Here is a 57,671-nt window from a genome sequence, read left to right as displayed (position 1 = left end):
TGTGTCGATAAACACCTGCAAAGCGCCAAGTGTACCGATCTGCTCCGGAGTCTTATTTTCCGTGCGGAACGTCGCGAATGTACCGCTGCCAAGGCCCGCTTCGTTTGTGAACACCCCGCGCGAAATACCCTCACGCATGGCTAAAATCATGCCGCATACGCCGCCCGCACCGGCTTTCAGCGAAAACGCACCTTTCAGCATATTCCGCACCGCGCCGGGGATATGGCTTCCGCGCAGAAGGAGCACCGCGGCGCACAACGCCAAAAACAGCCCCGCCATGAACGGCACAAGCTTTTCCGTGACGCGCACGGCTTTCGGCAGGCCGCCGCGCACGCAAAGAAGCAAAAGCCCCGCAAATACAACGCCCGCAAGCACGCGCGGCACACCCATGGGCACCAGCACCGACGATGCCGCGCCGGTCTGCGCCATGGTGCCCATGCCGAGCGCCGAAAGCACACAGCCTGCGGCATAAATTTTTGCGCCGTGCCGCCCGAACGCCTTCTGCACATAGCCGATCGCGCCGGGGGCGTTTTTCGTGCCGAATTTTGCCGCCAAAACGCCCTCGGCATATACGGTCATCATGCCGAAAAACGCCGCGATCCACATCCAGACAATCGCGCTCGCGCCGCCGACCAGGATTGCCGCCGCAACACCCAGAATATTCCCCGTGCCGAGCGAGCCGGCAAGCGACGCCGTCAATGACTGAAATGCGGAAAATCCCCCACAGCGCTGCGTGCCGCACAATGCCCCGCGCGTCATGCGCGGCAGCTTTGTCACCTGCATGAACCGCCCGCGCAGCGTGAACCACACGCCCGCAAGCAAAATCAAAAGCAGCACGTGCGGCCCCCACAAAACCGCTGTCAAAACACGGACAAACGCCGAGAAACTCTCGTTCACAGCGCGCAGTTCATCTCGAGGTACACACACACTGCGCGGGTGAGTGCTTCGGCAATCACGGTGATATTGTTTTTGATCCACGCTTCGTCCTCGGCGTTGTCATGGTACGCGATCTCTACGAGGACCGCCGGTGCGCTCGTTTTCGTGATCTCCGCAAGGCGTGTCGTCGCCACTGTGCTCACAAGGTCGGGGTCGGGGTAAATTTTCCGCAGTTCATCGGCAATAAGCTCCGCCGCGCGCTTGCCGGAAGCGCTGTACGGATAATAGTACACATCCGGCCCGCGCAGCTTCCCCGCCAAATTTGACGGCCCGGCGTTCGAGTGCAGCGCCAAATGCAAATCGTAATTCCCGGCGTTCGATTCGCGTATCGCCTGCCCAAGCGACGTGTTCGGCGTGTTGCGCACAACGTTGATGCCGTTTCGCTCCAGCATGGGCACCATGTCGTCCGCGATGCGGTTCATCCAGTACTGCTCATCGCCCTCTGTCAAATACTTATTGTGCGGCTGAATGGACGGGCTTAAATAGATTGTCGGCATAAGAAACCTCCTACATCACGCTTTCAAAATGTGTTCAAAAAACGCCTCGCTGTTCACGCCCGATGGACGCAGGTAGCGGCCGAGGTAATATAAGCTTTCCGGGGCACGCGTGACGGTGTTGATGCGCTCCTCGCACGAAAGCGTGATTTTAAACCCGAGGTTTTTGATAATCTCCGGCTCTCCCTCACTCACTGCGCCGAACGGATACGCAAACAGAACAGGCTTACTTTGCAGGTTTTCTTCTGCTTTCTGCTGAAAAAGCGTCACGTCTTCGGTGAGAAGCTTCGTGTAGTCTTCCGGAGATTCCCCGGAAAGCTGCTTTGTTCCGAGCCGCGCGCCGTCCGAGCTGTGCAAGTCATACGTGTGGTTCGCAATTTCCACCACGCCGGAAGACTGCATTTCGCGCAGCATATCCCATGTGCAGTGCGCATAGTACGGGCTTTTGTCCGGCGTTTCGGTGTAGAGGTCGGCGTATTTTCCGATGGGAGAAAGCACAAATTTCATGCCGTACCGCTTTGCGGTGGGATAAGCGTATAAGTAGTTATTGTAATACCCGTCGTCAAACGTCAGCAAAATCGGTTTTTCAGGCAGCGCGGCGCCGTTTTCTGTGTAGTTTATGAGGTCTTCGGATAAAATTGCCGTGTAGCCGTTTTCCGAAAGCCACTTGAAATCACTTTCGAGCTCCTCCGGCGAAATGACATATTTGCCAAGGCGCGAAGCATCGTCCATGACGGCGTGATACATGATGACCGGCACGCGCACGCCGGGGTCCTCCGCCATGACCGTTAAAACCGCGCCGAGCGCCCCGATGGCGCCGAGCGTCAGCACTGCGGCCGCCGTTCTGCGCAGCCATGCGGGCAAAAAGCGATAAAACGCACCGACTCTCGGCACACGATGCGAATGCAAGCTCAAAACGCCGTACATACACCTTCCCTCCTTTGTGCCATATATACGCGCCAAAAGGGGGTTATATGCAAAAGCCGCGCTCTGCACAGAGGATAACATCCATGCAGAGCGCGGTTTTTCAAAGTTTATAAAGCTTTATAAAGCCCTGTATTTTATTTTTCGGCTTTGACCAGAAGCATCATCGGGCGGCGCAGCTCGTCTTCCATACCGGGGACATCCATCATGCCTTCGGGCGGCACGGCTTCCTCTACGGCTTTAAGCGTAAAGCCGCTGTTCAGCACGCCCATTAAAATCTGCTGCAGCGTGTGATGCTGCTTTTTTACGATGCAGCCGAGGAAATTTGTGACCCGCTCGCCCGGCATGAAATACTGATCGATCGGCCAGTAAAGTATTTTTCCGTCTTCGCTGTAAATCCAATCCTGATCGACACCTGCCGTAAATGACGGATGCTCGATATTAAAAAGCAGCGTGCCGCCCGGCTTTAAGGTTTTATAAATCTTCCTGAAAACGGTGTCCAGATCTGCAATATAATGCAGGGCAAGGTTTGAAATCACGCAGTCCCATGTGTTTTCGGGGTATTCATAGTCTTCGATGCCGCAAAGACGATATGTGACGGCTGCGCTTCTCGTGCGCCATGCGGCTGACTCCAGCATTTTCTCGCTCAGGTCAATGCCCAGCACCGCTTTGGCACCCTGCTCAGCGGCATAACGGCAGTGCCAGCCGTAACCGCAGCCGAGATCCAGAACGGTTTTGCCCTCGAGCGCCGGGAACAGCGGCCGCAGCTGATGCCACTCTCCGGCGGCCTCCAGGCCGTCTACGCTGCGCGCCATTTTTGCGTATTCCTCAAAGAATGTTTCGTTGTCAAATTCGCTTTCCCTTTTGTGTTTCTCCATTTTGCACACTCCGTTTCCCCACCGATCTTTTGGATAATTATAACACGGTTTTTCATGCGGCGCAAGATTGGCGCTCTGCAAAAGCCGAGCAGCCGCCCTGTCCGGAAAACCGGGCAAAGAACGGCTGCTCGCTTGGCTTTTCTATTTTCAAATCACGGGGAACTCTGCGTTTTCTTCCGGCATGTCGTCGTATTTTTCGGCGGCTGCCGCTTCGGTCTCTTTTTCTTCTTCCGCAGCAGGATTTTCAACGGATTTTTCCGTTTCTGTAGAAACTTTAGGCTCTGCTTCCGTCTCTTTTTCGGAAACCGGCTCTTCCGCCTTCGGCAGGTGCGACGAGAAGAAAGCATACAGGTCTTCGTAGACCTGCGCACTGTTCATCTCGGTGATGAGCGCGTGGCGGATGCGCGGGTAAAGCGTCAGCTTCACGTCGTGCCCGGTTTTATTCAATTTATCAAACACACGGCGCACACCCTTGCCCATATCGCCCACGGGATCGTTTTCGCCGGAGATGAGCAAAATCGGCAGGTCTTTCGGCACACGGCGGTACCACTGGTCGGTGTTGATGGCGTACAAAAGCGTGCCGAGGTCGATATACCCCTGCACCGTGAGCGGGAAGCCGCACAGCGGGTCGTTTACAAAGCGATCCACTTCCTCTTCCTTACTCGTCACCCAGTCGTAATTTGTGCGGTTGGGCCTGAATTTCTTGTTGTACGGGCCCGTGGCGATCTTCTCAAGCGATGGGATTTTCGCCCGTGCGCCCTTTGTCTTTTTCAGCATGTTGAGGTACGCGCGCTCGGCTTTCCACATGGCAGTCGAAATGCCCGCGCTGGTACCCATAAATACCACCGCCGTGAGGGAGTTGCCGTAGGCGGCCGCAAATTCGCGTGCGATGAACGAACCCATGCTGTGTCCCATGAGAAAATACGGCAGCTCGGGATATTTTTCGCGCATGATGCTCTGCAAATTGCGCTGATCCTCGACGACATTATAGAGGCCGCCCTTTTCGCCGAAATGCCCATAGAGCGCGCCGGAGGTCACGCTGCGGCCATGGCCGAGGTGATCGTTGATGACAACGACAAAACCGCGCTGCGCCATGTATTCGCAAAACGGTTTATACAACGCACTATGCTCCGCCATGCCGTGCGAAATCTGCAAAACAGCCTTCGGTTCGCCGTCCGGCTCATACAGGCGGGTGAAAATTTTGTTATGTGCCGTGCTGGAATCAAATGTAAATTCGGATACCTTCATGCAGCTTAATCCTTTCGGTTTGTGATTTTTATAGAAAAGTCAATTATCAAATAATTACCGTAAACACGCTCAGCGTATGCAGCACGCTGCCGGCTAAGACAAACAGGTGCCACACGGCATGCATGTACGGCACTTTTTTGCCGAGGCCGTACAGCACCGCGCCTACGGTGTACGCCACGCCGCCCGCGATGAGACAGTTTAATCCCACACCCGGCATTTTTGCCGCGACCGTATTAAATGCCAGTACGACGACCCAGCCCATCATCAGGTAGCAGATCATCGAAACGACCTTGAATTTTTCCATATTGACGGCGTTTAAAATAATGCCCAGCACCGCCGCAGCCCACACGGCCGCGAACATGACGATGCCCTGCCTGCCCTCGATGCAGCATAACGTGATGGGCGTATAGGTGCCTGCGATGAGCAGATAAATCGTGCAATGGTCGAGCACGCGAAACACCTTTTTCGCGCGGTTCACATTCAATGCGTGATAGAGGGTGGAGACCGTGTAGAGCAAAACCATTGTGCCGCCGAAAATGCTGACGCTGACGACGTTCACAAGACTCTTTTCGCAGAACCACAATAACATAACGAGCGCCGCCGCACCGAACAGCGCGCCCACACCGTGTGATACAGCGGAGAAGATCTCTTCCCCAAGCGAATACAGCGGCAAAGACAGCCGCATCCTGTCTTCCTTATGCCAAACCTTTCTTGCACCGTAACCGGCGTATGCCGTCTGCATATCCATACGTTTCACCCTTTCTCCGGGGACCTGCCCCGATTCTTTATTTTAAAACTGTTTTTTATTTTTCTTTTATATGGTTTTCGATACCAGATATATTCATATTATAATCCGCATGTTTCAAAATAGCAAGGGATAATTTGTGAATTTTCTTCGCAGATGCCCCCAAAGCTGTAATTTTCAGTCTATTTAGCGCTAAAAAGTCTATTCGGCTCCCTTGTTGCACGCCTGCCGCACACAAAACTTATATTTTCTAACAAAATTTTTGCTCAACACGATTGACTTTTTGTATCTGTGATGTTAAAGTTAAATCACCGTCATACTATGGGTTTGGAAAGCCGTGTCTGTTTCCGGGCTCATACCGTAAAAACCTGTGTGTTCATGGCGTTCGGCAGCGGGACACAAAACAAGCGGTTTTTGCGGCATACACGCTGTGAAGGGCTCGAAGCTTTGGCTTCGACCCGTTTTTCTGTGCCGATACTAAACACCCGGCACAGTGTGAGGTGCGCAAAAGGATGTCCATACCGCCGGGAAACCGCGCGGGCAAGAAGCAGCTTGAGGTGTGGCCGACTTCTCCTTTTTTGTTTAGACAAAATGCGCACCGGAAAGGCAACCGGTATATTGTGAAAAAGGAAAAACGCACGACCATTCTGCGGTTTTACTCCTTTACAAAGGGACTGCGCCACAATTTTGTGCTGGCGCTGCTCACCATGGCGATCTCGGTCTTCGCCGGGTACATGACACCGCAGATCATCCGCGTGACGGTAGACTCCGTCATCAACGATTCCCCGTTCAACCTCCCCGCGTTTTTGGCGACACAGATTGAAAACATGGGCGGGCGGGATTTCTTACGTCAAAATCTCATTTTATGCGCCTTAGCGTCGCTTTTGTTCGCGGTGCTCGCGGGCATTTCCACGTACCTTTCGCGCATGAATATGGCAAAGGGCTGCGAAGGCACCGTGACGAAGATCCGCAACACGCTGTTTTCGCACATTCAGCGCCTGCCCTACGCATGGCACAACAAAAACCAGACCGGCGACATCATCCAGAGATGCACGCAGGATGTCGACCTCATTCACAACTTTATCAACGACCAGATGATGGAGCTTGTGCGCGTGGTGTTTCTCATCGTCGTCTCACTTGCTTTGATGTTTGCCATGAACGCAAAGCTCGCGCTTATCGCCTTTATTTTTATCCCGATCGTCGTGGGGTATTCCATGATCTTCTTCGTCATCGTGGGAGACCGCTTCCGCATTGCGGATGAAGCCGAAGGCAAGCTGACCGCCATGGTGCAGGAAAACCTGACCGGCGTGCGCGTGGTGCGCGCGTTCGGCCGCGAGCGCTTTGAAAAAGACAAATTCAATAAGCAGAACGACCTCTTCTCCGACCTCTGGGTGCGCCTCGGCCACGTGATGGGCGTCAACTGGGGCATCGGCGATTTGCTTTCCGGCATTCAGGTGTTGACGATCATCGCCGCCGGCATCGTGTTCGTCGTGGACGGCGCCATCACGGAGGGCGAATACCTCGCGTTCGTCGCGTACAATTCCATGCTTGTGTGGCCTACACGCAGCCTCGGTCGTCTTTTGAGCGAGCTTTCAAAAACCGGCATCAGCTCCAAGCGTATTTTTGAAATTCTCGACGCGGAGCCGGAAAAGGATGCGGAAACCCCCGTTACCCCGCCCATGGACCGCGACATTGTGTTTAAGCACGTCAACTTCTCCTACGGCACTTCCGGCGAAGTGCTGCATGACATTGACCTCAAAATTCCCGCAGGCACCACGCTCGGCATTTTGGGCTCCACGGGCAGCGGCAAAAGCACGCTGACCTACCTTTTAGACCGCCTATACGAGCTGCCGGAAGGCTCCGGCGAGATCACCATCGGCGGCGTGGATATCCGCAACATCGCGCTTTCGCACCTGCGTGGCAATATCGGCATTGTTTTGCAGGAACCGTTCCTGTTCTCAAAGAGCTTTAAGGACACCATTTCGGACGGTTCCAATCGCCACGATATTGAAAGCGTGCGCAAGTATGCCCGCCTTGCCGTCATCGACGACACCATCGACCGCTTTGCCGAAGGCTACGATACGCAGATCGGCGAGCGCGGCGTGACGATCTCCGGCGGTCAGAAACAGCGCGTCGCCATCGCCCGTATGCTCATGCAGAACACGCCGATCAAAATTTTCGATGACTCTCTTTCCGCCGTGGATATGGAAACCGACGCGAAGATTCGCGAATCCATCAACAAAAACGTGCGCGGCACAACGATTTTGATCGCCCACCGCATCACGACCATCATGAATGCCGACCAGATCATTGTCATGGATAAGGGTCGCATCGTGCAGCGCGGCACGCACGAAACGCTCTCGAAGGAAGACGGCATCTATAAACGCATTTACGACACACAGCGCTCGGCTACTTAAGCCGCGCACGGGGTATTTACCAATATGAAAATCAAAAACAAATCCTTACAAACGTGGGCAAAGCTGCTTCCGTTCCTTGCCCCGTATAAGTGGCAGATGATTTTAATCATCGCACTGATGATCCTCGGCGCCTGTTTTGACATGGTGCAGCCGCTTTTTTCCGGCTACGCCGTGGATAATTTCATCGAGCCGCGCACAACGGAAGGCCTCATTCCCTTCACGGCCGTTTACCTTTCCATGGTCGTCGTGCAGACCATTACAACCATTTTAATGGCAATCTACGCCTTAAAGGTTGAAATGTACTTAGGCCGCGACTTAAAGCGCAAGCTTTTCGACCATTTGCAGACGCTCGACTTTTCCTACTACAACACAACGCCCGTCGGCACCATTATGGCGCGTTTAATGAGCGATACCGGCAAGATCGGCACGGTTTTGGCGTGGAGCCTTGTGGATATTTTCTGGAGCTCCATGTACGTGCTTGGCTGCGTTGTCATCATGCTGTTCGTCAACTGGAAGCTCGCACTCATCCTCATCGCGATTATCCCGATCATCGCCGTCATCACGGTCGTGTTCCAGAAGAAAATTTTGGCAGTGAACCGCCGCGTGCGCGCCATCAATGCCGAGGTCACCCGTCATTATAACGAAGGCATCTCCGGCGCAAAAACATCCAAAACGCTCGTCATCGAAGAAAAGAACGACAAAGCGTTCGAAAAAGTCGCGGAGGACATGCGCTCCACAACGATCCGCGCCGTGCGGTTAAATGCCGTGTATATTCCGATCATCAGCTTTCTGACCGCCATCGGCGTTGCGATGGTCCTGAATCAGGGCGGCAACATGGTGCTGTTCGGCGACATCACCGTCGGCGAAATGACCGTGTTCATCAACTATGCTTTGATTATTGCCGACCCGGTACAGCAGCTTGCGCGCACCATCTCGAATTTTATTTCCACGCAGGTCAACATTGAGCGTGTCTCCGCCCTTTTGGAGCGCGAGCCGCTCATCAAAGATACGCCTGAAGTCATTGAAAAATACGGCACCGCATTCGACCCGAAAAGAGAAAACTGGGAGCCGATTCAGGGTCACATCACGTTTGACGACGTGACGTTCCGCTACCCGGACGGCGTAGAAAACGTCTTAGAACATTTTTCGCTCGATATTCCCGCCGGCACCACGGTCGCCATTGTCGGCGAAACGGGCGCGGGCAAAAGCACGCTCGTCAACCTTGCCTGCCGCTTCTTTGAGCCCACTGAGGGCCGCATCCTCATTGACGGCAAGGATTATCGCGAGCGCTCCATGCTGTGGCTGCACTCCAGCATCGGCTACGTGCTGCAAACGCCGCACCTCTTTTCCGGCAGCGTGCGCGATAATATCCGCTACGGCCGCTTAGACGCGACGGACGAGGAGATTGAGGCCGCTGCAAAGCTCGTCAGTGCACATGACGCCATCATGCACATGGAAAACGGCTACGACAGCGACGTCGGCGAGGGCGGAGACCAGCTGTCCACCGGCGAAAAGCAGCTCATCTCGTTTGCAAGAGCCGTGCTGGCCGACCCGCGCATCTTCGTCTTAGACGAAGCCACCGCGTCCATCGATACCAAAACCGAGGAGCTCATTCAGCACGCCATTTCGACGCTGCTTGAAAACCGAACCTCGTTCCTCATTGCGCACCGCCTCTCGACCATCCGCCACGCCGACCTTATTTTGGTTGTCCGCGCAGGCAAGATCATCGAGCAGGGCACGCACGAAGAACTGCTTCAAAACAAAGGCTACTACGCCGATCTCTACAACAAACAGTTCGAGCAGGAAAACGTGAAGCATGTGTTTGGGGAATAATACGGTGTGTTCCTAAAACAACCGATTTTTCGGAACATGAAAAGACCGGCGAAAACCACAGCGTTTTCGTCGGTCTTAATTTTTTTGCGTTTTAATACTTTCTAAACCGCTCATACCGCTCTTTTAAAAGCGTCTCGGTGTCTTTTTTGCACAGCTCGTCCGTCTGCACGGCAAGCATCTCTTTCACTCGGCTGAAAAGCTCCGCCTTCGTTTTGCCGGATTCACTGATGACGCGTTCCACAACGCCAAGCTTTTCCATGTCCTGCGCGGTAAGATGCAGGCACTCTGCGGCTTCCTTCGCTTTCTTTGCATCTTTCCAGAGAATGCTCGCGCAGCCCTCCGGGGAAACGACGGAATACACGGCGTTCTCCAAAATCCACACGCGGTCCGCAACCGCCAGCGCAAGTGCGCCGCCGCTGCCGCCTTCACCGACCAAAATCGAGATGACCGGCGTTTTCAGCCCGATCATTTCCACAAGGTTTTCGGCAATGGCCTGTCCCTGCCCGCGCTCCTCTGCGCCGATGCCGCAGAACGCGCCGGAGGTATCCACAAAGCAAATGACCGGGCGATGGAATTTCTCTGCCTGCTTCATCAGGCGCAGCGCCTTTCGGTAGCCCTCCGGGTTCGGCGAACCGAAGTTGCGGTAAACCTTATCCTTTGTGTCTGCGCCTTTTTCGATGGCGATGACCGTCACCGCACGGCCGCCGAGCGTCGCGATGCCGCCGATGACCGCGGGGTCATCCGCAAAACGGCGGTCGCCGTGCAGCTCAATGAAATCCGGGAAAATATTCTGAATGAAGCTGAGGCCGCTCGGGCGTCCCTTGCCGCGAGCAAGTTGAACCTTTTCGTATGCCGTTGCCATTATGCTTCAGCCTCCTTTGTCTCACCTGCATCCGCCTGCTGTACGCAGGCATCCTGTTTGCCCTCGTTGTGCAGACGCAAAAGCCGCGCGATCACTTCACGCTGCCGACTTCTCGGCGTGATGAGATCAATAAAGCCGTGCTCCAAAAGGAACTCCGCGCGCTGGAAGCCCTCCGGCAGCTTTTTGCGGATGGTCTGTTCAATGACACGCGCACCGGCAAAACCGACCATTGCACCCGGCTCCGCCATGATGATGTCGCCGTCCATGGCAAAGCTCGCCGTCACGCCGCCCGTTGTGGGGTCGGTCAGCACGGTGAGATAAAAGAGCCCTGCATCGCTGTGCAGGCGTACCGCGCCGCTCGTTTTCGCCATCTGCATCAAAGACAAAATGCCCTCCTGCATTCTGGCGCCGCCTGCCGCCGTAAAGCCGATAACAGGCAGACGGTGCTCTGTGGCATACTCAAACAAACGCGTGATCTTCTCGCCGACAACCGTGCCCATGCTGCCCATCATAAAATGCGGGTCCATGCAGAACACGGCGCAGCCTTCGCCCATTACCTTTGCGGTGCCGCAGACAACGGCTTCCTTTTCTCGGGTCGCAAGGCGCGCGCTTTTCAGTTTATTTTCATAGTTCGGAAACTCCAGAATGTCATGACTCGTCATGTCGGCATCGAGCTCCGTAAACGTATCGTCGTCCGCCAAAAAGCTGATGCGCTGGCGTGCCGTCATGCGGAAATGGTGGCCGCAGCGGCAGACGTTCAGGTCGTCCCAAAGCTCGGAGACCGGGGTCTGCGTGCCGCACTTCGGGCATGTCATTGTGATCTCGTGCTGCTCCTCCTGCGGGTTTTTCAGTTGTTTTCCGCCCTTTTCCAGCTCATTCTGGGGCGAGCGGAACAGACCCATCAAATTCATAACGGTCTACTCCCTTCGGTAAATGAACTTCCTCAGCCCTCACGGTTTTTGATGAAGTCCGTATAATAATCTCCGCTGTGGAAAACGGGGTCGCGGATAATATCGATCTGATCTTCAATGTTGTTTGGCAAACCGCCGATGACAAGCTCGCACAAGGCAGACTGCATCTTGCGTATCGCTTCTTCTCTTGTCGAAGAAAACACAATCATCTTGCCGAGCATGGAATCGTAAAACGGCGGCACCTCGTAGCCCTGATATAAGAACGTATCAAAGCGCACCCACGGGCCGGACGGAATGTGCAGGAAATTCACTTTGCCCACGCCGCCCGCGTTGATGCGGCACTCGATCGCCGCGCCGCGCACTTTAATGTCTGCCTGCGTGCAGTCAAGTTCTACACCCGCTGCAATGCGGATCTGCCACTTTACAATGTCTTTGCCGGTGACGAGCTCCGAAACCGGATGCTCTACCTGAAGGCGCGTGTTCATTTCCATAAAATAGAAATTCTTGTCGCGGTCCATCAAAAATTCCACCGTACCGGCGTTTACATAGCCCACGGCTTTCGCCGCTTTCGTCGCCGCCTCAAACAGCTCGGCGCGCTTTTCCTTTGTCACACCGGGCGAGGGGGATTCTTCAATCAGCTTCTGGTTATTGCGCTGAATGGAGCACTCGCGTTCGCCAAGGCACACCACGTGCCCCTGCTCGTCACAGAGCAGCTGCACTTCTATGTGTTTTGCCGGGTAAATGTATTTTTCCATGTACATGCGACCGTCACCGAACGCCTGCTGCGCTTCGCTTGATGCCGTTTTAAACGCCTGTTCCAGCTCGTCCTCGGTCTTTACAAGTCGAATGCCCTTGCCGCCGCCGCCTGCCGATGCTTTTAACATGACAGGGTAGCCGATCTCCTTTGCCGCCTTTTTTGCTTCGTCAACATTTTCCAAAATGCTGCTGCCCGGAATAATCGGCACGCCGGACACTTTCATCAGTCTGCGTGCGGCGTCCTTATCGCCCATGCGGTCGATGAGTTCGCCGGACGGGCCCACAAACGCGATACCGTACTTTTTGCACAGCTTCGCAAACGAAGCATTTTCCGCCAAAAAGCCGTAGCCGGGGTGAATGGCCTGCGCTTTCGACGCAATGGCCGCGCTGATGATGCGCTCCTGATTCAAATAGCTGTCCTTCGCCGCCGCCTCGCCGATGCAGATGGCTTCATCGGCCAGCGCCACGTGGATAGACTCCGCGTCCGCCTTGGAATACACCGCCACGGTGCGGATGCCCATTTCCTTGCAGGCACGAATAATGCGCACCGCGATTTCGCCGCGGTTCGCGATAAGCAGTTTTGTAAACATAGCCTGTTCCTTTCCGCCGGGCTTACGCCTTGACGAGCGCAAACGAGAACTCTGCCGAAACGCAGACCTTGCCGTTTACGCGGCCCGTACCCTTTGCAAAATAGAACATGCCGCGCTGGCGCACAAGCTCGCACTCGGTCTCCAGTGTATCACCGGGCTTCACCATGCCGCGGAACTTCACCTTATCGAGGCTCGTAAACACCGGGGTCATGCCCTCCGATGCACCGTCTGCGAGCAGCACGCAGGCGCTCTGCGCCAGCATTTCGCACTGAATCACGCCCGGTACGATGGGGTTGCCCGGAAAATGGCCCTGCAAAAAGTATTCGTCACCGCGGATGTGGCACTTGCCGAACGCTTTGCCGTCAACGAGCTCCACTTCGTCTACGAGGAGCATCGGCTCGCGGTGCGGCAGGATCTTTTTGATCTCTTCCTTGTTCATCTAACGTATTCCTTTCCACGGAAAAATCCCGGGGACGCGCATTTTTTGGGCGGCGCTCCGGGAGCTTTTCATCTTAAATAATGCGGAACAACGGCTGGTCGTATTCGACGACCTGCCCGTTGCCGACGCAAATCTCGGCAATCTCGCCGTCCATTTCGCTGTTGATCTCGTTCATCAGCTTCATGGCCTCAATGATGCAGAGCGTGTCACCCTTGTGCACCGTGTCGCCCACGGCGACGAACGGCTTGCTGTCCGGAGACGGCGCGGCGTAAAACACGCCTACGGCAGGGCTTTTTACATAAACGCCCTCTTTCTCCTTTACTTCCGCAATGGGCTCCGTCGTGTGCATCTGCTCCGGCACGGCGGGCTGCACGGCGTTCAGGATCGGCGCCGCCTGCATGACCTGCGCGGCGCGCTCAATGACGATATTTTCGCCGTTTATTTCCAGCTTCGTCAGCTCGTTCTGCTTGACGATCTCCGCCAAAGCCGCAATATCTTTAATATTCACAAACGTCCCTCCGTTGAATCAAGCGGTATTTATCCGGGTATTCCCGCAGATGCCCTGCGGTGTCGTACCCTATATTTTACTACAAAACCTTGCGAATTGCAATACAAGCGTTGTGGCCGCCAAAGCCGAGGGAAACGGACAGGGCGAGGTCAAGGTCAACCTTTCTCGCTTCGTTCGGGCAGACATCAAGGTCGCAGTCCGGGTCCGGCTCTTTGTAGTTGATGGTCGGCGGAACGATGCCCTCTTTCACCGCCAGCGCGGAAGCAATGGCCTCCACCGCGCCGGCCGCGCCCAACATGTGGCCCGTCATGGACTTTGTAGAGCTGATGACAACGTCATATGCGTGCTCGCCGAACGCCTTTTTAATGGCCAGCGTCTCACTGCGCTCGTTGAGCGGCGTGCTGGTGCCGTGCGCGTTGATGTAAATTTTCTCGTTTGCAATGTCCGCGCCCGCTTCTTCGTATGCCATGCGGATGGCTCTTGCGCCGCCGTTGCCCTCCGGATCCGGGGCAGTCATGTGATGCGCGTCGTCCGTAGCGCCGTAACCCACGATCTCCGCGTACATTCTCGCGCCGCGCGCCTTTGCGTGCTCATATTCTTCGAGAATGAGCGCCGCGCCGCCCTCGCCCATGACAAAGCCGCTTCTGCGCTTATCAAACGGGCAGCAAGCGTCTTCCGGGTCGGGGCAGGTGGTCAGCGCCGTCATATTGCCGAAGCCCGCCACGCCCACAGGGACGATGGCTGCTTCCGCGCCGCCGGCGATGATGGCATCGAGATAGCCGTGCTTAATGGCGCGGTACGCTTCACCGATCTCGTTGTTGCTCGTCGCGCACGCCGTGGTGATCGGCAGGCAGGAGCCCTGCGCGTTGAACTTAATGGCGATGTTGCCGCCCGCGATATTCGCAATGAGCATCGGGATAAAGTACGCGGAAACGCGGCGCGGGCCCTTTTCGTTCAGCGCCGTCATCTGATTGGAGAACGTCTGGATGCCGCCGATACCGGAACCGAAATACACGCCGAAGCGCTCCGGGTCGATCTTGCCCATGATCTCGCTGTCGTTCACCGCCTGCGTTGCCGCCGCGATGGCAAACTGAGAGAACGGGTCGTTCTTGCGCACTTCGCCCTTATCCATGTACAGCAGCGGGTCAAAATCCTTGACCTCCGCCGCCACATGCGCTTTAAAGTCCGTGGAGTCAAACTTCGTGATTTTCGTGATGCCGCACTTGCCGGCTTTCAGGTTTTCCCAGAACGTATCCACATCGTTGCCGATCGGGGTAACTGCGCCGAGACCCGTGATAACTACTCTTCTTTCCATATTTTTCAGGCTTCCGAAACGGAAGCACTCCTTTCTCTTGAAAGTTTTGAACCGATTTATCTTTTTACGTTGAAAACTTAATCAATAAGAACTTTTCAAGCCCGTAAAATCTCAAAGTTCACAGGTTTTAAATAGCCAAACCGCCGTCTACCTTCAGCACTTCGCCCGTAATGTATGCCGCGCTGTCGGAAGCCAAAAACGCCACTGCCGCCGCAATATCCTCCGGCTTGCCCATTCTGCCTAGCGGGATGCTGTTTAAAAGCGGATTGTTGTCGCCGAGATTTTCTGTCATGTCCGTCTGGATAAAGCCCGGCGCCACTGCGTTGCAGGTGATGCCGCGGGAAGCAAGTTCGCGCGCCACGGATTTCGTCAAACCGATGACACCCGCCTTTGAAGCGGAATAATTCGCCTGCCCTGCGTTGCCCATAATGCCGGAAACAGAGGAAATGTTGATGATTCTGCCGCTTTTCTTGCGGATAAAGCCGGAATAGCACGCGCGAATCATGTTGAACGCGCCCTTCAAATTCGTGTCGAGCACCGCATCAAAATCCTCGTCCTTCATGCGCAGCATCAGGCCGTCGCGTGTGATGCCCGCGTTGTTGACGAGAATATCGATCTTGCCGAGGTCGTTCGTCACCGCTTTCACGGTTTCGTTCACCGCGGCGGAATCTGCCACGTTGCACCGGTATGCTTTTGCGTTTACGCCAAGCGCCGTGATTTCGTTCACAACAGCTTCGGCCTTATCGGCGCTGCCTGCGTAGATGACCGCCACATTCGCGCCGTCTTCGGCAAGGCGCAGCGCAATGGCGCGGCCGATGCCTCTGGATGCGCCCGTAACGAGCGCCGTTTTGCCGTTTAAGCTCATGCGTTTTCTCCTTCTGCACGGATCGCCTGCACCGCTGCCGAAAGCGTCTCCGCGTCTTCCACGTTATATACCTTCACCGCGCGGCTCGTCTTTTTGATGAGGCCGCACAGCGTTTTGCCTGCGCCTACTTCAACAAACGTATCCACGCCCGCCTCAATCATTTTTTCAACGGTCTGCTGCCAGCGCACCGGGTGTGCCACCTGCTGTGTCAGCAGTTCTTTTGCCGTTTCTTTCGTGTACGGCTCCGCCGTGTAGTTCGCGTAGACCGGCACGGTCGGCTCCTCCACGTCCATCGTCTCCAAAACATCGTGCAGACGCGCAGAAGCGCTCTCCATAAACGGAGAATGGAAGCCGCCGCTCACATTCAGCGGTACGGCTCTGCCGCCGTTTGCGGCAACGTCGGAAAGGAAATCCGGCAAAGTCGTTTTCAGACCCGCCACGACGAGCTGACCCGGGCAGTTGTAGTTTACCGGGAACACGCTCTGATGCATGCGGCACAGCTCCTCAACCTTTTCGTTCGGCAGCTTCAAAACCGCCGCCATGGCGCTGTCTGCCTGCTCGGCTGCCGCCTGCATCGCTTCGCCGCGCTTTGTGACGAGCGAGAAGCCCTCTTCCGTTGTAAAGATGCCCGCAAACGTCACCGCCGCCACTTCGCCGAGCGAGAAACCCGCCGTCATGTCGGGCGTGATGCCCGCTTCACGCAACGCTTCTGCCGCCGCAAGGTCAACGCAGAACAGGCACGGCTGCGTGTTTTTCGTGATGCTGATCTTCTCCAAGGTGCCGGAGAAGCACTGGTTCTTCGTGCCGGGGCGGATGCTCTCCGCCGTGTCAAACACGTTCTTCGCCGCCGCGCTGTGCTCATAAAGGGACTTGCCCATGCCGCTGTACTGTGCGCCCTGACCGGAGAAAACAAAGGCTACTTTACCCATTTGGTCGCCCCCTTCAGCACGTCTTCCGCCTGCGTGAAGATCTCTTCGATGATCTCCTTTGCGGTCTGCTCTTTGTTCACCATGCCGGCGATCTGGCCCGCAAGGAAGCAGCCGGTCTTTTCGTCGCCCTCCACGGCCGCACGGTACAGAGAGCCTCTGCCGTACGCTTCAAGCTCCTCGTCGGAAATATTGCTGTACTCAAGCTTAAAATATTCCTTTGTGTACGGGTTCTTGATGCTGCGCACCGGGTGACCGAGACGCTTGCCGGTAGACATCGTCGCAATATCATTGGCCTTTAAGACCTTGTTTTTGTAGTTCTGGTGCACACCGCACTCCTTTGCAACCAAGAAACGCGTGCCGAGCTGCACGCCCACAGCACCCAGCATGAATGCTGCCGCCACGCCGCGGCCGTCGCCGATGCCGCCCGCCGCGATGACCGGAATCGTCACTGCGCTCGTCACCTGCGGCACAAGCGCCATGGTGGTCGTTTCGCCGATATGGCCGCCGCTTTCGCCGCCCTCCGCAATGACCGCACAGGCGCCCACGCGCTGCATCAGGCGTGCCATGCTGACGGATGCCACGACCGGGATAACCTTAATGCCGGCCGCAAGCCAGTCTTTCATATATTTGGAGGGGTTACCCGCGCCGGTCGTTACGACCGCCACTTTTTCCTCCGCGACCACCTTTGCCACCTCGTCCGCGAACGGGCTCATCAGCATGATGTTCACACCAAAGGGCTTATCGGTCAGTTCTCTTGCAATTTTAATCTGCTCGCGCAGGTACTCTGCGTTTGCGTTCATAGCGGAAATAATGCCAAGGCCGCCCGCTTCGGAAACGGCGCCTGCTAATTTGCCGTCCGAGATCCAAGCCATGCCGCCCTGAAAGATCGGGTAGCGAATGCCAAGCATGTCACAAATCGGTGTTGAGATCATAATGTTTTCCCCTTTCCGGCTTTTGCCTGTTGAAAACGTTTCGGTTTTTTTATTTTTGACTGTATGTCGTGTTTTTACCAGCGGATGATCATGGCGCCTGCGGAAAGGCCGCCGCCGAATGCCGCCAGAATGATGAGGTCGCCCTCGTGAATCTTGCCCGCGCGGTTCATCTCATCTAAGAGGATCGGCACACTCGCGGAAGACGTGTTGCCGTAGCGGTCGATGTTGATGCAGAACTTCTCCGGCGCAATGTCGGGGATTCTGCGTCGCGCTTCGTTGATAATGCGGTAATTTGCCTGATGCGGAATGACAAGCGCCACGTCTTCGCCCGCAACGCCCGCCGAAGCCATCAGATCCTTGATGTTGTCGGACATCGCCATAACGGCGAATTTGTACGTCTCGCGGCCGTTCATGTGTACGGACGTAATCTCGCTGATCTCGTTTTTGTACCACGGGGAACGGTCATAGCGCGTCGGAATTGTAATCACGTCGTCGCCGCCCTTTGTCATCAGGTGAGAGGCCACAAGGCCGTCGCCCTTGCCGAGCACCGCCGCGCCCGCGCCGTCGCCGAAGATGCAGCACGTGCCGCGGTCTGTCCAGTCGATGATACCGCTCATGCGCTCTGCGCTGACGACAAGCACGCGGTTATACGCGCCGCGGGAAAGGAAGCCCGCCGCCGTTTCCAACGCAAAGAGGAAGCCGCTGCAGGCCGCCGCAAGGTCAAACGCCGGGCAGTGCGCGCCGATGCGGTTCTGCACCATGCATCCCGTGCCCGGAGAAAGCGTGTCGCCTGTGATGGTCGTCGCAATGATGAGGTCGAGCTCATCGGCAGCGATACCCGCATTTTCCAGCGCGCGCTCGGCCGCTTTCACCGCCATATCCACATTCGTTTCCGTCTCGCTGATGTGGCGGGAGCGCACGCCGATGCGCTGTGTGATCCATTCATCGTTGGTGTCTACAAGCGCAGAGAGGTCGTCGTTCGTCACAACATGCTCCGGCGCGTAGCTGCCTGTACCTAAAATTTTAAAGCTCATAGTTTTCTTTCCTTTCCGGCCGAAAAAATTTCGGCAGCGCCGTAAAGGCAATATAATAACCTTGTTAAAGTGAATATTTGTTAAAAGTCTTTGATTAAACTTTCTTCGAGAAAGTCAGGAGGGGAGAGTTTATCGTCCGGTGGACGATGAACTCCGGGGAACCCTATCAAGGGGTTCCCCAATGATTTGCCGCGCAAATCATTGAAAGAAACTTAAAGAAATCACAATTTCGTCTGAAAATAAGAATTGATGCGCGTCATGGTGCGCAGAAGCTCCTCGCGTTCCTCTTCCGAAAGATCCTCGCAGATTTCCGCAATGATGCGCCGGTGGCAGCGGCGGTGGAACGCCTCCACTTTTTTGCCCTCGGGCGTTAACATCACCTGCACCGCGCGGCCGTCGCCGGGCAGGCGCTGCTTTTCGCAGTAGCCCTTCTGCACCAGCTTGTTCACCGCCACCGTAACGGAGGGCTTTGTCACCTTGAGCTGCTGGGCGATCTCGCTGACCGTCATGCCGGTTTTGCCTTTGGCAATGAGCTCGATCATGTGCATCTCGTTGATGGAGATGTTCAGCCGTTGTTTTTTCAGTTCGTTCTGCTCCAAGATCTGCACATTGCGATAGATCTCCACCAGAAGCTCGTTTGCTTTCGCAGAAAAGCCGGACATGCTGCACACTCCTTTCGCCCATTTGCGCCGTTTTTCGATAAATTTAGTTAAACAAACTAACGAACAACCGCTGATATTGTACTCGTTTCGCGGCAAAATGTCAAGTAAAACGCTTTCGCGCATTCTCTTTTTCCTTTGAAGTGCCCTTCTTTTCCCCGTAAAGTTATCCCGAAGCTGATACTGACTTGGGCTCTCTTGTAAGAATTCTGAAATAAATCTGTTCTTTTTCCGTAGTAATTTGCGCTTTAATTCTTTTATAGAATTAAAAATCGGAAGTTATCATGTAAAATAGTCCCGTATATAAAAAGGGGGTTCGTATGCCCTTTTATGAAATCGAAATTTATTGCTGAAAGGAAGTTTTTCCGTTGAAGCTGTTTTCTAAAAACATGAAGCGCATCACTGCAGCCGTGCTTTCCGCCCTGCTGCTCTGTGCCGCACCGCTCAGCTACGCCGACGATACCGTAGCCGATATGGAAGCCAAGCAAACCGAGCTCGCCAACAAAAAGGCCGACCTCGAAAACAAAATCTCCTCTCTGGAGTCTCAGGAAGCCGATAAAACCGAATACCTTACCCTGCTCTCCGAAAAAATTGATACCATCAAGGAGCAGATCGATACCGCAAACAGTGACATCACCGTGCTGAACACCAGCATTAAAAAGCTCGAAAAAGAGCTCAGCGATTCCGCAGATCAGATCTCCGATACCATGGAGCTTCTGAAAAAGCGTCTCGCCGTACTGTACTCCGCCGGCTGCACCGTCGGCACACTGGAGATTCTCTTCAATTCCGAAAGCCTGCATGATTTCTCCATGCGCGCAGAGGCCGTCTCCACCATCACCCGCCACGATAAGCAGCTCATCGATACGGTTGCAGCGTACATGAACGAGACAAAAGCACAGCGCGAAGAGCTTGAAAAGGAAAAGACCGCGCTCGCCGATGCCAAAAAGCTGTATGAATCAAGCGAAGAGGAATTAAAGCAGCTTGAAAGCGACAACACCGCCCTGCTCGAGCAGATCCGCTCCGATAAGAGCAGTGCCGAGACCGAGCTTTCCCGTACCGAGGAAGAAGAATACGTGCTCGCAAACATGATGGCGGCAAAGATTGCCGAAATGCAGCAGCAGATGGCACAGGCAAAAGCTACGCCCACCCCGACCCCGGTACCGACCGTAGAGCCCACACCTACGCCGACCCCGGTGCCTGAAGAAGAAGTGGACGATAACGGCAACGTTATGCCTACCCCGACACCGACCCCGGTGCCGACCGTAAAGCCGACCCCCACCCCGACCCCGGTGCCGCAGCCGTCTTATGACGATGACTATTCCGGTGAAAGCTTTGCATGGCCTGTTCCGGGCTGGACCGGCGTCAGCTGTGCATTCGGCAACGGTCACTACGGCATGGATATCCCCGCAAGCCGCGGCACGCCGATCGTGGCATCCCGCTCCGGTACGGTCATGACCGCAAACGGCTCCGATGATTGGGGCTATTCCTGGGGCTACTACGTCTCCATTTACCACGACAGCACCTATTCCACCCTGTACGCACACATGAGCGCCGTCGCCGTCAGCGAGGGCCAGTGGGTCAACAAGGGCGATGTCATCGGCTATGTCGGCGATACCGGCTATTCCTTCGGTGACCACTGCCACTTTGAGGTCTACCAAAACGGCACCCGTGTAGACCCGTCCCAGTTCGTATAATTTTCATCAATAAATCAAGCGCCGAGCTTTCATGGAAGCCCGGCGCTTTTGTTTTCTCTATAATTTCTGCCATCACGCAGGGCAAAGAGCTCGGCGTATACCTGTATATCTACACCGGCGGCGAGCCGCTCGTGCGTGTTCATCCACTATTCCGATTCCAACATTCGCGAAAAAACATTGCTCGAAGTCCTGCAGTCGCCGCTCTTCATGGCGTACCACGATGGCCAGCCGTTCAACGAGAACCACCTGCGCCCGTGCCCCATGCTGGAAAACCCGGAGCTGCTGCGCGAGATGATTGCGAAGGTCGGCGGTTTTCCTTTTTATAAACGTCCTAAGACACTTCACTGCCCAAAGTGCAGTTTCACAAATTCCAAAGGGATTTATCTTGTTGAAAAAAGGACTTTGCAAAACGCAAAGTCCTTTTTTCTGGCTGGGCTGGCGGGATTCGAACCCACGAGGTGACGGAGTCAAAGTCCGTTGCCTTACCGCTTGGCGACAGCCCAATATTCGATACCCCAAGAGTATAGCATATTTCAGGCCGTTAGTCAAACGTTTTAAGCAAAGAAAAGCCGCGCGCAACAGGTTTTCCTTCTGCGCACGGCTCCATATCCTTCTTTGAAATTATTCCGCTTTCAGCGTGTAGCGCTTGTACGGGCGGTCTGCAATGCCGCCGGAGATTGCCATCGTAGATTCCGTCTCCAGCGTGAGCGCGTCACCCTCAAATGTGAAGATCATTCGTCTGCCGCCTGCGGATTCCGCACAGCGAACTTCGAGCTCAAAGCGCTTGTCACTGCGCCAGCGACCCACAGCGCCGTAGGTACGGCCGCCGAGCGTAAAGCTCGTGAAGTGGCTCTGAAGGCCGATCTCCGCCGTAAATTCGCCGTTATCCTGCTCGAAAACGAGATTTGCTTTTTCGGGCGCAAATTCAAAGCGCAGCGTCTTTGTCACACCGCCCTGCGGGGCCACAATCCACACACCGCCGATGAAATCGACAAGCCCCGGAACTTCCTCCGTAAACGCGAATTTCTTACCCTCAATCTCTTTTTCGGACCACGGGTTGCGGGAAGACAGCATCGGCGTGATCTCCGCTTTTTCCAAACGCTTCTTCAAAACGTGCGCCATGGGGCTTTCCGGCAGCGTCTCCTCGTCCGTGATGGCCGGCAGCAGCGCCTCCCACGCGCAGGTCAGCTGCTCCTGCTGATTAGAGGAAGAACTCTGCAAAATGAGCACGGTGTCTTTGTCCTCAAACACCACGCCGTACTGGCCGAACGCGCCGTCCGCGCGGAACACATGCTCCGGCACGCAGCGCCAGAACTGGAAGCCGTAACCACAGCGCCAGTCGGGGTTATCCGCATTATTCGCCGGACTGATCGTCGAGACCTGATTTGCGCTCGCCATGTCGAACCATTCGGCGTTTAAAAGCTGCTTGCCCTCCCACTTGCCGTGCCGGGAAACAAACAAAATAAAGCGCGCCATGTCTTCGGTCTTCAGGCGGCTGCCCGCGCCGCCCATTTCAATGCCGTCCGGCAGGCGGAAGCACTCAATATTCTCCATGCCGAGCGGCTCAAAAAGACGCGGCGTAAGGTACTCGAACAGATTCTCACCCGTGCGGCGCTTCAGCGCGGCGCACAGCATGTTCGTGCCGGCGGTGTTGTACATAAAGCACGTGCCGGGCTTATATTTAAATTCGTGCGAAAGGAAATTCTTAATCCAATCCGGCTCGTTCACGTCGAACGTATTGATCTCCGTCTCGTGGCCGCAGGACATCGTGAGCAGATCGCGCACCGTGCAGGCAAGCAGATTTTCGCTCGGGTTTTCCGGCATCTTGTCCGGGAACAGCTCGCTCAAGCGATCGTCAAGAGACAGCGCTCCCTCCTGGCACGCAAAGCCGATGGCCGTGGAGGTCAGCGCCTTTGTAAAGGAGAACATCATGTGCGGCGACGCCGGGTTATACGGCTTCCACCAGCCCTCTGCGCACACCTTGCCGTGGCGCAGCAGCATCATGCTATGCAGCTCAAGCCCTCTGCTTTCCGCAAGGTCAATAAAGTTGAGGATGCCCTCAGAGCGGATACCCACGCTTTCCGGTGTGACTCTTTCCAATATCATAAATAAAACCACCTTCCGTTTAATTTTTTAATCATAGCACATCCGCCTGCCCGTTTCCAGTAAAAAGAAAATTCCCCCCGTAAAATTCACTGTCAGAAATTTAGTGAACTTGTCACGTTCTGAAAGCCGTGCTATAATTTACCCGAAAAAGGCGGCTGCTCGGGCCGCGAAAGGAGAAAACTATGCTTTTAGATAAAGCGTCTTCAAAAGGCAAATTTGCGCTGAAAATTCTTGCCGTGTTTTTGATTTGTGCCGCGGATATGCTTTTCGCCGCATGGGTCATATACGCCGAAAAACAAAAAGGCACGCTGCTCTCCGTGCGGGCGGCTTCCTCGCACCTGCCGCAGCTCTTTGCGCAAAATCTGCTCACGTCCGCCGTGCCCGCTTTTCTTGTTTTCCTCGCGCTCGTTTTCTGCAAAAAGCGCTTTGTGCAGGCGATGCAGCTGACCGTCCCCAAAGGCAAAACAAGAAAAATCGCTGTTTTGTTGCTGTTTCTCCTGCTTATCGTCACGGCCGCAGCACTGATCGTAAAGCCGGATAAAATCACCGTGCTGTACAGCCTATTCTACTACACCGTTTTCATCGCGTTTTGTGAGGAATTCGTCGTGCGCGGCGTATGCGTGGGGCTTTTGCGGGACGAGCCCGCCGCCGTTCGCTACCTCGTGCCAAACATTCTCTTTGCCGCCATGCACGTGTTCGCCTATGCGGATTTCGGAGCGATCACCGCGTCTTACCTTGTGCGTTTTGTATGCTCACAAATGGCGGGGCTTGTCGCCATGGGCTGCCTTTTCCAATACCTCAAAGAAAAATCCGGCTCCCTGTGGATCCCCGTCCTCGTGCACGCCGTTTTAGATTACACAGCCGTGTTCGGCTTCTAAAAATTCCCCGCAGCTTCACGTCGGAAAATTCGCGAAGCTGCGGGGTATTTTTTACGAAAACACCTTTTCCGTGTTCTGCACGCGCAGGAACAGCGTTAGAATCATGCCGAGCATCATCAGGCCCGCCATGGCAAAATATAAGATGCGGATACTCGTGTTTTCCACCAGAATGCCGCCGAGGTTCTGCATCAAAATGGCACTCATCGCGTCCGTAGCGCTGATAACGCCCAGCGCCGTGGAAACGGAACGCACCTGCACAACGCCGCGCACGATCTTCAATAAGATCATCCCGAACAGCGTAGAACCGATCGCACGCAAAACCAGCATGGTCGCAACCGCAACAAACGCGTTCGGCGCCGTGGCGTACAGCAAAAACTGCGCCACCATAATAGCAAACGCCAAAAGCATCAGCGTGCGTCCCGAAAAGCGATCCATAAATTTGTACGAAAACAAAATGACAGGCAGCTCAACAATCGTACTGAAAAACAGCACTGTGCCCACCGCACCCGTCGGCATGCCGAGCTCCTGCAATAAAATGGGGCTGTATGTCATGTTGAGATTTGAGCAGCCCGAAAAAATAAACCCGATGATGACGAACAAAATGTACATCGGCGCACAGAGAAATGAAAACTGCTTGCCCGCCGCAGCCTTTGCCGCTTCCGTATCCGTAAACGAAATGTCATCCGTGCCGAGGAAACCCACAATGGCCAGCACCGCCGAAACGGAGACCGAAACAAAAATCAGCTGCGGACTCGTAAATTCCATCATGGCGCAGGCCACCTGTACGGCCGCCGCATAACCGAACGTGCCCCAAATACGAATGGTGCCGTAACGGTACTTCGTCGAGGTTGCCATGCGCTCGCTCACCGGCGAAAGCGATGAGATAAATCCCATGATGCAGCCGTTTAAAAGGAACAGCAGCATCGTTTCGCGCACCAGCGCAAACAGAATGCCGAACACCGCCACGCACGCCATCATCACCGTACAGATAAGCCGCGGCTTTCGCAGCTTATCATTGATATACCCCACGATCGGGATCAGCACCACGCCGAACAAGCTCGAAGCCGACATGATGAAGGACATCTCCGCTTTCGATTTGCCGATGCCCGTCAGATACATAGACAGCACCGAGGTAAACACGCCCAAGCTCCAGTAAAAGAAGAAATAGGTCAGGGCATACGCCGGGTAACTGCCACGAAACGTTCGCTTGCTTTTTTCCATCTCAATCCAACCGCCTTCCCAAAATTAAGGGCGCACGCCGCACACAATGTGCAGCCCTTCCCCTCAAGGCTTATTTACGTCCATCATACCAAATCCCCCGTTGCGTTTCAAGCTTTTTGCGCACGGAAAAGCTTTTATTTTTGCAAAGCGGTAAAGAAGTACACCGGGCGAAAAAACGAAGCAGGATACGGTGCAGCCCTTTGAAAATGAGTGTAAAATAAGCAATCATGTTCCACTTTAACTACGAGGCGATGTTTGGGAGCACTCCCGTTTTTTCCTTTTCCGACGTGACAGAATAAGCGTTTCATAAAAGTGTCAGAAAAATCTTTTTCACCCCATGTGACTCAACTGTCGGTCGGTTGCTTGTGCAGGTGGACTATGGTATGCTAAAGAAAAGTCCTAAGGGGAGGAAAATTTATGAATTTATCAAAAATAGGACAGTTTATCAGCCGGCGCAGGATGGCCATGGGTCTTACACAGGCTCAACTGGCCGAACGATTGAATGTAACCGATAAAGCGGTCTCTAAGTGGGAACGCGGCAAAAGCCTGCCCGACGTGACGCTTTTCAGCCGTGTGGCTGCGGAGCTGCGCGTCAGCGTTGTGGAGCTTCTCAGCGGCGAACTCATGAACGTGGTTCGCAGCAGCAATCTGGACGAGGCCGTCGATTGGGATGGAAAAGCAGCTCAGGCCACACCTCTCACCTTACGCCGGGACGATCCTGCGGATTTACTGGTTTCGCCCTACTTGTTCGGCTGCAATCTGGAGCACACTCGCTCCTGTATCTATACCGGCCTATCCGCCCAGATGGTTCGCAATCGGAAGTTCGCCGGGAAGCCCACGGCTTGCGAGGGCTGCGCCATAGAATGGTTTCCCTTGGGGGAACGTGGCGTGTTTGCCTTGGATGAACCCTACACCCGCCACGGAGAAGGCTACCACATGAAGCGGACCCTCGAATGTAATTCCGTCGGTATCTTCAACCCCTACTGCGAGGAAGCTGTCGGCATGGGTCAGCATGGCATCACAATATCCCAAGGGCAGCCGTATCTGTTCGGAATGGTGGTTAAAACCCAAGAATCGGTGAAATTTACGGTTTCATTGACAGATCGAACCGGAAAGAACGTCTACTGCCACACCACATCTGTAGGTGGCGGCGACGATTGGACCCGTTTAGAGGTGGAGCTCACCCCGCAGGCCGCTGACTCTGATGCCGACCTGCGAATCTGCTGGGAGAATGCGGGTTATGTCTGCGTAGGAGCCATTTCTTTGCTGCCCAAGGATCACTTCCACGGAATGCGCCGCGATGTGGTGGAAGCCATGAAGGATTTGGGCATCAAGGTGCTGCGCTGGCCGGGCGGCAATTTTGCTGGGGAATTCAACTGGATGGACGGTCTTTTGCCGGCGGATATGCGTGCGCCGTTCCAGTCTTATTTGGGTCTGGAGACTCAACCTCACACCATGGGCTACGATTTCAGCGAGATGAATACCGACGACTTTATCGCCCTGTGTCGAGAAATCGGTGCCGAGCCGTTTATCACCATCAACCCCTGTTGGAACACCCCCGATGAGAACGCCGCTTGGGTGGAATACTGCAACGGCGATGTCTCAACCCCCTACGGAAAACTCCGAGCCAATCGGGGTCATCAAGAGCCTTACAATGTGCAGTTTTGGTCATTGGGTAACGAATTCGGCTATGGTCACATGGAGGGCGACAACACTCCTGCCGGGTACTGTCAGATCGCGCTGGAGAATGGCAAAAAAATGCTGGAGGCCTCACCCGGTCTCAGCCTGTGCTCCTCGGGACCCTATCCTAACAAGGAATGGGCAGAATTTTCAGCCAAGCCGCTTGCCGGGATTTCTCAGATGATTTCCCAGCACTATTATGGCTACGACCCCCATTACACCGACCTTTCCACCGTAGAGGAGGAATATAACCGGTGCATGGCTTCTGTCTCCCGGATGCGGGAGCTGATTCACCAGTCCCGGCAGTGGCTGGAGCCTTCTATACGCATTTCCATGGACGAGTGGAATGTGTGGTATGCCTGGTACCGTCCTTCCAGTGTTACCGACGGTATTTATGCGGCGCTGGTTCTGCACATGTTGATGGAAGAAGCGGAAAAAAGCGGGATAGCCCTTGCGTGTCACTTTCAGGCAATCAACGAGGGAATGCTGTGTGTGAAACCGGATCACGTGAGCTTGACAGCGCAAGGACAAGTGTTCTCCTGGATGAATCGCTGGCACATGGGTAATCGTCTGTGCTCCGCGTCTCAAGAAGCCGTTATTACCGTGGATCGAGAGGGTCGGGTGTCCGCCACGGTGGTGAACGCCGCATTTCACCGCAAAAAGCCGGTGGACTTCTCTTCCTTTGGACCTTGCAGCGAGGCGGTGCTCTTCTCCAGTGACACCGTGTTGCCTCCCTCCTCATTTACCCAGTCAAACGTTCTGGACCAAGCTGCGGGCGGAACCTTGCAAATGCCGCCGCACAGCGTTTTGTTCTTGCGCTTTTAAGAAGCAGGTTTTTATTCGAACGGTCGGGAAATACGGGCAAAACGGTCGGGCTGTGAAGTGTTTTCGGACTTGAACTGCGGCGAGGATGTTTCATGTTGTATCGCTTTTTTCTTGACGCAAGGGTGCTTTGCCGTTATAATGAGAAAAAGTGAAATTTGAAGGAGGGCACCACGATGGCAGACATTCGGGCATTTCATGCCATGCGGTACACAAAATCGGCGGGAGAAGCGAAAGAACTGACCTGTCCGCCGTATGACATCATCAGTGAAGCGGAGCGCGCGGCGTTTTTGGAAAGAAACCCGCACAACGTCATACGCCTGGAGCTGCCGCGCGGCGAAGAACCGTATAAGACCGCCGGCAAGACGTTGCACACGTGGCTTTCCGACGGCACTTTGCGCTGTGACAAGGACGCAGGTCTTTATATCTACGAGGAAGAATTCAAAACCGACGTAGACCATGGCGAGGTGCGCAGCCTAAAGGGCATCGTGTGCCTTGTGCGCGTGGAGGATTTTTCCGCGGGCGTTGTGCTGCCGCACGAAGAGACGCTCTCTAAGGCGAAAAAGGACCGTTTTGAGTTGATGAAGGCGACGAACTGCAACTTCAGCTTGATTTACTCTTTGTATCAGGACGAAAAGGGCGAGACGCAAAAGCGCATCGACCGCCTTTCCGCCGGCACGCCGTACTGCGAATTTTCAGACGGACTTGTCACACACCGCCTGTGGATTGTGAATGACAAGCAGGCGCTTGAAGCGTTCCGCGCCGATTTTGCGCCGCGCAAATTGTACATTGCGGACGGGCATCACCGCTATGAAACCGCAATTCATTACCGCGATTACTGCCGCGAAAACGCCGTTTGGGCGCCGGGCAGCGAATTCGTCATGATGACGCTCGTCGATATGGCACATCCGGGGCTTGTGGTGTTCCCAACGCACCGCCTTGTGCGCGGCATTGAGGGCTTTTCCGCCGAAAAGGTACTTGAAAACTGCGGGGAATACTTTCAAATCGAGACGCTTGCGGACAAAAGCGAGATTGAGCCGCGCATGAAAAATGCGTACGATGCCGGGCAAAAGGCGTTCGTATTCGTGTATAAAAACGGGGACAGAATGAACTACGCGCTGCTGATTTTGAAAGACGCGGCGGTTATGGAAGCATTTATGCCCGAAAAGAGCGAGGCCTCGCGCGGGCTGGATGTCAGCGTTTTGCACACGCTCATTTTGGAGCGCGCCCTCGGGATTGATCGCGAAAATATGGCGAGTCAGAAAAACTTGACGTATACGCGCGATTTGAACGAAGCGCTTTCCACGGTTGAAAGCGACGAGATGCAGTGTGCATTTATTTTGAACCCCACGCGCGTGGAGGAGATCGGCGCGGTAGCGGCTGCGGGCGAAAAGATGCCGCAAAAGTCCACGTATTTTTACCCGAAGCTTATCACAGGGCTTGTAATGAACAATTTGGAAACGCCTGTGGAAGATTAAAATTTATTTTTAATAAGTCAAGCGCCGTGCTTTCATTCAAGCATGACGCTTGATTTTATATATCAACACAGAAAACATTCCTTTTCAAACCATGCCGCTTTTCACGTCAAAGCAGATGCCGGACGCACCACTGTGTATTTCCGTAAAACTTTGTAACATGTATAATTCCCCGCATTTCTCAAATACTACCCATACCGAAACTTTGAAAACAAGGGAGATTTGAGATATGAAGGCAACCGGTATCGTCAGACGTATGGATGATCTCGGGCGAGTGGTGGTGCCGAAAGAGCTGCGCCGCACCATGAAGATCAGCGAGGGCACGCCGCTTGAAATTTTCATCGACAAAGACGGCAGCATCATCTTCCGCAAATACTCGCCCGTGGGAGAACTGAACGAAAGCGCCAAAAACATGGCGGAGTGCATCTCGGCAGCAAGCGGCATCGGCACCGCCGTGTGCGACCGCGACCGCATCATCGCAACGGCAGGCATCCCGAAAAAGGATTTGCTGGATAAGCCCGTCTCCAAGCAATTGGATGAGCTGATGCGCCGCAAAAAAGCATTCATCTCCTCCGGCGAGGACACCGTTTTGGCGGCGGAGGGCGGGCTGCGCACCGCAAACGCAGCGTTCCCCATCTCCTGTGCGGGCGATTTGTGCGGCATGTTCCTGCTCATTAAAGACGAAGACGCAAAGCCCGGCGAAACGCAGGAGCATTTGCGGCTCGGCAAGCTCGCGTCCGATTTTTTAAGCCGCGAAACAGTCGAGTAACATGGAAAGAGTCGCTGAAAGCTCTTGATCCAACTTTTTTCAAAGAAGTTGAAACCGAACTTCTCATTCGGTTGTAGTTTCCAAAGGCAGCGCCTTTGGTCGAACTCCGCAGAAAGCGAAATCTATTTGCCGACTGATATAATTTATCCTCTCCCGGCTACGCCGGGAGAGGATTTCTCTATAATATGAAAAAAGTGTTGTGAGGTTCGTTAGCCCGCTGTATTTCTCCCTCAGTCAGCTTCGCTGACTGCTCCCTCATCGGAAGAAGTCTGCTATATATTTCTCAAATCCTGCCGAATTCTATCCTTTTCAAAAGGAATTTGAAAGCTTATTGCAAAAAAACATTTTCAGAATATACAACATGCATAAACTTCAAATACGCAAAATAGAATATCTGTATAAATTGCAATTCGCCATTGCAATATCTGGCAATATGATATATAATTAAAGAGCAATCTCAAATTGAAATTGTAAATTATACATATAAGGGGTGTTTTTCCATGAACACATATCCGGCTAAGAACATCATCAACGTTGCTATGGCAGGCCATTCCGGCGCCGGCAAGACCTCCCTCGCGGAAGCTATGCTTTATCTTGCAGGCGCATCCGATCGTCGCGGTAAAGTAGGCGAGGGCAACACGGTCTGTGATTCCGACCCGGAGGAGATCCGCCGCAAGACGTCTGTCTCCACGGCCGTGGCACCGTTTGAATGGAAAAATAAAAAGATCAACCTGCTGGACACCCCAGGTCTTTTCGACTTCCAGGGCGGTCTGTATGAAGCCGCACGCGCGGCAGAATCCGTTGTCATCGTGCTTGCAGGCAAGAGCGGCGTTTCCGTCGGTACGGAAAAGGCTTTTGCAGCAGCGGAAAAGCGCGGCCTGTCTAAGATTTTCTTCGTAAACGGCCTGTGCGATGAAGGCTCCGACTTCTATAAAGTGTTCGAAGATTTAAAGGCGAGCTTCGGCCCGTCCGTCTGCCCGATTGTTGTGCCGTATTTTGAGGACGGCAAGGCAGATAAATATATCAATATGTTGGAATATAAGGCGTACGATTACTCCGGCGGCAAGCCTGTGCAGGTAGATATGCCGAACATGGGCGCCCGTCTTGAGGGTCTGCGTACCGCCATTTACGAGGCCGTCGCCGAAACGAGCGACGAGCTGTTCGAGAAATATTTCTCCGGCGAAGAATTCACGCCGGAAGAGGTTATCGTCGGTGTTTCCCAGGGTGTTAAAAGCGGCACCATTTCGCCCGTATTCTGCGGCGACGCTATGCTTATGCGCGGCATGGAGCAGTTTATGGACGGCCTTTGCTGGCTCGCCCCGAGCGCGGCGGATAAGGGCGCGGAAATCGGCGTAGACGTAGACGGCAACCCCGTTGAGATTGCCGTTAAGGAAGATGCCGCCACGGCTGCCATCGTCTTCAAGACCGTTGCAGACCCGTTCATCGGCAAACTTTCCTACGTAAAGGTGCTCTCCGGCAAAATCTCCACAGAGACCCCGCTCATCAACATGCGCACCGGAAACACGGAGCGCGTCGGCAAAACCGTCATGATGTGCGGCAAAAAGCAGGAAGATGTAAAAGCCATCACTGCGGGCGATATCGGCGCCATCCCGAAGCTTGCCGGCGTCAACACGGGCGATACGCTTTGCGCACCCGCACGCAAGGTCACACTGGACGGCATCGCATACCCCACCCCGGAGATGCGCATGGCCATCATCCCGAAGAATAAGGGCGACGAAGATAAGGTCGCGCAGGGCATCATGCGTCTTGCGGAAGAAGACCCGACGATTCGTTTTGAAAATAACGCAGAAACCAAAGAAATGGTCATCAGCGGCATGGGCGAACAGCACCTCGATGTCATCGTCTCCAAGCTGAAGACGAAGTTCGGCGTAGATGTCACGCTGCGCAGCCCGCGCGTCCCGTACCGCGAGACGATCCGCAAGACTGTTTCCGTACAAGGCAGACATAAGAAGCAGACCGGCGGCCACGGCCAGTTCGGTGATGTGTGGATCGAATTCTCCCCCTGCGATGCAGACGGCTTGGAGTTTGCAGAGCGCGTTGTCGGCGGCGCAGTGCCGAAGGGCTTCTTCCCCGCCGTTGAAAAGGGTCTGCGCGAGTGCATCGCAAGAGGTCCTCTCGCCGGTTATCCGGTCGTCGGTCTCAAGGCGACGCTGTATGACGGCTCCTATCACCCCGTAGACTCCAGCGAAATGGCGTTTAAGACCGCTGCTTCCATTGCCTATAAAAACGGCATGCCGCAGGCGAACCCCGTTCTGCTTGAGCCCATCGGCGAATTGAAGGCTACCGTGCCGGACGCTAACATGGGCGATATCATGGGCGAAGTCAACAAGCGCCGCGGCCGCGTGCTGGGCATGTCCCCGGCAGAAACCGTCGGCTATCAGACCGTAGACGCCGAAGTGCCGATGGCCGAAATGTACGATTTCAGCACCTATGTGCGCCAGGTCACGCAGGGCAGGGGCAGCTTCACGTTTGATTTCGTGCGCTACGAAGAAGCCCCGCAGAATGTTGCGCAGAAGGTTATTGAGGCCGCGAAAGCCAACGGCGAGATTGACTGAATAAAGCCATGACAAAAAAGAGACAAAAGATACTATCAATCTTGATGTAATTCTCTTTAAATGCAGCAATAGCATACGTATGGTGCGTAATCCATTCTAATTTCACGAATAAAGCTAAGGCACAACCTACGGATTTTCCTCCGTAAGTTGTGCCTTTTTCTCAACTGTATCGTTCAAATACTTCTTTACATAGAGTTAACCGCGTTCCGCCTCAAAATTGAAGCAGAACGCGGTTGCTTACTCTACACTGATTTTCAAAGGTGCCTGCATCTCTTTCCAGTCACCGTCACTCTTCGCCTTTGGAATTTTGCTTAGAGTGATAACCATGTGCCTTTCTCTGCGGACTCTACAATAGCATCCAGCAGGTGCTGGTTTGCCTGTCCATCCTTAATATTGGCAGCAAGACCATCACCGGTGCCATTCACAATGTCTGCAAAGGACTGCATCTGATCGGAGAAATACTGCTGCGGAATAGGCAGATGGTTGAAAACATGGGCATCGGCATTGATGTCTCCGGAGCAGACTTCAATTTCGTCAATTCCGGCAGGTGTGGCATCCAAGCTGTAGACAATGGCACCCTCACTACCGTAAATCTCCATACGCTGATAGTTACCGCGGCCATAAGCAAATCGGGTAATCTGGAAGCTGACAGAAATCTCATCTTCCATATCCGCCATGTAGTTGCTGAAATCGTCCACATCTACTTTTCCGACACCTTTGCCGTCCAGCAACGGACGCTCGTGTACGTAAGTACCGGTATGTCCCACAACACGTGTATATTCTTTGTTCGTCACAAATCGTACCAAATCCAAGGCATGGCTTCCCAGATCTCCCAGAGCACCTGTACCCGTTCTGCTCTTGACATAGCGCCACACTAAGGGGCAGTTGGCACGGGGCAATCCCCACGCCTGAAAATACTGCATATTCACGTGATAGACACGCCCGATTTTGCCCTGTGCAATCAGATCCTTGGCGTAGCGGGCAGCAGCCTTGAATCGGTAGGAGAAGCACACCATATTCTTGACATTCTTCTCCTGAGCTGCCTTGGCCAGTATGTCTGCTTCCTCTGCGGTCAGGGTGATGGGCTTTTCCAGGTTAAACGGCTTGCCGGCTTCCACGGCAGCCATTGCCACCTTGAAGTGGGCGTCATTAGAGGTGCAGATATCCACTGCATCGACAATGTCACAGTTAACCAAATCTCGATAATCCGTAAAACGGTACTGCGGAGGAATCCCATACTTCTCGCCAACGGCTTCGAGCTTTTTCTCATCAATATCGCAGATGGCCACCAAGGTCAAATCGGGACTCTTGGCAATACCGGGCTCGTGCACGCCGCCCCAGATGGCTCCTACGCCTACAGATCCTACGCGAATAACTTTCTTTTCCATGTTGATTACAACTCCTTTAAATTAAGTTATAAATTAAATAAAATTAATTTATTTTTTCCAGAATCATTGCAGAGAAGGGAGGAACTTCCACCACGGTGGCATTCTGAGCCCCTTCAAAGGCCTTTTCACTTAACAAATCGCGGACGTAATTTCCCGACAACGTGTAGTTTTGGGAACAATCTGTGTTGTTGATTACCGTCACCAGAAGCTCTTCCTGCAATTGGCGTTCCATAACAAACAAATTTCCCTGAGAACGGAATCTAACGGTTCCCTCCTGCAGTGCTTTTCTGGTTTTTCGCAACCGCATCAGCTTCTGATAGTGCGTCCGCAAATCCGTATTCCAATGAGATTCCTCCCAGTCGAACGCCTTACGGCAATCCGGGTCGTTCTCACCCGTCATACCAATTTCCGTGCCATAGTATGTGCAGGGCATACCCACAAAGGTGAACAGGAAAGTCGCCGCGTTTTTCAACCGCGCCGTATTCCCTCCGCTGACCGTAAGGAAACGGGCAGTGTCGTGGCTGTCCAGCAGATTGAGCATAGAGTCATTGGCCGCATCGGAATAGCGCATCAAATTTTCCGTGAGAATCTCCTGAAAACGCTGAGGAGCCACTGCGCTCTTGGCAAAGTACTCCACTGCCGCGCGCTGAACACCATAGTTCATCACGCCATCGTACTGATCCCCCTGAAGCCACGCTTCCGAATTGCGCCAGAACTCTCCGATAATCAGTGCGTCGGGATTGATCCCCCGAACGGTCTCCCGAAACTCTCTCCAGAAATGGGAGTCCACCTCGGTAGCTACATCCAGTCTCCAACCGTCAATACCCATGCGGGTCCACTTGGCCGCGGCTCCCAGAAGATATTCCTTCGCCTGAGGATTTTCCGTGTTCCACTTGGGCATACAAGCCGTTCTCAACCGTTTTTCAGGTAAATCTTTCAAACCGGGGTGCCTGGGGGCATAGGGGGTGTCTCCGAAAGAATCAAAATTCAAAGGATCAAAGCTCACCGGAAATTCCCGAATGTAAAACCAATCCCGGAAAGGGGATTCCTCTCCGTGCTCCACCACATCTTGGAACTGTCTAAAACCTCCGCCACAATGGTTGAACACGCCGTCTAAAATCACTCGGATGCCACGCTTATGCGCCTGATTGATCAGCTCCACCAAATCGGACTCATCACCAAAATGAGGATCGATGCGCGTATAGTCCACGGTGTCATACTTGTGGTTGGAAGTGGCTTCAAAAATCGGGGTCAAATACAGGGCGTTCACTCCCAATTCTTCCAAATAGGAAAGCTTTTGGGTAATACCCGGCAAATCTCCGCCCATAAAAATCTGTCTGTCCGGTGCGGTGCCCCAAGGCGCCACATTCTCCGGAGAAAGCTTAGGGTTTCCGTTGCAAAAGCGCTCCGGAAAAATCTGATAGAACACCGCACTGTTAACCCAAGATGGCTTTTTATGAATGTCAATGCGGTTAATAAACGGAAAATGGAAGTTAACAAAGGCTGAAGATTCATCCTCGTCTATGTTGACCAGTTCCGGCTTTGCGAAACCGCTGTCCCCATACAGCCACTGTTCGTCCCCCTTTTCCAACAGGAAATAGTAGGCAACGCGAGGGTCATCTACCGGATACACATAAGAATAGTAATCAAACAGCTCGTCTGAACCTTCCACCTCCATGGGAACTTCCTTGCGGGTGTGCCAGAGGTATTTATTTCCAATGACCAAAGTCACTCGGTCCAAATCGCCCTTCCCTGCACGCAAACGAACCTTGAACTTTTCATAGGAAATGGGAAACGCATAATTGCTGACCGGATTGTGAAATATTGCCTCTCGATTCATGGAATCACTCCTTTACAACAGAATTTTAATCTGATCGGATTCTGCCAGCCGCGTGAACACACAGTCATTTCCGAAGGTACGCTCCGGCAGCAAGATCATTACATTGACGCTCTGGGAATCCACGACAAACTGGCGGCCGTGAAGCACACCGGGATTCAGCCGGACAAAGGTACCCCGGGGAACACGGAACGCCTCAATGGACGCAGGATTCACCTGAAAACCGGAAGGTCCCACAAATATATCAATGTCACCGTCCAGAGGAAGAATTCCCTCGCTGGTAAATCCATGGTATTCCACAGCGGTGATGATTCTCTCACACCGGGACACCCGTGCCACGCATACCGAAGCCTGCATTCTTTCATCTAAACGGAGTGTCGTCAGGTCCGGGATGAAGATATTATCCGCTCCGGCCATAGCATCCATCTGCTTGATATGGAGCAAATCCACAAAATCTCCATAGGGACGAAACGACTCCCGATCCAACGGTTTTGAAACAATCTCTCTCATGGCAATTTTTCCTTTCTAAGATTACAGGCTATACACGCCCTGTTCGTCCGCATCATCAAAAATCATTCCCAGATAACGGGCGGCTTCCCGCAGCACCTTTTTGTAGTTTCCGTAAATTCCACCCACATGATGGATATAAGGCCCAAACATCAGCTTCTCTTCCCACATCTTCCAGTTGTTCGTTTCGAACCACACATAGGTTCCGTTGGTTTCGGGTCCGTCTACTCCTTTGCCCTCACCGCCAAACAGATAGTACTTTCCGTCCATATCGTCGAAACGGCATACCGTAATGGGGCCCTTTTTCAGTTCAAACCGTTCCTGTCCCTGGACAAGTCGGGCAACACTGGAAGAATCCTTCAAGGAATACGGGAAGGGACCGCAATGCCACAGCAGCTCCGCGTTGTCGTTCTGCGGATGGCGAATGGTCAAATCCGCAAGGAAACAGGCCTCTTTGCCCAAGGTGACCGCCTGCAACATCGCCATGGTCACCGCTCCGTTGACATCCGTCTCACAGGAAACCGGCAATCCTTCATCAGACAACTCGCCCAAAGCCATGCAGACGGGTGCGCCTAAAATTGTAACCGCGCTCCAACACTCCATCGCTCCGGCTGCACAGTGCTTTTCCTCCATCAGATCCTGAATGGCCAGTTTAGCTGCTGCGGCTCGCTCCACCGCCTCTTCCTTCATACCGGAAGCATCCATACGTTGCTTTACATTCGCCACGTAGTCTTGTAATCTGGGAGAATTTTCACCGATCAACTGATCCATGCGGGCTGCCACTGTGTTCGGAGATATCGGCACCACAGTCACACCCAATTTGGTCGCCAAATCTCCCTCATTGGCCGTCACACTCATAAACGGTTCCGGTCTTGCTCCAAACTTGGCGATTCGCAGATTTTTCACCGCCTTTATAACGGACACCACACGGATAAAGCTGTCAAAGCCATTGCGGAAATCCTCGCTTTCGGTCTCACAGTTCCAAATATAACTATACTGCACTCCGAACCGGCGCATCACCTTGGTGCAGGCAAACATGCCGCACTGCGTATCTCTTCCTCGGCTTTCGTCGGTGTTAGGCCGCTCATCTCGAGCACCCCATACCAAGGTGGGTACCTTCATCGCCGCCGCTACGCCTGCGGCACACTGCTCTTCACCAAAATCGCAATGGGGGGTAAACAGCGCGTCAATCTTTGCCCGGCGGAATTTTTCCACCACCTGCGTTATTTTTTCCGTTTCGAACAGTATTCCGTTTTCGCATATATCATCAATATCCACCAGAGTGACCACATCCGGATGAATGCCGCGAATGACGGCCATAAACTTTTCCTTTTGCCGCTTGGCCTCCTCCATGCTCAAAAAGCCGCGCTTAGTAGGCGCTACGCCCACCACAATGTTCTGCTTTTTCATATCTGCAACTTCCTCCTGTAAAATTCTACACGCTGATCAATTTCCGTATAGTCGATTTCCCCGGTGCGCAAAAAGCGCTGCACCGTATTCCAATCGGGAATGCCGGCTCTGCCACCAATTCTGGTACACTTGATGCAAGAAACTCCCGTGGCAAGCCGAGCGGCTTCTTTGGAAGAAAGCCCGCGCAGCAATCCTACGGTATATGCGCCGTGGAACACATCTCCGGCCCCCACTGTATCCTGCACATCCACTGCAAAGGAGGGCATCTGAAAAAAGCCATCCTCCTCGCTGTACCCTATGCAGCCTTTTGCTCCTAATGTGAACACCACAATAGAAGGGCCCATTTTTTGGACCTCCCGGCAATTTGCTTCAAAGGCCTCCTCCCTTCCCCGGAAAAGCACCTTATAGAAGAATTCCGAAGCAATAAAAACGTCGATGATGCCGATATTCTCCATCATTTCCGATGAGTAGGAATCGGCGTCCACGATGATTTTGGCTCCCGCTTTCTTTGCCCGCTTGGCTGATTCCATTGCCACATGTGTGGCATGAGAGATAAAAAACCACTGACACCCCGTCAGAATTCGTTCCTCTATCTCCTCCAACGTAAGGGGATTTGCCGTGCCGGATCGGTACACGATACTCCGTCCCTGCGTCTCGCGGTCGCTGAGCACTATGGAAAGAGATGTCGTTTCTCCTTGGCGCGTTTTCATTCCGGATATGTCAATTCCATGACGTTCAAAATCCCGTAAGCAAAACTCGCCGTAGTCATCGCTTCCCACCGCACCTATCATGGCGCATTTAGCTCCCAATCTGGCTGCCGCCACCATGCCGGTAGCCACTTTTCCTCCGCCCTGCCAGCTCATAGCGTTTACCCCGGTTCCTCCGTTTGGCTTGGGAAACACATCCACATTCACTGCCAGGTCTACACAGGGCATGTCATAGCCCGCTATTTCAAATTCTTTTGACACCACTCTTCCTAAACCCTCCTTTGCGTTAAGTTAACTAAAATGTAAACTTATTCGGATTAAGCAAACGCATTTTACCACGTACAAAATCTATAGCGTTTTCGGAAGTCTCCATCATCAGTCGGAACATGTCCCCGTTCTTTTCAGCCGGATCCCCATGCTGTACCACACCGTGATAGCAAGCCCGAAAATACTCAGTGGCTATGTTGAACTTGCTCATACCCAGGCGCACACTCTCCTGCAACTGCTCGGGAGGAATATCCGAACACCCATGCAGTACCAGCGGAATGGGCAGAGCGCTGCGCAAAGAAGCAATACGATCAAAGTCCAGATTCGGGGTTTGCACGTAGGCACCGTGCGCATTGCCCACAGCCACCGCCAGAGATCCGCAACCCGTGCATTTCACAAATTCCACAGCCTGCTTTACGTCGGTGTAATGATCGCTGTTGACGATGTCATCCAGATTGGCTCCCGAGCCCACATGACCCAGTTCGGCCTCTACGTCTACGCCAAACACCGCTGCTGTTTTCACAACCGCTGCTGTCAGCGCCATATTTTCCTCATACGGCAACGCTGAGCCGTCCACCATCACAGACGGAAAGCCATCCCGCACGCCGCTCACTGCTATTTCATAGCCGGCAGAATGATCCAGATGTACTCCGATGGGCACTGAAGATTTTTCTGCAAAATCTTTGGCGATAGCCGCCACATGTTTTAAGGCGATGTACTTGTCGAAGCCGGGATAAAACTGGATAATCACCGGAATTCGCTCCCGATTGGCCGCCTCAGCCACCCACTTAATCGTCTCGTAGTTGAACACGTTCACAGCAGCTACTCCATAACCGTTTTCCGTAGCGTGGCGCAGCAGCTCATTTACTTTAACCAATGGCATTCTCTTTTCTCTCCTCTCAGTTTGTTGTCTCCGTATTGAAGAACAGTGTGTAATGGGGTAAGCCCTCCATAAAGCGTCTGCTGGCTCGGTCAATCACATCGTAGTCCTCCTTACTGAATTGCCAGCCGGCGGCTTTCAAATTCTCCTGAGCCTGTCTTCCGTTTTTCGCTCCGACAATCGGTGCCGTAATCCCTTGGGTTTGCAGCAGCCAAGCAATGGCGCCTTGGGCCGGTGTTTTGCCATATTTCGCACTGATCTGTGACAGCACGTCCGTCACTTCCAGACACCTATCGTAGTTTTCCGGCTGGAACAGGGCCGCTCGAGCGCGTCCGTCCGTGAACACTGCGCCTTTTTGGTACTTTCCCGTCAGCAATCCCTGAGCCAGCGTGCTGTAAGGAATCACCGAAATCTCCTGCTTTCGGCTAAACTCCAGCAAGGCTTCATCGTATCTCCACAGCAGGCTGTAGCAGGGCTGAATCACATCTACCTGTCCAAATCGCATAGCCGCCTTCATCTCTTCCAGAGAGAAGTTAGACAACCCGATCGCTCGAATTTTGCCGGCCTTTTTCAGTTCTTCCATGGTCTCCATTCTTTCCTGAATGGTAACCTCTTCCTCCGCTACCGGATAGTGTAAAAAGTAAACGTCCAAGTAATCGGTACCCAAGCGCTGAAGGCTGTCTTCGCAGGCTTTAATCATCTTATCGTGGGACATAGAGGGCTTGAACACCTTGGAGATGATTCGCACCTTGTCCCTGCCAATCCGGCGGGCAGCCTCGCCCACCACTCGCTCGGAACGGCCATCGCCATAAATCTCGGCCGTGTCAAAGGTATTCACACCATTCTCATAGGATACTTCCAACGCCTCCAAAGAGCTTTTGTCCTCTGTTGCGCCAAAATAATCTCCTCCCATGGCCCAGCAACCCAGAATGAGCTCCGAGACCAGTACATCACTTTTCCCAAGTTTCTTATATTCCATTTTAAAATTCCTTTCTCAAATATGCTGTCTATGTTTTGGCAAAATTCCGGTTAGCCGTCTCGATCCTGTTTCGGTGAGACATGATAGTACTGCTTGTACGCTCTGGAAAAGGTATACACGCTTTCATAGCCGACCAGTTCTGCCACTTCCTTTATTTTGATTGCGGGATCTTCTTCCATCAACCGCTTGGCCTCTCGCATTCGGACGGACAGAACATATTCCGAAAAGCTTTGATGAAGCTGCTCTTTAAACACACGGCTAAAGTAGCTGTAACTCATGGAAACCATCTCGGCCACTTCGTCCATGCTGATATCGCGGTTGAAATTCTTCTGCACATACTGCTTTGCTATGGAAAGAATATGGGCATACTTGTTTGTAGCGGTCTGCACAGCCGCCTCCATCTGCTTCAAAACCTTCTGCAGGTATTCTTGCATTTCATTTAAACCAGCAAATCTGCTAAAGTGGGGAAACGCTTCCAATTCCAGATGATACGCAGAAGCCATCTCCTGAACCTGCGACTCCCAATACACATAAAATCGTCGAATCTCCTTAGGAAAGGGCTGCTCCTGAAAAAAATCCCGACAGAAGATTTTTTGAAGCAACTGATAAAGCTCAGCAAAATTTCTGCTCTGAAAGGCCGAATGAATCCGGGCTTGAAACCGCGGAAACCGGCTTTGCTCCGTAGCCGCTTGAGCAGAGGAAAACCGAAGGTCGAACGGCTCCAGCATACGGTAGGCCATGGTGTACCGTGCCTCTTTATAAAACACAGGATACTCCTCCAAACGCGTAAACGGTTGACTCACGGCAAAACAGGGCCGTCCCGCCCCCTGCCTGACACAGGACTCCTGACACGTTTCAATGTACGCTTTTACAATGTCCTCCCGGCTGCTTTCGGTATTCAACAGCACAACTGCGTCTTGCGTTACGTTGCGAAAAAAGAATGCCGCCACATCCTCCGACGATTCCTCGGCAAAGACTTCCTCAGCCCGGAAACCGTCTTCTCCTTCCCCGCCAAAAGGCCATGCAACCCAGAACACCGGATGGGGAAATTCCACCGGGGGCTTGCCGGTTTTACCCGCGAGTAAGCCGTTGAGCCAGTTTTCCAGTGCCTCCCGGTCGTTGCCGTTTCGGAGAGATTGCGCCTTCCGGCGGCGAAGATTCTCCTGACACTTGAGCAGCACTTCCTGAATTTGCACCAGCTTTACGGGCTTGAGCAGATAATCCACCACTCCGCTGCGGAGAGCACTCCGCATATACTCGTAATCGTCATGGCCGCTCAGAATCACCACCTGAATCTCCGGGAAAGCCTCGTTTACCTTGTCCGCCAGCTCCAGACCCGTCTGATAGGGCATTCGAATGTCGCTGATCAATATATCAACGGACTTTTCCTGCAAAATCCCCCACGCCTCTTGGGCCGAGTGGGCTATCAGTGTCTCTTGAATTCCTAACTGGTTTTCCCTGTCAATCATCTCTATCTTTCGTCGCATGGCTGTGCACAAAAGGGGATCATCATCCACTATCATCACTGTAAGCATCTGCATCCTCCGCTTTTCTGTCAAACTCTCCGTCTTACTTGGACAACACCGGCGAAAAGCACACCGTTATAAGACAGCTTTTTGCGTTTACCTTTTCTAAAAAACTGCTATAATGTTTGTAAAATAAACATACTGGTATACTTTCCCTCCCGACTCCTCAGTACCAAACGATCATTGGAATGAGAAAAAATCTGAAGGCGATCATTGATATTATCCAGCCCAATTCCATGCTCTTTCTGATGACGCAGAGCTATGGCATCATAGGGCTGAGAGAATTTTTGATTCATTTTCTCCACTTGTTTCAGACTCATTCCCCTGCCGTTATCCCGTACACGAAGAATCATTCGGTCACCCATCTTGCGGGCCGTGATGATAATTTGCCTTTTCTCCTCCGGAGCCATCCCGGTAAACCCATGCTCAAAGGAATTCTCCACAATAGGCTGAAGCAAAAAGCGGGGAATTATGATCTGCCGAAGCTCCTCCGGGACATGAATCCGCAGCTCCACGCTGTCTCCATACCGGCACTTCTCCAGATTCACGTAATTAATCACATGCTCCAGTTCCTTCTCCAAAGGAAGCTCTGTGCTCGTCATGGTGTTATAGCGGATCATCTGGGCAAAGTCGCAAATGTAATCCGCCGTTTCAAACTCTCCGTCCAAAGTCAGCTTTCCGGCAAACATGTCCAATGTGTTGTAGATAAAGTGAGGATTGATCTGAAGCAGAAGAGCCTTTAACTGAGCGTCTTTATATGCGGTTTCCTTTTGGATATTCTCCTGCATCAAGACGCGCATTCGTCCCAAGACGCGGTTGAATTGATCTCCGATCACTCCAATTTCATCCTGACGTTCCACCGCTAACTCCCCGTTGAAACCGGATTCGGCAATGCGCTCCATCTCATCTCCATACCTCTGAAGACGAGAGCTATTGGAGCGAAGCATGGAAAAGAACAGAGACAAAAACAGTAGCGAAAGAAAACCCATGAAGATTAAGATGAGCAGAGAACTCTGCTGCAAATATTCGTGTTCCGACACTGGCAGCGCCACACCCACGCGCAGAGGAACCCGCTGAATCTCGGTGGAAAAACACCGCACAGATTCTTGATAACCTGCGGTTTGCGGAAAACGGAAATCAGAATTCAGAGTTACATTGCTGAGTCTAGGTCGGTTTTCCTCATCCAGTAGGAATAGGGCCACACCACTCTGTTGCGGCATTCCGAACTCTGGGAACAACTCGTCCACGCGCATTTTGGCCAAAAGATACCCCTGATTTTTATATACCGAGGAAACAATGGGACAAAGGTAGTACAGCACATCTTTTCCGTCTATCTCCGCATGATACCAAGTGGCTTCCCTTCCGTTCTCCAACAGCTCTGTGGGAATACTCTTCGGAACAGAATCATAATGGTACACTGCGCTGTAGCCCTCCGGGATGGTAGTGTTTTTCGTCAGTAAATAGACGCGTTCCAGAGGCGGTGACACCGCGTTGCTCGCTCCCTGTAGCAACGGCATCACAGTTTGCGTGTACTCCTCGTGAGAGACGGCGCCATTGTAATCGTGAGACAGAAAAGCAATCAGATTTTGATTGCAGGACAACACCTGCATCAGCATTTCCACATGATCCATTTTTTCGTTCACATCACTGACTACCATGTTCAGCATATATTGCCCATCCTGCGCCAGCTGATGTTCATAGTGCGACGCAACCGAGGCAAAACTGAACACCGACAGCAAGGTAAACGGTAGAGCGATGAGCCCCAAAAATCCAAGAACCATTTTGTGCGCTAGTTTCATCCGACTCAGCCACTGTTTCACTTTTTTCTCCTTTCCTATCATCAAAAAACCGTATTAAAACCCCAAACTCGGTCTTTTATAAAACTTACATAAAAAACCTCTGGACATTTTGAGATTATTAGCTTATTATGATATAGTGTAATAAGTATAGCAAAAAATGTCAATTTTTCCTATCGACTCGTAGTCGACACAGCTATACTCCAAAAGAAAGGAATTACCATGGATACTCCACACAACGATAAACAGCGCAAAAGCTTATTTCCCTATAAGCTTGTTCAAACGCTTGTCGGGTTGATTGCCGTATGTTTTCTTATTTTCTGTATTCGCTCACCCTCAACTTCCAGTCCCTCTCCCTTTCAGACGACATCCTCCGAGAAAGAAACCGCTTTGAAATGGATTTTCATAACACCTTATGGCGAGACTGATTCCTCCTATGCTGACCTGTTTCCCTCCCAAGAGGATTGCACCGAATTAGCCGGAACACCTGTGGAACTCTCCTTTTGCACCATTGAAAAATATTTGAACATGACAGCATCGGGAATCTCTGCAGATGTGGTCACCTGTTGGTACACCGACGCCAACTTTAAACGATTGGAAACAACCGGAACTACCTGGGCGCTGCAGGACTTGCTGAACAAGGAAATTCCCGGCTTCACCCTGCCCGAAAACTTTATCCAGTGGTGCGGAAATTTTCGGGGAGATGTTTACGCCTATCCGCATACCGGAACCATTCTCTCTGAGGATACCTCTATTAAGTCTGCCGCCGCTATGATTGGCCGCAAAGACATTCTGGAAAAGATTCACTGGGATAGTCAGCAGCCCCTGTCCAAAGCGTATTGCTTGGAACAGCTGAAAGCCGTTCGGAAAGCCTATCCGGAGTTGATCCCCTGCTACATGGAGCTCCCCAGTCTTCAACAGATGTTTGGCGTCACCGCCGATACCGGCACTGCGTGGGAGGATCCTTTTTTTCACCCCGGTACTTTGGAGTCCCTGGAGTTTATGAACACTCTGTTCCGTGAGCGCCTGCTTTCCCGCGATGTGTTCACCCTCAGCCAAGAGTCCCTGCTCAGACAGCTGCAAAACGGCGAAATCTTTTTGGCAGCTTCCTCCTCGCTGGGCAATCTGCTCTCCCTGCTCCCGGAAAGCCACCCCATTTGGGAACAGTATGAAATTCTCTCGCCCATCCTCTCGGATTCCGGACGGGAACCGGCACTCAGCAACAATTTCGAAGAACAGTACGCCTCCACCTTGTTTGTTAAAAGCAGCACGCAAAGTCAATCCCAAGCCAGACTGTTGGCAGCATTTTATCTGCAAAACATGGAGCCTTCTCCCGAACAGAAGAACGCTTTGGAGCGCTCCGGGCTTGGAGATTTGCTCAAAAATGCAGAGCCGATGAAACCTATCGGCATTGACAGCCAGTACACTGTTCCGATCATTCACTACGAAATCCTGTTTTCCCTCTACTCCAATACACGTCTGGCTACGGCAGACGAACGAAAGCAGAAATTACTGGAAAATCGGATCGTGAAGTTGGTAGAGGATTGTTCTGCCGATGAAATTGTGCCGACCTACACTCGTTTGGCCAGTGAGTTGCAAAGAGGAGACTATAAGTTACTGGACACCTGGAAAAAGCAGCAGTACCAAAAAGCGATATCCATTTTGCAGGAGTGAACCTGATTTTTCGAATCCTCTTGCCGAGAAATGATTTTTCAGATAAAAAGTGCGCCTTCCAACGGCTGATGCTGATGAAAGGCGCGCTTTCGTTATCCCTGCTTCCCGCGCAAGAACCTTGGCCTTTTCACATTGGTTCCTTAGTTAAGAGATATTAAGAGAGAAACACATCTGCTTTTTAGGAGATGCTCTTCTGTTCGTGAAGCCCCTGAACGCTATGCTCCATCTCTCCCTTAACGGGCATAATGGGTGCGGGATTTCCAAAGGTGGTATTGGGGAAACGGATGGGCGCTGCCCACTTCACCGCATTGACAATCACCTTTTGAATTTCCGGCTGATGATAGATGGGGAACACCTCATGGCCCGGACGGAAGTAGAAAATCTTTCCTTTTCCGCGATGCCAGCAGCAACCGCTGCGGAACACTTCTCCGCCTTCGAACCAGCTGATAAACACCTGCTCATCCGGCTGGGGAATATCAAAGCGCTCGCCGTACATCTCCTCGTGCGGAATTATAATTTTCTCGTCCAGACCGTCTACAATGGGATGGCTGGGATCTACAACCCAAAGGATTTCCTTCTCGCCGTCCTCACGCCACTTCAATTTCCAGGTATCCGTTCCGCACAGCTTCCGGAAGATTTTAGAGGCATGGCCGGAATGAAGGACGATAAGGCCCATTCCTTCCAGAACACGATTGTAAACGCGATCCACAATCTCATCCGACACTTCCTGATGAGCCATGTGACCCCACCAAATCAATACATCCGTATTGTCTACAACCTCCTGAGTCAGTCCGTGTTCCGGCTCTCGCAGCGTGGCGGTTTTCACATCCATACCGGCTTCTTTCAGGAAGTCTGCGATGCAGCCGTGAATTCCCTTGGGGTACACCTCAGCCACTTCCGGGAATTGAACCTCATGGAGGTATTCGTTCCAAACAGTTACTCGAATTGCCATTTCAAAAAAACTCCTCACATATAATGAATTAATCACAGGGTAGCCATTTTTCTTCTTCCGCAGAGCGGATAATTACGTCCAATGCGTGCTGAATGCGGCAGCCGTCTTGAATGGTGGCAGCCATGCCATCACTGCACCCGTTGAGAATATCTGCAAAGGACTGCATCTGATCGCACTGGAAACGCTGGGGAATGGGAAGCTTTGTGTAGATTCCGGACCTGTCATAGGGGTAGCCAAAGCAGACCTCTAATTCATCTACACCGGGCGTAACATCCAAGCTGTACACTAAGCCGCCCTTGCTCCCGTATATTTCCATGCGCTGGTAATTTCCTCTGCCATAGGCAAATCGGGTGACAGAGAAATTTGCCGAGGTCTTTCCATCCATCTCCATCAAGTAATGGCAGAAGTCATCTACATCTACCGGACCGTATCCTTCGCCCTCTTCCAGACGGCGCTGGGTCACATAAGTATCCGTATGTCCCACAGCCTTCCGGTAATTTTTACCGGTGACAAAACTTACCAAATCCAGAGCGTGACAGCCCAAATCGCCCAGTGCGCCGGTTCCGGTCAGCTCTTTTTGGTATCTCCAAGAACGAGGCAAATCATAGGACGGACCGCCGCCGCCCTGCAGATACTGCATGTAAACGTGATAAATGTCGCCTAACATTCCCTTCTCCACCAATTCCTTGGCGTAGCGGGCAGCAGCCTTAAAGCGGTAGGAAAAGCACACCATATTGGGAATTCCTTTTTCCTGTGCGGCTTTGGCCAAAATGTCGGCCTCCTCCGCTGTTAAGGTGACAGGTTTCTCCAAGCAAAACGGTTTTCCGGCTTCAATAGCTGCCTTGGCCACCTCAAAGTGGGCGTTGTTGGAAGTGGAAATGTCAATCACATCCACATCCGGGCAGGCAATCAAATCGTGATAATCCGCAAAGCAGTGATCTTCTCGAATACCGTATGTATTTCTGGCGTACTCCATACGCTCAGGCTTTAGATCGCACACGGCCACAAGTTCCAGATCCGGGCTTTTGTGAATTCCGGGAAGGTGAACGCCTCGAGAAATTCCTCCAATTCCTACGCTTCCCACGCGAAATACTTTTTTCTCCATGAAACTCCTCCAACACTGTCTGTTGTTCTCCATATCTGATTTCTTGGATTTTTCCGATAAAGATAAAGCAAAGCAAGACCTGAAGGCCGGAACAGCCTTCAGGTCCTGCTCGAAAGCTTTCCTAAAATCTCAACAAATCAATATTTGCCCATTAGCCCGCGTTATTGTAAACATCCAGAGCTTCCTGATAAATCTCCATTAAACGCTCCAGACCCATTTGGTTCAACTGATCCACATAGGCATCCCACTGCTCGTCGATGCCGCCGTTGACAATCCAGTTGGCCCAAGTCTCGTTAACATACTTGTAAATGTCCACCGTCAGAGAGGAAATCTCTTCGGACTGTTCAGCGGTGTAGTTCACAACAGGATAGGGCTTTGCCACAAATTCCTTCATAATCTCGTCTTCCTTCAATTTAGCGCCGTCGCCGCTATCCTCAGGAAGAGTGATCTTCGCTTCAAACTCGGGGGTCACATACTTCGGACCGTAGTCGCGAGGAGAAATCTCCCAGTACCACTGGTCACCGTTCTTCCCTTCGGGAGGATCCAAGAAGGTAATGTTGCCGTCCTCGTCCTTATTCAGCACCACACCGTAGGGGCCCCAGTAAGACTGGACAGAAATGTCATCGGTAGAGAAGTAATCCGCCCAACGCATAGCCACTTCGGGATGCTCACAAGCGGTGGTAATGGTATACTCGTTGCGATGATAAATGATGATTTCATCGTTGCCGCGGATGTAGCGGTCGCCGTTCGGACCAGCCAGCGGAGGCATCGCAACATATTCGTCCGAATGAGGCTGAGTAGCAGAGGAGGTTTCCCAAGCGATACCGGTACCTACCAGAGATACATCTGCGTTCTTCATTTTTGCGTCGGACATGGAACCATCCTGCGTGATGAACTCCGGATCCATAATGCCTTCTGCGTACAACTTATGGAAGAAAGCAACTGCTTCCTTATAGCGCTCGTCAGCCGGAATGAAAACGGGCTTCAGCGTCTCCTGATCCAAAGCCAGGAAGTTCTCCTGCAAGCTGTCCGTGAGGCCCCAGGGGTTGATGTAGCGGATCCAGTCAAACAGATTCGTCTTAGCGCTGCCGGTCAGAGGAATCTCGTCGTTCGGATCACCGTTGCCGTTGGCGTCCTGCTCCTTAAAGGCCTTCAGCACTTCGTACCACTCGTCCACGGTGGTGGGCATTTCCAGGCCCAAACGATCCAGCCATGCCTTGTTGATAAAGGGCGTATCGCAGCCCTTCGGACGCATAGGCTTCTTACCGGGCAGCGTATAGATATGGCCGTCCGGATTGGTAACCATCTGACGCATAGTGGGCTCTGCCTCCCAAGCCGCCTTGATGTTGGGGCAATACTTTTCCACATAATCTTCCAGCGGAATGAACATGTCAAGGTTGGTGGCAATGTCATTATCCTTCAGAGCATTGTCTCCGAAGAATACGTCGGGCAAATCACCGCTGGCCAGCAAGAGCGACTTCTGCTCAGACCAGTCCGCATCGCCTGCGTACTGCCAGTTGATCTTGACGTTGGTGTCCTTTTCCATCTGCTGGAACATGGCGTTGTCTTTAAAATCCATCGTATTGGCGCCTTTGACGTAAAGGAAAGTTAACTCCACGGGTTCTTTGACAATAGGCAAGCCCGTCTCATTGAAGTTATCGTCCCCTGTTGCAACCTCACCTGAAGTGCCGCCACTTGTCTGTTCCCCACTGCTAGAGCTGCTGTTGCCACCGCCGCCACAGCCTGCCAGCATGGAGGTAACCAGGGCCAAACAGATCAGGCTTTTTCCTAGCTTTGTCCACTTTTCTTTCATGTTTGCATCTCCTCACTATAGGATTTTTTATTTGACGGTGAAATCCTCAGGGTATATTCCCAAGGTAACGTCACAGAATGATTCGGGGAGAAAACTCACCCCTTGATTGCGCCGATCATTACGCCCTGACTGAAATATTTCTGTACAAAGGGATACATGCACATAATCGGCACGGTGGTAATGATGATAACGGCATATTTCATCAAATTTGCCAAACGCATGGCCTCCTGAGCAGCCAGGCCGTCACCGGCACCCACCAAAGACTGGTTCGTGATCAGGATATTTCTCACCACCAGCTGCAGCGGTTTTAAGTTCTCGCTGCGTACATAAACCAGAGCATTAAAGTAAGAGTTCCACTGCGCCACGGCAATGTAAAGAGCAATTACAGCGATTACGGCTTTGGAGAGGGGAAGAGCGATGGAGAAAAAGAATCGCAGGTTCCCACAGCCATCAATCTGTGCTGCATCCAACAAATCCTTTGGCAAGCTGGAGTCAAAAAATGTTCTGGCCACAATCATGTTGTACACCATTACGGAGAAAGGCAAAACCATAACCCAGAATGTGTCATATAAATGAAAATCTCGAATGGTGAAGTAAGTAGGAATCAAGCCGCCGTTAAAGAACATCGTGAATATGAAATAAACCGTGATTATCTTGCGGCCTACCAGATCTCTGCGAGACAGAGAGTATGCTGCAGAGATGTTGACAATCAGGCCGAGGGCTGTTCCCACTACCGTGTAAAGGATGGTATTCCAATAACCCATCCAGATACTCCCGTGACGCAACAGCTCTTTATATCCGTCCAGCGTGAACTGGCTGGGCCAGAACCACACGTTGCCGTTAGACACTTCAGAAGGGTTACTAAAAGACGCAATGATGATAAAGTAGAGAGGATACGCAATCAGCAGCAAGATCAAGCCGCAGATTCCGTACAGAATAATGTTGAAAACAACATCTGCCTTGCTCACTTTTTGTGATTTATGTATTGTTTGTGCGCTCATAATGCATCCGCCTCTTTTCGCTAAAAATTTTCAGTCCGTACGTTCTCCGCTTACCACAAACTTGTGTCTCCAAGTTTTTTGGAAAATCCGTTGACCAGAATTAACAATACAAAGTTAATAACGGTGTTGAACAGGTTTACTGCCGCAGAAAGACTGTACTGATTGCTGATCATACCGATTTTGTATACATAAGTGGAGATTACTTCGCTGATGCTGGTGTTCAACGGGTTCTGCATGAGATACACCTTTTCGAATCCCAGATTCATCACATTGCCCGCACGCATAATCAGCAGGATCACTGCAGTAGGAATCAGGAAAGGCAGATCAATATGCCACAACCGTTGGAGCTTGCTGGCACCGTCCACCGTTGCCGCCTCGTACAAAGAGGGATCCACCGCTGCCAGCGCCGCAATGTAGATAATGCTGTCCCAACCTGCGTGTTGCCACACATCGCTCCACACATAGACGTGCTGAAAGGCGCTCGCCTCTCCCATGATGTTGGCCGGATTCTGAACGCCAAGCACTCGGGCCAGATTTCCGTAGATTCCGTTGCTGGGGGAAAGAAGAATCAACATTATGCCCACCATGACCACTGTGGAGATAAAGTGGGGCAAATAGGTCACCACTTGCAAAACCTGCTTGAAGCGTTTCACTCGGATTTGGTTGACCATCAGAGCTAAAATAATGGGGAACGGAAAGCCCGCAATCAAGCTATACAAGCTCAAGCTCACCGTATTCCAAATCAGGTTTTTAGATTGGAATGAGTTAAAGAATTTCTGAAAATTCGCAAGTCCCACCCAAGGGCTTCCCTGAATTCCCTGTGAAGGAGAAAAATCCTTGAACGCAATTTGCACGCCGTACATGGGCAAGTAGTTGAAGCAAAACAGCAACACGACCGCCGGAAGTAACAACAAGTACAATCCCCAATTCCGTCGAATCCCTCTGCCAGCTCGGTATAGCTTATACCGCCAACCCGACCGCTGTCTTCCCATTGGATTTTCTGTCATAACCCTCATCTTCCTTTCTCCATTGTCTCTGACAAAGCTTGCACTTGTCAAATTGGATGTTGTGCCAATATTATAAAGCGTAAGCCCTGCAAACAAAATGGCTGAATTTATGATTATTTACCACTTTTTATCTACTTTCACCCGATATTTATTCGAATTTGATAAAAGTCTTTTAAAAGGAGTACCTTTTCCGCCCGGAAACACTCGTTTTCCGCTTGTGTTTTAACCGTCAAAAGCCATCGGCTAAGTTAAAGATTTGATTCTTGCTTTTACAACAATAGAGGATCCGATCTAAAACAAAATGGATGCCTCCCTCTAAATTCAGGAAAGCATCCATAACGGAAACCTAATTTTTCAATTTTGAACCTGTGTCCGGAAAACCGGGCACATATCAAAGGATAGCGGTTATTTCTTAATCCATAATACCGAGGGCTGACCGTCTATCGGCAGCACTCTTCTTATTTCAGTTATAGGACGAAGAACCGAATTTGTCAAATACCGTACAGATTTTTCCGTAGCGGCTTACGCGTTCGGCAATTCTACGGTATCCACAATCGTATACCCAACTTTCTCCACGCGGGAGAACTCGATCGTCTGCACCTCGCCACAAAACGGCTCAAAGTTTTCTTCCAAATGCCGCGCGATTTTCCCAAGGTCTGCCTGCATATCCTGCAAAAGTGTTGTGTGCGGATGCCACACATCTGCCTGCATGTAGTCGGGCAAGTCTTTCGCCCATTTTTCGGCAATCTTCCTTTGCACCGCTTCCAGCACCCCCTCTTTGCGCGGCGAAGCCACCACAATGCAGGAGGAAGCCAAAACCTCTATCTTGTCATAACACACTGGGAACACCTTGTAACTGGATAATATCTCCTTACAAGACGCGATGAACACCGCCTCGTCTTCGCCGATATACGACACAAGGTAATGTGCCCGTGCAGCGCTTTCACCGAGATGCCGAGTTTTTCTATTTTCCCTTGCAGCTTCAAAAATCGTGCTTTGGACTTCGGGTCGATCTTTGCAATCACGCACAGCATGAGAATCCCTCCCCAAATGATATATTTGAAATATATCATGCCGTTTCCTTTGTGTCAAGGAGAATAACCGTTCCGCTTTTTGGCTATTCTGTATACAAAAAGACCTCTGTCAAACGACAGAGGTCTTTTTTCATGGGGTGGAAGATGGGATTCGAACCCACGGTCTCCAGTGCCACAAACTGGCGCTTTAACCAGCTAAGCTACATCCACCATATGGCGCGCCAAAAGGGACTCGAACCCCTGACCTACTGCTTAGAAGGCAGTTGCTCTATCCAGCTGAGCTATTGGCGCATATCTCTTTATGCCGCCCAAGGCAATCGTCCCTTTTCTGCGGGTTGGAGCGGGTGATGGGAATCGAACCCACACGACCAGCTTGGAAGGCTGGGATTCTAGCCATTGAACTACACCCGCATATTCTGCGACACTGATGATTATAGCACAGAAGGTTCCGTTCGTCAACCTGTTTTCTTCTATTTTTTCGTATATTTTTCGCGCCGGGCACCCTTTTTATTCCCGACAACGGGAAGTTTTCAAATTTTGCTTTCGTGTGTGAAACCGCCACACAAATTCCCTTCCGCTTTCAAAAGAAAAATCGCGCAGAAAATTGACAATTCGTTGACAATGCGCGCCCTTTTGTGCTACGATAATACTGTTCGCCGAGACAAACTCCCGAACGATTTCCGCGGCGGAATGCCGCAAAAGAAAGGACCGTTTCAAATGAAGAAAATAACCGCTGTTTTGCTCGCCATGCTGCTGTGCATGACGGTATTTGCAGCCTGCGGCCAGAGCGGTGCCGCCTCCTCCGAGAGCACATCTTCCGAAAGCAGCGCTGAAGCCACGGCAGAGCCCACCGCCGAGCCTACGGCTGAACCGACCGCCGAACCCACCGAAGCGCCGGAGGCATTCACCCCCGCCACCTATGAAGTCGCTTCCCTCAAGGGACCGACTACCATGGGCATGGTCAAGCTGATGCAGGACGCCGAAAACGGCGAGACCGCAAACACCTACAACGTCACGATGTACGGCACCGCAGACGAAATTACCGCCGGCATTGCGAATAAGACGATCGACATTGCAAACGTACCGTGCAACCTCGCTTCCGTGCTGTACAATAAGACCGAAGGCGGCATCAAGCTCCTCGACATCAACACGCTCGGCGTGCTCTACGTCGTTGAGACCGGTGAAAGCATCCAATCCGTTGAAGACCTCAAAGGCAAGACAATCTATTCCACCGGCAAGGGCACCACACCGGAGTTTGCGCTCAACTACATTCTGCGCGAAAACGGTATCGATCCCGAGACCGACGTGACCATCGAGTATAAATCCGAAGCGACCGAGGTCGCCGCAGCGCTTGCCGAGACCGATGACGCCATCGCTGTGCTGCCGCAGCCGTTCGTCACCACCGCTATGATGCAGAACGACAAGCTCCGCATCGCGCTCAGCCTCACCGATGAGTGGGATAAGCTCGATAACGGCAGTACGCTCGTCACCGGCGTCACGATCATCCGCACCGATGTGCTGGAGGAAAATCCCGCCGCCGTTGAAAAGTTCCTCGAAGAATACGAAGCTTCCATCAACTATACCGAGACGAATGCGGAAGACGCTGCAAAGCTCATCGCACAGTATGAGATCGTACCGAAGGAGCCCATTGCTTTAAGGGCTCTGCCCGGCTGCAACATCCACTTCATCAAGGGTGAAGAGATGAAGGAGAAGGTCTCCGGCTATTTACAGGTGCTCTTTGACGCCGACCCGAAGTCTGTTGGAGGAACGCTGCCCGATGACGCTTTCTACTATACGGAATAACCCCGCAAAGCAGAAAAAAGTGAAAACAAAGAAACAGAAAGCCATAGCCGCCACATGCGCTGTGGCTTTTTGGCTATTGGTGTGGCATGTCGTCAGCCTCTGCGTCGGCTCTGAGCTCGTGCTCGTCTCGCCCGTAAAGGTCGTACAAACGCTGTTCACGGTCATTTTCGACCCCGATTTTTTGAAGACCGTGTGGTATTCCGCTGCGCGCATTTTAGGCGGATTTTTCACCGCGCTCACGCTCGGCACGGTGCTCGGGTGGGTCGCCTCGCGGTTTTGGGTCGTTGAGACTCTCCTGCGCCCCATCACGGCCGTCATTAAAGCCACGCCGGTCGCGTCGTTCATCATTTTGGTGCTGCTGTGGTTTTCCGGAAAAAATTTGTCCGTCATCATCTCCATGCTGATGGTCTTTCCCGTCATTTACATGAACGTCTTAGAGGGCATCCGCAGCGCAGACGAAAAATTGCTCGAAATGGCGCAGGTTTTCAGGCTCTCAGTCGGCAAAAAGCTGCTTTACATCTACCTGCCCGCCGTCGCGCCGTTTTTCGTCTCCGCCTGCTCCGTGTCGCTCGGACTATGTTGGAAAAGCGGCATCGCCGCCGAGGTCATCGGCACGCCGGACGGTTCCATCGGCGCGGTGTTTTATCAGGCCAAAATCTTTTTGCAGACAAGCGAGCTGCTTGCGTGGACGGTCGTCGTCGTCGCTGTCAGCGTCGCATTTGAAAAGCTTTTTATGTTTTTGCTGCGGTTGGTCTTAAAAAAGCTCAAAATGGAGGACGTGTTAAATGGCAAGCGTGCATAATCTCATCGTAAAGCGCGGTGAAGCGGAAATCCTCAAAAATTTCTCCGCCGAGTTTCCGGAGCACCAAGTCACCGCCGTTTCCGGGCGCTCCGGCTGCGGCAAAACCACGCTGCTCTCCGTCTTATTAAATCTTCTGCCTGCGGATTCCGGCGAAATCCATGGCTTTCAAAAGCCGAGCGCCGTGTTTCAGGAAGACCGGCTGCTGCCGTACCTCACCGCCGCCAAAAACATTTCCGTCGCCGCCGGGTGCACGGAAACGGCCGCAGAAAAAGCGCTTTTGCAGGTCGGGTTCGACCCCGAGGACCTCAAAAAGAACGCCGTGCAGCTCTCCGGCGGCATGGCAAGGCGTGTTTCCATCGTCCGCGCCATGCTGACAAGCGGTGACGCCGTCCTGCTCGACGAGCCGTTTAAAGGTCTCGACGATCTGACCCGCGAAAAAGTCATGCAGTTCGTAAAAGAAAACCTCAAAAACCGCACCACGATCCTCGTCACCCACGATCCCCGCGATGCCAAAGATTTAGCAGCCGTCAAAATCATCGAGATGGAAACGGAAAAATGATTTGCGCACTGCCGTAAATCACCGCGCCGCAACGTTAAAAGTTTTTGATCCAACTTTTTCAAAAAGTTGGTCGCTTTCCGCAGAAAGCGAATTTTTTTGCCTGCATAAAGTCAGGAAAGGAGAGCAGACGCTTCAGTGGACTGTCTGCTCGTGGAAAACCCTATTAAGGGGGTTTCTGCATAGCAAATCCATAAAATGCAACAAACGAAGCCCTGCATTCTCATCTTTCAAAGAAAAAGAATGCAGGGCTTTTTATTGTATCTATTTCTATTTTAAATTGCCACACAATACATCAAAAAAGCTTCTTAGAAAGGAATAGATTCAGCTCGTCATCATTCACGCACGGCACGTATTGCTCTAACACGTGTCCTTCGTACCACACGCCGGAACCATCCGGCACGTACCCGCGCAGCACGTACATGCGCTGCGCCGCACCGTAGCCGCTGTGCAGACCCACCCCCAGGCACACCGTGTCCGAGGTCTCCGCCGCCAACGCTTCCACCGCGTCCATCAACGCCGAGCCGACACCCCTGCCGCGCACACGCTCCAGCACCGCAAAATCGACAATATACGGCCAATTTGTGCCCGAAAACGGCCCGCTCGGCTCTGTATACAAATTGACATACCCCACCGGCTTGCCGTCAAGCTCCGCGCAAAGCGGAATGCACTTCCCGTCCGCAAAGTCGCGCAAACGCGTCTCAAATTTCTCCGTTGTCGTGCCCCAGCCCTGCGCCTGCTCTTCAAGTACAAGCTGCGACCCGTCCTCTTCCCGCAAAAGGCGGATCAAAATCTCGCCACCCTTGATTTTCACCGTTTTCGGCGCAAAAATCACTTTTTCCTCCATGTTATCGCCTCCATAACGGCTAAAGCGCCGTTTTCCTTTTGGTTTACATAACACTTGTGCGCTTACAATTTCTTTTCCATCACAAGGCTTCGCACCGTCATGCTGGCGCTTTCATAAAACCGCATCGCCGATTTATTAAACGACCACACCATCAGCTCCAAAGATTCCGCACCGCGGCGCTTCGCTTCCGCCTCGCTCGCATACAGCAGCGCCGTGCCGATGCCCATGCCCTGTGCCTGCGGCAACACAGCCAGCTCCTCCATAACCGCTCGCACACGCGACAAAGTAACCGCATCCCCGGCATTTCCCCGCATTACCGTGCGGGCAAGCCCTAAAATTTTGCCGTCTCGCACCGCACACAGCATGATTTCGTGCGGGTCATCGCACATTTTGAAAAATTCGTCTTCGCCGAGCGGGACATTCGTCTTCCTGTAAATATCCGGGCGATTTGCTTGGTGCAACGCATGCACAAACGCAAAAATTTCCGCCGCTTGCGCGTAATCATCACGTCCAAGTGTGCGAATCTCAAAGTTTTCAGTGTTCTTCGGCATAGCTTCTCCTCTCCTGCGGCGGCGCATCAAGCGTGACCGAAATATTATCCTTGGGTATTCCCGTCTTCAGCGCAATATTTTTCGTGATTTCCTGCGCAGTCTGCCGCCGCATACGCCCGTTCCCCGCCGGAAACAGCGAGATCGTGATTTTCACACCGTTCATCCGTTGTTCTGCCCCATCACACTCCACAGGTGCAATTTTTTCGTTCCTCATACAATTTTCGGAGAAAGCCAAGCAATTTTCTTCTATTGAAGAATATTCCTCTTTAAAATATGCGGGTAAAACCGAAATTTTCAGGTTTTTTTCAATGCCTGTCACCGTCACGTCCCGCACAGCCTGCACGTCCTCGTCTTTCCACGCGCCCAAAAATTCGATCCGCACCATAATCAGCATTCCTTCACATCATTCAAACATGGCACAAACGCCCTGTAACTGTGTCACCAATTGTCAACGTATTTTCCTCGCAGCCCAAATTTCTTTATTATTATACTTTGGACAAAACCGCATTTTAAACGTGCTATCGTTTTCAATATAACAAAAAACAGGATACACATTTGTGTATCCTGTAGGTTTATATACCCTGAAAACTGAATAAAGGGAGAAGCAAGAGTTCAATGGGAGAAGAAAGCGCAATCTTGAACCAAGAAGGATTATGGTCAAGCCCTCGACCTATTAGTACTGCCAAGCTGAACACGTTACCGTGCTTACACATGCAGCCTATCAACCTTGTAG

The 57,671-nt window shown here is 52.6% G+C and carries 49 protein-coding genes, 4 tRNA genes, 1 rRNA gene and 1 pseudogene (1 of these 55 running past the window's edge); 13 read left to right on the top strand and 42 right to left on the bottom strand.

Translation table 11 applies throughout. From position 1 onward, the window contains the following. The 6 genes from R2K26_RS14845 to R2K26_RS14820 form a co-directional block, all read right to left on the bottom strand. Positions 1–897: the 5' portion of an amino acid carrier protein gene (locus R2K26_RS14845; protein ID WP_316523327.1), read on the bottom strand. It extends 408 nt beyond the left edge of the window; the window shows 897 of its 1,305 coding nt (coding positions 1–897); it begins with the start codon at positions 895–897; its stop codon lies off the left edge, out of view. Next, complete coding sequence (locus tag R2K26_RS14840) at positions 894–1,433, bottom strand: N-acetylmuramoyl-L-alanine amidase (RefSeq protein WP_316523326.1); 540 nt, start codon at positions 1,431–1,433, stop codon at positions 894–896. The genes R2K26_RS14845 and R2K26_RS14840 overlap by 4 nt, the downstream gene beginning before the upstream one ends. Positions 1,434–1,448: 15 nt before the next feature. After that, entirely contained in the window at positions 1,449–2,357 is a 909-nt protein-coding gene (locus tag R2K26_RS14835; protein WP_316523325.1) for a polysaccharide deacetylase family protein, read from the bottom strand. Positions 2,358–2,491: 134 nt separating this feature from the next. Beyond that, positions 2,492–3,232, bottom strand: a complete 741-nt coding sequence (locus R2K26_RS14830; protein WP_396897265.1) for a class I SAM-dependent methyltransferase — start codon at positions 3,230–3,232, stop codon at positions 2,492–2,494. A gap of 147 nt (positions 3,233–3,379) precedes the next feature. Next, positions 3,380–4,480, bottom strand: coding sequence for an alpha/beta hydrolase (locus tag R2K26_RS14825; protein WP_316523324.1), 1,101 nt, complete (start codon positions 4,478–4,480; stop codon positions 3,380–3,382). A gap of 46 nt (positions 4,481–4,526) precedes the next feature. Further along, positions 4,527–5,228 carry a hemolysin III family protein gene (locus R2K26_RS14820; RefSeq protein ID WP_316523323.1) on the bottom strand — a complete coding sequence of 234 codons (702 nt, stop codon included), beginning with the start codon at positions 5,226–5,228 and terminating at the stop codon, positions 4,527–4,529. 617 nt (positions 5,229–5,845) lie between these two features. Here R2K26_RS14820 and R2K26_RS14815 point away from each other — a divergent pair. After that, entirely contained in the window at positions 5,846–7,642 is a 1,797-nt protein-coding gene (locus R2K26_RS14815) for an ABC transporter ATP-binding protein (protein WP_316523322.1), read from the top strand. A 24-nt stretch (positions 7,643–7,666) separates the two neighbouring features. After that, entirely contained in the window at positions 7,667–9,475 is a 1,809-nt protein-coding gene (locus R2K26_RS14810; RefSeq protein WP_176821006.1) for an ABC transporter ATP-binding protein, read from the top strand. Positions 9,476–9,566: 91 nt separating this feature from the next. Here R2K26_RS14810 and R2K26_RS14805 read toward each other — a convergent pair whose 3' ends face one another. From R2K26_RS14805 to R2K26_RS14755, 11 genes are all read right to left on the bottom strand, one after another. Beyond that, positions 9,567–10,337, bottom strand: coding sequence for an acetyl-CoA carboxylase carboxyltransferase subunit alpha (locus R2K26_RS14805; RefSeq protein WP_176821007.1), 771 nt, complete (start codon positions 10,335–10,337; stop codon positions 9,567–9,569). After that, a complete protein-coding gene (accD, locus tag R2K26_RS14800) occupies positions 10,337–11,239 on the bottom strand; it encodes an acetyl-CoA carboxylase, carboxyltransferase subunit beta (RefSeq protein ID WP_396897266.1) in 903 nt (300 codons plus the stop codon). The genes R2K26_RS14805 and accD overlap by 1 nt, the downstream gene beginning before the upstream one ends. A gap of 41 nt (positions 11,240–11,280) precedes the next feature. Then, a complete protein-coding gene (locus R2K26_RS14795; RefSeq protein WP_316523320.1) occupies positions 11,281–12,594 on the bottom strand; it encodes an acetyl-CoA carboxylase biotin carboxylase subunit in 1,314 nt (437 codons plus the stop codon). 22 nt (positions 12,595–12,616) lie between these two features. Continuing rightward, positions 12,617–13,033: a 3-hydroxyacyl-ACP dehydratase FabZ gene (fabZ, locus tag R2K26_RS14790; RefSeq protein WP_316523319.1), complete on the bottom strand. Its 417-nt coding sequence runs from the start codon at positions 13,031–13,033 to the stop codon at positions 12,617–12,619. A gap of 73 nt (positions 13,034–13,106) precedes the next feature. Continuing rightward, positions 13,107–13,541, bottom strand: coding sequence for an acetyl-CoA carboxylase biotin carboxyl carrier protein (accB, locus tag R2K26_RS14785; RefSeq protein WP_316523318.1), 435 nt, complete (start codon positions 13,539–13,541; stop codon positions 13,107–13,109). Between the two features lie 79 nt (positions 13,542–13,620). After that, a complete protein-coding gene (gene fabF / locus R2K26_RS14780; protein WP_316523317.1) occupies positions 13,621–14,856 on the bottom strand; it encodes a beta-ketoacyl-ACP synthase II in 1,236 nt (411 codons plus the stop codon). 127 nt (positions 14,857–14,983) lie between these two features. Next, positions 14,984–15,721 (bottom strand): 3-oxoacyl-[acyl-carrier-protein] reductase, encoded by a 738-nt coding sequence (gene fabG, locus R2K26_RS14775; RefSeq protein WP_176821013.1) that lies wholly within the window; start codon positions 15,719–15,721, stop codon positions 14,984–14,986. Beyond that, entirely contained in the window at positions 15,718–16,650 is a 933-nt protein-coding gene (gene fabD, locus R2K26_RS14770) for an ACP S-malonyltransferase (RefSeq protein WP_316523316.1), read from the bottom strand. Before fabD ends, fabG begins: the two co-directional genes overlap by 4 nt. After that, positions 16,638–17,582 carry an enoyl-[acyl-carrier-protein] reductase FabK gene (gene fabK / locus R2K26_RS14765; protein ID WP_176821015.1) on the bottom strand — a complete coding sequence of 315 codons (945 nt, stop codon included), beginning with the start codon at positions 17,580–17,582 and terminating at the stop codon, positions 16,638–16,640. The genes fabD and fabK overlap by 13 nt, the downstream gene beginning before the upstream one ends. A 74-nt stretch (positions 17,583–17,656) precedes the next feature. Continuing rightward, complete coding sequence (locus R2K26_RS14760) at positions 17,657–18,616, bottom strand: beta-ketoacyl-ACP synthase III (protein WP_316523315.1); 960 nt, start codon at positions 18,614–18,616, stop codon at positions 17,657–17,659. 221 nt (positions 18,617–18,837) lie between these two features. Next, positions 18,838–19,278, bottom strand: a complete 441-nt coding sequence (locus R2K26_RS14755) for a MarR family winged helix-turn-helix transcriptional regulator (protein WP_176821017.1) — start codon at positions 19,276–19,278, stop codon at positions 18,838–18,840. A 365-nt stretch (positions 19,279–19,643) separates the two neighbouring features. On the opposite strand from R2K26_RS14755, the gene R2K26_RS14750 reads away from it, so the two are divergent. Next, positions 19,644–20,969, top strand: coding sequence for a peptidoglycan DD-metalloendopeptidase family protein (locus R2K26_RS14750; RefSeq protein ID WP_316523314.1), 1,326 nt, complete (start codon positions 19,644–19,646; stop codon positions 20,967–20,969). Between the two features lie 132 nt (positions 20,970–21,101). Then, positions 21,102–21,431 (top strand): annotated as a pseudogene (locus tag R2K26_RS15520) (hypothetical protein); the annotation flags it as partial. Here the strand turns inward: R2K26_RS15520 and R2K26_RS14740 are convergent. Then, a tRNA-Gln gene (locus R2K26_RS14740) sits at positions 21,397–21,472 on the bottom strand. The pseudogene R2K26_RS15520 and the gene R2K26_RS14740 overlap by 35 nt on opposite strands. 118 nt (positions 21,473–21,590) lie before the next feature. Continuing rightward, on the bottom strand, positions 21,591–23,075 hold the full coding sequence (locus R2K26_RS14735; protein WP_316523313.1) for a serine hydrolase: 1,485 nt from the start codon (positions 23,073–23,075) through the stop codon (positions 21,591–21,593). Between the two features lie 182 nt (positions 23,076–23,257). Here R2K26_RS14735 and R2K26_RS14730 point away from each other — a divergent pair, with 182 nt between their 5' ends. Continuing rightward, complete coding sequence (locus R2K26_RS14730) at positions 23,258–23,953, top strand: CPBP family intramembrane glutamic endopeptidase (RefSeq protein ID WP_316523312.1); 696 nt, start codon at positions 23,258–23,260, stop codon at positions 23,951–23,953. A 51-nt stretch (positions 23,954–24,004) separates the two neighbouring features. Here the strand turns inward: R2K26_RS14730 and R2K26_RS14725 are convergent, their stop codons facing one another. Then, on the bottom strand, positions 24,005–25,174 hold the full coding sequence (locus tag R2K26_RS14725) for an MFS transporter (RefSeq protein WP_316523311.1): 1,170 nt from the start codon (positions 25,172–25,174) through the stop codon (positions 24,005–24,007). A 417-nt stretch (positions 25,175–25,591) separates the two neighbouring features. Between R2K26_RS14725 and R2K26_RS14720 the strand changes: the two genes are divergently transcribed. From R2K26_RS14720 to R2K26_RS14705, 4 genes are all read left to right on the top strand, one after another. Next, positions 25,592–27,679: a helix-turn-helix domain-containing protein gene (locus R2K26_RS14720; RefSeq protein ID WP_316523310.1), complete on the top strand. Its 2,088-nt coding sequence runs from the start codon at positions 25,592–25,594 to the stop codon at positions 27,677–27,679. Between the two features lie 173 nt (positions 27,680–27,852). Beyond that, positions 27,853–29,154, top strand: a complete 1,302-nt coding sequence (locus tag R2K26_RS14715; RefSeq protein ID WP_316523309.1) for a DUF1015 domain-containing protein — start codon at positions 27,853–27,855, stop codon at positions 29,152–29,154. A 226-nt stretch (positions 29,155–29,380) separates the two neighbouring features. Then, the gene (locus tag R2K26_RS14710) at positions 29,381–29,920 is read left to right on the top strand and encodes a stage V sporulation T C-terminal domain-containing protein (protein WP_177717085.1); all 540 of its coding nucleotides are present in this window, start codon (positions 29,381–29,383) and stop codon (positions 29,918–29,920) included. Between the two features lie 500 nt (positions 29,921–30,420). Then, positions 30,421–32,496, top strand: coding sequence for an elongation factor G (locus tag R2K26_RS14705; RefSeq protein ID WP_316523308.1), 2,076 nt, complete (start codon positions 30,421–30,423; stop codon positions 32,494–32,496). 311 nt (positions 32,497–32,807) lie between these two features. Here the strand turns inward: R2K26_RS14705 and R2K26_RS14700 are convergent, their stop codons facing one another. From R2K26_RS14700 to R2K26_RS14660, 9 genes are all read right to left on the bottom strand, one after another. Beyond that, positions 32,808–33,884, bottom strand: a complete 1,077-nt coding sequence (locus R2K26_RS14700) for a Gfo/Idh/MocA family protein (protein WP_177717080.1) — start codon at positions 33,882–33,884, stop codon at positions 32,808–32,810. A gap of 43 nt (positions 33,885–33,927) precedes the next feature. Further along, positions 33,928–35,724, bottom strand: a complete 1,797-nt coding sequence (locus R2K26_RS14695) for a glycoside hydrolase family 13 protein (RefSeq protein ID WP_316523307.1) — start codon at positions 35,722–35,724, stop codon at positions 33,928–33,930. Positions 35,725–35,736: 12 nt separating this feature from the next. After that, on the bottom strand, positions 35,737–36,231 hold the full coding sequence (locus R2K26_RS14690; RefSeq protein ID WP_316523306.1) for an ureidoglycolate lyase: 495 nt from the start codon (positions 36,229–36,231) through the stop codon (positions 35,737–35,739). Between the two features lie 21 nt (positions 36,232–36,252). Then, the gene (locus R2K26_RS14685) at positions 36,253–37,638 is read right to left on the bottom strand and encodes a fucose isomerase (protein ID WP_316523305.1); all 1,386 of its coding nucleotides are present in this window, start codon (positions 37,636–37,638) and stop codon (positions 36,253–36,255) included. After that, positions 37,635–38,609 carry a carbohydrate kinase family protein gene (locus R2K26_RS14680; protein ID WP_316523304.1) on the bottom strand — a complete coding sequence of 325 codons (975 nt, stop codon included), beginning with the start codon at positions 38,607–38,609 and terminating at the stop codon, positions 37,635–37,637. Before R2K26_RS14680 ends, R2K26_RS14685 begins: the two co-directional genes overlap by 4 nt. A gap of 31 nt (positions 38,610–38,640) precedes the next feature. Continuing rightward, entirely contained in the window at positions 38,641–39,495 is an 855-nt protein-coding gene (locus tag R2K26_RS14675) for a class II fructose-bisphosphate aldolase (RefSeq protein WP_316523303.1), read from the bottom strand. Positions 39,496–39,511: 16 nt separating this feature from the next. Continuing rightward, positions 39,512–40,471, bottom strand: coding sequence for an aldo/keto reductase (locus tag R2K26_RS14670; protein WP_308449944.1), 960 nt, complete (start codon positions 40,469–40,471; stop codon positions 39,512–39,514). Positions 40,472–40,521: 50 nt separating this feature from the next. Next, the gene (locus tag R2K26_RS14665) at positions 40,522–42,006 is read right to left on the bottom strand and encodes a response regulator (protein WP_316523302.1); all 1,485 of its coding nucleotides are present in this window, start codon (positions 42,004–42,006) and stop codon (positions 40,522–40,524) included. A gap of 107 nt (positions 42,007–42,113) precedes the next feature. Next, the gene (locus R2K26_RS14660) at positions 42,114–43,817 is read right to left on the bottom strand and encodes a histidine kinase (protein ID WP_316523301.1); all 1,704 of its coding nucleotides are present in this window, start codon (positions 43,815–43,817) and stop codon (positions 42,114–42,116) included. A 198-nt stretch (positions 43,818–44,015) separates the two neighbouring features. Here R2K26_RS14660 and R2K26_RS14655 point away from each other — a divergent pair, with 198 nt between their 5' ends. Beyond that, positions 44,016–45,467, top strand: a complete 1,452-nt coding sequence (locus tag R2K26_RS14655; RefSeq protein WP_316523300.1) for a hypothetical protein — start codon at positions 44,016–44,018, stop codon at positions 45,465–45,467. 178 nt (positions 45,468–45,645) lie between these two features. On the opposite strand, the gene R2K26_RS14650 is transcribed toward R2K26_RS14655, so the two are convergent. The 9 genes from R2K26_RS14650 to R2K26_RS14610 all read right to left on the bottom strand — a co-directional run bounded on the left by R2K26_RS14650 (position 45,646) and on the right by R2K26_RS14610 (position 52,790). Then, positions 45,646–46,419, bottom strand: a complete 774-nt coding sequence (locus tag R2K26_RS14650) for a ThuA domain-containing protein (protein ID WP_316523299.1) — start codon at positions 46,417–46,419, stop codon at positions 45,646–45,648. A gap of 28 nt (positions 46,420–46,447) precedes the next feature. Beyond that, positions 46,448–47,524 (bottom strand): Gfo/Idh/MocA family oxidoreductase, encoded by a 1,077-nt coding sequence (locus R2K26_RS14645; RefSeq protein ID WP_316523298.1) that lies wholly within the window; start codon positions 47,522–47,524, stop codon positions 46,448–46,450. A gap of 151 nt (positions 47,525–47,675) precedes the next feature. Continuing rightward, positions 47,676–49,337 carry an extracellular solute-binding protein gene (locus tag R2K26_RS14640; protein WP_316523297.1) on the bottom strand — a complete coding sequence of 554 codons (1,662 nt, stop codon included), beginning with the start codon at positions 49,335–49,337 and terminating at the stop codon, positions 47,676–47,678. A 95-nt stretch (positions 49,338–49,432) separates the two neighbouring features. Next, positions 49,433–50,338: a carbohydrate ABC transporter permease gene (locus R2K26_RS14635; RefSeq protein WP_316523296.1), complete on the bottom strand. Its 906-nt coding sequence runs from the start codon at positions 50,336–50,338 to the stop codon at positions 49,433–49,435. Positions 50,339–50,388: 50 nt separating this feature from the next. Beyond that, positions 50,389–51,345 (bottom strand): ABC transporter permease subunit, encoded by a 957-nt coding sequence (locus R2K26_RS14630; protein WP_316523295.1) that lies wholly within the window; start codon positions 51,343–51,345, stop codon positions 50,389–50,391. Positions 51,346–51,867: 522 nt separating this feature from the next. After that, entirely contained in the window at positions 51,868–52,374 is a 507-nt protein-coding gene (locus R2K26_RS14625) for a 2'-5' RNA ligase family protein (protein WP_316523294.1), read from the bottom strand. Between the two features lie 138 nt (positions 52,375–52,512). Next, a tRNA-His gene (locus tag R2K26_RS14620) sits at positions 52,513–52,589 on the bottom strand. 4 nt (positions 52,590–52,593) lie between these two features. Beyond that, positions 52,594–52,670, bottom strand: a tRNA-Arg gene (locus R2K26_RS14615). 45 nt (positions 52,671–52,715) lie between these two features. Beyond that, a tRNA-Gly gene (locus tag R2K26_RS14610) sits at positions 52,716–52,790 on the bottom strand. Positions 52,791–53,096: 306 nt separating this feature from the next. On the opposite strand from R2K26_RS14610, the gene R2K26_RS14605 reads away from it, so the two are divergent. The 3 genes from R2K26_RS14605 to R2K26_RS14595 are packed head-to-tail and all read left to right on the top strand — an operon-like array spanning position 53,097 to position 55,543. Then, positions 53,097–54,182: an MqnA/MqnD/SBP family protein gene (locus R2K26_RS14605; RefSeq protein WP_316523293.1), complete on the top strand. Its 1,086-nt coding sequence runs from the start codon at positions 53,097–53,099 to the stop codon at positions 54,180–54,182. Continuing rightward, positions 54,157–54,984, top strand: coding sequence for an ABC transporter permease subunit (locus tag R2K26_RS14600; protein ID WP_316523292.1), 828 nt, complete (start codon positions 54,157–54,159; stop codon positions 54,982–54,984). The genes R2K26_RS14605 and R2K26_RS14600 overlap by 26 nt, the downstream gene beginning before the upstream one ends. Then, on the top strand, positions 54,968–55,543 hold the full coding sequence (locus R2K26_RS14595) for an ATP-binding cassette domain-containing protein (RefSeq protein WP_316523291.1): 576 nt from the start codon (positions 54,968–54,970) through the stop codon (positions 55,541–55,543). Before R2K26_RS14600 ends, R2K26_RS14595 begins: the two co-directional genes overlap by 17 nt. Positions 55,544–55,835: 292 nt before the next feature. Here the strand turns inward: R2K26_RS14595 and R2K26_RS14590 are convergent, their stop codons facing one another. From R2K26_RS14590 to R2K26_RS14575, 4 genes are all read right to left on the bottom strand, one after another. Then, positions 55,836–56,387, bottom strand: coding sequence for a GNAT family N-acetyltransferase (locus tag R2K26_RS14590; protein ID WP_316523290.1), 552 nt, complete (start codon positions 56,385–56,387; stop codon positions 55,836–55,838). Between the two features lie 62 nt (positions 56,388–56,449). Continuing rightward, complete coding sequence (locus R2K26_RS14585) at positions 56,450–56,938, bottom strand: GNAT family N-acetyltransferase (protein WP_316523289.1); 489 nt, start codon at positions 56,936–56,938, stop codon at positions 56,450–56,452. Continuing rightward, positions 56,922–57,323 (bottom strand): hypothetical protein, encoded by a 402-nt coding sequence (locus R2K26_RS14580; RefSeq protein WP_316523288.1) that lies wholly within the window; start codon positions 57,321–57,323, stop codon positions 56,922–56,924. Before R2K26_RS14580 ends, R2K26_RS14585 begins: the two co-directional genes overlap by 17 nt. Positions 57,324–57,591: 268 nt before the next feature. Beyond that, a 23S ribosomal RNA gene (locus R2K26_RS14575) occupies positions 57,592–57,671 on the bottom strand; the annotation flags it as partial.

It is taken from the genome of Neglectibacter sp. CSJ-5 (assembly GCF_032490475.1).
GTDB classification, from domain to species: Bacteria; Bacillota; Clostridia; order Oscillospirales; family Acutalibacteraceae; genus Hominenteromicrobium; species Hominenteromicrobium mulieris.
This window is presented reverse-complemented; position numbering and strand designations above follow the sequence as displayed.

What these genes read in the sequence shown, in the direction of transcription:
- R2K26_RS14840 (WP_316523326.1), bottom strand. Translation starts at nt 1,433, where the DNA reads ATGCCGACAATCTATTTAAGCCCGTCCATTCAGCCGCACAATAAGTAT.
- R2K26_RS14835 (WP_316523325.1), bottom strand. Translation starts at nt 2,357, where the DNA reads ATGTACGGCGTTTTGAGCTTGCATTCGCATCGTGTGCCGAGAGTCGGT.
- R2K26_RS14830 (WP_396897265.1), bottom strand. Translation starts at nt 3,232, where the DNA reads ATGGAGAAACACAAAAGGGAAAGCGAATTTGACAACGAAACATTCTTT.
- R2K26_RS14825 (WP_316523324.1), bottom strand. Translation starts at nt 4,480, where the DNA reads ATGAAGGTATCCGAATTTACATTTGATTCCAGCACGGCACATAACAAA.
- R2K26_RS14820 (WP_316523323.1), bottom strand. Translation starts at nt 5,228, where the DNA reads ATGGATATGCAGACGGCATACGCCGGTTACGGTGCAAGAAAGGTTTGG.
- R2K26_RS14810 (WP_176821006.1), top strand. Translation starts at nt 7,667, where the DNA reads ATGAAAATCAAAAACAAATCCTTACAAACGTGGGCAAAGCTGCTTCCG.
- R2K26_RS14805 (WP_176821007.1), bottom strand. Translation starts at nt 10,337, where the DNA reads ATGGCAACGGCATACGAAAAGGTTCAACTTGCTCGCGGCAAGGGACGC.
- accD (WP_396897266.1), bottom strand. Translation starts at nt 11,239, where the DNA reads ATGGGTCTGTTCCGCTCGCCCCAGAATGAGCTGGAAAAGGGCGGAAAA.
- R2K26_RS14795 (WP_316523320.1), bottom strand. Translation starts at nt 12,594, where the DNA reads ATGTTTACAAAACTGCTTATCGCGAACCGCGGCGAAATCGCGGTGCGC.
- fabZ (WP_316523319.1), bottom strand. Translation starts at nt 13,033, where the DNA reads ATGAACAAGGAAGAGATCAAAAAGATCCTGCCGCACCGCGAGCCGATG.
- fabF (WP_316523317.1), bottom strand. Translation starts at nt 14,856, where the DNA reads ATGGAAAGAAGAGTAGTTATCACGGGTCTCGGCGCAGTTACCCCGATC.
- fabG (WP_176821013.1), bottom strand. Translation starts at nt 15,721, where the DNA reads ATGAGCTTAAACGGCAAAACGGCGCTCGTTACGGGCGCATCCAGAGGC.
- fabD (WP_316523316.1), bottom strand. Translation starts at nt 16,650, where the DNA reads ATGGGTAAAGTAGCCTTTGTTTTCTCCGGTCAGGGCGCACAGTACAGC.
- fabK (WP_176821015.1), bottom strand. Translation starts at nt 17,582, where the DNA reads ATGATCTCAACACCGATTTGTGACATGCTTGGCATTCGCTACCCGATC.
- R2K26_RS14760 (WP_316523315.1), bottom strand. Translation starts at nt 18,616, where the DNA reads ATGAGCTTTAAAATTTTAGGTACAGGCAGCTACGCGCCGGAGCATGTT.
- R2K26_RS14755 (WP_176821017.1), bottom strand. Translation starts at nt 19,278, where the DNA reads ATGTCCGGCTTTTCTGCGAAAGCAAACGAGCTTCTGGTGGAGATCTAT.
- R2K26_RS14735 (WP_316523313.1), bottom strand. Translation starts at nt 23,075, where the DNA reads ATGATATTGGAAAGAGTCACACCGGAAAGCGTGGGTATCCGCTCTGAG.
- R2K26_RS14730 (WP_316523312.1), top strand. Translation starts at nt 23,258, where the DNA reads ATGCTTTTAGATAAAGCGTCTTCAAAAGGCAAATTTGCGCTGAAAATT.
- R2K26_RS14725 (WP_316523311.1), bottom strand. Translation starts at nt 25,174, where the DNA reads ATGGAAAAAAGCAAGCGAACGTTTCGTGGCAGTTACCCGGCGTATGCC.
- R2K26_RS14720 (WP_316523310.1), top strand. Translation starts at nt 25,592, where the DNA reads ATGAATTTATCAAAAATAGGACAGTTTATCAGCCGGCGCAGGATGGCC.
- R2K26_RS14715 (WP_316523309.1), top strand. Translation starts at nt 27,853, where the DNA reads ATGGCAGACATTCGGGCATTTCATGCCATGCGGTACACAAAATCGGCG.
- R2K26_RS14710 (WP_177717085.1), top strand. Translation starts at nt 29,381, where the DNA reads ATGAAGGCAACCGGTATCGTCAGACGTATGGATGATCTCGGGCGAGTG.
- R2K26_RS14705 (WP_316523308.1), top strand. Translation starts at nt 30,421, where the DNA reads ATGAACACATATCCGGCTAAGAACATCATCAACGTTGCTATGGCAGGC.
- R2K26_RS14700 (WP_177717080.1), bottom strand. Translation starts at nt 33,884, where the DNA reads ATGGAAAAGAAAGTTATTCGCGTAGGATCTGTAGGCGTAGGAGCCATC.
- R2K26_RS14695 (WP_316523307.1), bottom strand. Translation starts at nt 35,724, where the DNA reads ATGAATCGAGAGGCAATATTTCACAATCCGGTCAGCAATTATGCGTTT.
- R2K26_RS14690 (WP_316523306.1), bottom strand. Translation starts at nt 36,231, where the DNA reads ATGAGAGAGATTGTTTCAAAACCGTTGGATCGGGAGTCGTTTCGTCCC.
- R2K26_RS14685 (WP_316523305.1), bottom strand. Translation starts at nt 37,638, where the DNA reads ATGAAAAAGCAGAACATTGTGGTGGGCGTAGCGCCTACTAAGCGCGGC.
- R2K26_RS14675 (WP_316523303.1), bottom strand. Translation starts at nt 39,495, where the DNA reads ATGCCATTGGTTAAAGTAAATGAGCTGCTGCGCCACGCTACGGAAAAC.
- R2K26_RS14670 (WP_308449944.1), bottom strand. Translation starts at nt 40,471, where the DNA reads ATGGAATATAAGAAACTTGGGAAAAGTGATGTACTGGTCTCGGAGCTC.
- R2K26_RS14665 (WP_316523302.1), bottom strand. Translation starts at nt 42,006, where the DNA reads ATGCTTACAGTGATGATAGTGGATGATGATCCCCTTTTGTGCACAGCC.
- R2K26_RS14655 (WP_316523300.1), top strand. Translation starts at nt 44,016, where the DNA reads ATGGATACTCCACACAACGATAAACAGCGCAAAAGCTTATTTCCCTAT.
- R2K26_RS14650 (WP_316523299.1), bottom strand. Translation starts at nt 46,419, where the DNA reads ATGGCAATTCGAGTAACTGTTTGGAACGAATACCTCCATGAGGTTCAA.
- R2K26_RS14645 (WP_316523298.1), bottom strand. Translation starts at nt 47,524, where the DNA reads ATGGAGAAAAAAGTATTTCGCGTGGGAAGCGTAGGAATTGGAGGAATT.
- R2K26_RS14640 (WP_316523297.1), bottom strand. Translation starts at nt 49,337, where the DNA reads ATGAAAGAAAAGTGGACAAAGCTAGGAAAAAGCCTGATCTGTTTGGCC.
- R2K26_RS14635 (WP_316523296.1), bottom strand. Translation starts at nt 50,338, where the DNA reads ATGAGCGCACAAACAATACATAAATCACAAAAAGTGAGCAAGGCAGAT.
- R2K26_RS14630 (WP_316523295.1), bottom strand. Translation starts at nt 51,345, where the DNA reads ATGACAGAAAATCCAATGGGAAGACAGCGGTCGGGTTGGCGGTATAAG.
- R2K26_RS14605 (WP_316523293.1), top strand. Translation starts at nt 53,097, where the DNA reads ATGAAGAAAATAACCGCTGTTTTGCTCGCCATGCTGCTGTGCATGACG.
- R2K26_RS14600 (WP_316523292.1), top strand. Translation starts at nt 54,157, where the DNA reads ATGACGCTTTCTACTATACGGAATAACCCCGCAAAGCAGAAAAAAGTG.
- R2K26_RS14595 (WP_316523291.1), top strand. Translation starts at nt 54,968, where the DNA reads ATGGCAAGCGTGCATAATCTCATCGTAAAGCGCGGTGAAGCGGAAATC.
- R2K26_RS14590 (WP_316523290.1), bottom strand. Translation starts at nt 56,387, where the DNA reads ATGGAGGAAAAAGTGATTTTTGCGCCGAAAACGGTGAAAATCAAGGGT.
- R2K26_RS14585 (WP_316523289.1), bottom strand. Translation starts at nt 56,938, where the DNA reads ATGCCGAAGAACACTGAAAACTTTGAGATTCGCACACTTGGACGTGAT.
- R2K26_RS14580 (WP_316523288.1), bottom strand. Translation starts at nt 57,323, where the DNA reads ATGGTGCGGATCGAATTTTTGGGCGCGTGGAAAGACGAGGACGTGCAG.